Consider the following 56,621-nt stretch of genomic DNA (forward strand, 5'->3'; position numbering starts at 1 on the left):
GGTAGCGGGCCGCGGGCACAAAGCCCAAGACGGATTGGCTGTGCCGCGATAAGGGCGGCTTATGACAAGGCGCTCAGCTCGGGTTCGGGCGTCGAGGCGACGGTGCCGGCAAGGTCGACGACGAGCTCGAGCAGGATGTCCTTCACCGCTTGCGCCGGTTCGGAAAGAGGCAGGTGGTCCGACTGGCAGAGCGCCAACGGCGCCTCGATCACCGGGTCGACGATGCGGAACTGCCAGGCGCCGCAGGCCGCCACGACCTCGCGCGCCATCGACGCCGGCAGGATGGTGGCGCCCAGTCCGTCGGCGATGGCGGCGGTCAGGGTGAAGGCCGATTCGATCTCGGCCACCACGCGCGGCACCATGCCGGCGCGCACGAAGGCCGCATCGACCAGCTTGCGCACCACGTTATAGGGGCGCGGCAAGAACAGTTCGATCTCGCGCAGGTCGGCCAGTCGCACGGGCTCGGCCGGCGCCGGCATGGAAGCCGGCCCCACCAGGAACAGGGGCTCCTTCAGCAGCGGCAGGAAGGACAGCCCGTGGATGGCCTTGTCGCCATAGAGCACGGCCAGATCCATGCGGCCGTTCATGATGAGTTCGCTCAGCGTGGTGCCGTAGTTCTCGTTGAGGTAGAGCAGGATGCCGGGATGCCGGGCGCGCACGGTGCGCAGCAGCGGCAGCGACAGCGCGGAGGCTGCGGTGCCGGGCGCGAGCCCCACCGACACCTGGCCCGACAGGCCCTCGCCGGCGGCCTCCATGTCGACGCGGGCCTGCTCGCACTGCCGCAGGATGATCTGGGCATGGCGATACAGCACCTTGCCGGCCTCGGTGGGGGTCACGCCGCGCTTGGTGCGCACCAGCAATTGCTGCCGCACTTCGCCTTCGAGCGTGGCGAGCTGCTGGCTCAACGCCGGTTGCGCAATGAAGAGCACCTCGGCGGCCTGCGTCAGGCTGCCGATGTCCACGATCTTCACGAAGTATTTGAGGCGTCGGAGGTTCACGCCTTGTCTCCAAGCAAAAGCTGAGCCTAGCACTGGGGCGCAGGGGCGCCTAGATGCGATGTGTCCGGGGGGTCCGGGGGCGCGGAGGCGCCCATGCCCTCACCCTAGCCCTCTCCCGGAGGGAGAGGGGACCAGACAGGAGTCACCATAAGCTCAGCCTATCGAACCAGAGCGATCTCATCTTGGCCGAGGTGGAGCGATGTGCGTACCGTTGGGTCCGTACATCCCGCACCCAAGGAAGATCCGTGACCACCTCCCGCATCGCCGCCCGCGTACGGCGCATCAAGCCTTCGCCCAGCACCTCCGCCGCGGACCGCGCCAACGAGCTGCGCCGCCAGGGCAAATCGATCGTCAACCTGGTGGTGGGTGAACCCGACTTCGACACCCCGCTGCATATCCGGCGCGCCGCCGCCGAAGCCATGGACAAGGGCGCGACGCGCTACACGCTGATGTCCGGCACGGTCGAGCTGCGCCAGGCCATCGTCGCCAAGCTGCAGCGCGAGAACGGCCTGACGTACGCGATGAACGAAATCATCGTCACCAGCGGCGCCAAGAGCGCGATCTACAACGCCTTCGCCATCACGCTGGAACCGGGCGACGAAGTGATCATCCCCGCGCCCTACTGGGTGTCCTACCCCGACATGGTGCTGGCCTGCGAAGGCAAGCCCGTCATCGTCGCCTGCCAGGAGGCCCACGGCTTCAAGCTCACGCCGACCCAGCTCGAGGCCGCCATCACGCCGCGCACGCGCTGGCTCCTGATCAACTCGCCGAGCAATCCCACGGGCGCCAGCTACACGGCCGACGAATACCGCGCGTTGGCGGATGTCCTCATGCGCCATCCGCACGTGATGGTGATGACCGACGACATCTACGAGCACATCCGCTTCGACGGCCTGTCGACGCCGCACATCCTGGCGACCGAGCCCGCCTTGCGCGAGCGCACGCTGGCCGTCAACGGCGTCTCCAAGACCTATGCGATGACCGGCTGGCGCATCGGCTGGGCCGCGGGCTCGGCCGATCTGATCACGGCGATGGACACCCTGCTCTCGCAGTCCGCCGGCAACTGCTGCTCGATCAGCCAGGCAGCCGCAGCGGCGGCGCTCAACGGCGACCAAAGCTTCGTGGCCGAGAGCGTGGCGGTCTACAAGGAGCGGCGCGACCGCACGCTCGCGCTCGTCAACGCAATCCCCGGCCTGAGCTGCGCCACGCCGCCCGGCGCCTTCTACCTCTACATCCATTGCGCCGGCCTGATCGGCAAGACCACGACTGCAGGCAAGCAACTGAACGAAGACGGCGACGTCGTGATGTACCTGCTGGAAAGCGCGGGCGTGGCCACGGTCGCCGGCACCGCCTATGGGCTCTCGCCCTACTTCCGCCTGTCCATCGCCACCTCGATCGAAACACTGGAAGAAGGCTGCACGCGCATCGCCCGCGCGGTGGCCGAACTGCGCTAAGCGCACGAACCATCGCCGCCACCAAGGACACACCCATGCCATACAAAGCCATCCGCAAGAACCCCTCGGCCGCGCAGGTCGATCCGAAGATCCTGGCCGCGCTGCGCGAGATGCCCGTCGCGGCGCTGAGCGACAACATGCACCGCAACATCGGCACCACGGGCCTGAACCCCTATCACCGCCCCGTCGCCCGGACCATGGCAGGCACGGCCGTCACGGCGCGCTCGCGTGGCGGCGACAACCTGACATATTTGCGCGCCCTCGAGTTCTGCCGTCCCGGCGACGTGCTGGTGATCGATGCCGGGGGCATCCTCAACAACGCGGTGGTCGGCGGCATCCTGTCCTTCTACGCCGCCCACATCGGCGTCGTGGGCGTGGTGGTCGACGGGGCGATCCGCGACGTGGCCGAAATCCGGGCGCGCGAGTTCCCGGTCTACGCACGCGGCGTCACCCATCGCGGCCCGTACAAGGATGGCCCGGGCGAGATCAACGTGCCGGTGTCTGTCGGCGGCATGGTGGTCAACCCCGGTGACATCGTGGTCGGCGACCAGGATGGCCTGATGGCCTTCGCGCCGGACGAGGCCGAGCTGTTGATCGAGAAGGCACGCGCGCACCTGGAGACCGAAGCCGAGACGATACGGGCCATGAAGGAGGGTCGATGGGACCGTTCCTTCATCGACGCGCTCGAGGCCCGCTGCGCCAACTGAGCGCATCGGCACCGCGCGCGAGGCGATACTCCGCTACTCGGCCACGCGCCACACGCACCTTGATGGAGACACCGCCTTGAATCCCGTCCTCAAAAGCTTCGACCTCAGCGGGCGCACCGCCCTCATCACCGGCTCCAGCGCCGGCATCGGCTACGCGCTGGCGCGCGGACTGGCGGGTGCCGGTGCGCGCGTGATCCTCAACGCGCGCAGCGCCGACAAGCTCGAACAGGCTGCGGCACGGCTGCGCGAGGAAGGCTTCAGCGTCTTCACCGCCGCCTTCGACGTGACCTCGGGCGAGGCGGTGGGCGCGGCCATCGAGCGCATCGAGGCCGACATCGGCGCCATCGACATCCTCGTCAACAACGCCGGCATGCAGCGCCGCGGCCCGCTCGACCAGTTCGAGGAAGCGCACTGGCACGAGCTGATGAAGACCAACGTCGACAGCGTCTTCCTGGTCGGCCAGGCGGTGGCGCGCCGGATGATCCCGCGACAGCGCGGCAAGATCATCAACATCTGCTCGGTACAAAGCGAGCTCGGCCGCCCCGGCATCGCGCCCTACACCGCCAGCAAGGGTGCGGTGAAGATGCTGACCAAAGGCATGGCGATCGACTGGGGCCAGCACGGCATCCAGGTCAACGGCTTGGGGCCGGGCTATTTCAAGACCGAGCTGACCGATGCCTTGGTCAACAACGCCGAGTTCACCGCGTGGCTGGTGAACCGCACCCCGTTGCGCCGCTGGGGCGACGTGGAGGACCTGGTCGGCGCGGCCGTGTTCCTCGCGAGCGATGCGTCCAACTTCGTCAACGGCCACATCCTGTACGTCGACGGCGGCGTCACTGCCACTCTCTAGACAACAAGGGATCAGCCATGGAAGCACTCGTCATCCACGCCCCCGGCGACCTGCGCGTCGAAGAAGTCGACACCCCCGAACTCGGCCTCGGCCAGCTGCAGGTGCGCGTGCGCTGCGGCGGCATCTGCGGCTCCGACCTGCATTACTACCAGCACGGCGGCTTCGGCACCATCCGCATCAAGGAGCCGATGGTGCTGGGCCACGAGGTGGCCGGCGTGATCGAGGCCGTGGGCGCCGGCGCAGGCAGCTTTGCGGCCGGCGAGCGCGTCGCCATCAGCCCGAGCCGGCCCTGCGGGCTGTGCCGCTACTGCCAGCAGGGCCTGCAGAACCATTGCCTGGACATGCGCTATTACGGCAGCGCGATGCGCACGCCGCACGTGCAGGGCGCCTTCCGCCAGCAGATCGTGGTCGAGCACTGGCAGGCGCATCGGCTGGCCGACAGCGTGAGCGACGGCGAGGGCTCGATGGCCGAGCCGCTGTCGGTCGCGCTGCATGCGGTGCGCCGCGCGGGCCCGCTGCTCGGCAAGAGCGTGCTGGTCACCGGCTGCGGGCCGATCGGCGCGCTGGCCATCATTGCGGCGCGGCGCGCGGGTGCCACCCACATCGTGGCCACCGACGTCGGTGCGCACACGCTGGGCAAGGCGCTCAAGGTCGGGGCCGACGAGGTGGTGAACGTGGCCGAGGAGCCCGATGGCTTGGCGCGCTTCACGGCCGACAAGGGGCATTTCGACGTGCTGTTCGAAGCCAGCGGCAACCAGCGCGCGCTGGTCGGCGCCTTCGATGCGCTGCGCCCGCGCGGCATCATCGTGCAGCTGGGGCTGGGCGGCGAGATGACGCTGCCGATCAACACCATCGTGGCCAAGGAGTTCGACCTGCGCGGGGCCTTCCGCTTCCACGAGGAATTCGCGGTGGCGGTGGAACTGCTCAACAAGGGGCTGGTCGACGTGAAGCCGCTGATCTCGGCGACCTTGTCCTACCGCGACTCGGCGCGCGCCTTCGCGCTGGCGGCCGATCGCTCGCAGGCGATGAAGGTGCTGCTGAACTTCGATTGATCAGGTCGCGCTGCGCCGATAGAAGGCCAGCGAGCCCGCCAACGCCAGCAGCGCGCCGCCGCAGCAGCGGTCCAGCCACAGCACCGCACGCTGCCGCAGCAGCTTGACGGCGCGCGCGCCGATCACGGCATAGGCCAGCATCACCGAGAAGTCGAGACCCGCGAACACGATGCTGATGGCGGCGTACTGCGGCCACTGGGCTGCAGCGGGATCGATGAATTGCGGCATCAGCGCCGAGCAGAAAAGATAGCCCTTGGGGTTGGTCACGGCCACCAGAAAGGACTTGGCGAAGATGGCGCGCGGCGTCGCGCCGCTCGGCACCTCGCCTTCCTGCCGCGAGAGGTCGAGCCCGCCCTGCGAGCGCAGCAGCCGGATGCCGAGCCACGCCAGGTAGGCCGCGCCCACCCACTTGAGCACCGAGAACCAGAACTCCGACGCCGCCAGCAAGGCGCCGAGACCGAGCGCCACCGCACCCACGAGCACGAAGTCGGAAGCGACTGCGCCCAGCATGCCGGGCAGCGAGCGTCGCACGCCGAAACGCGAGCCGTTGGCGAGTGCGAGCAGCACGGTGGGGCCGGGCGTGGCGATGGCCACCAGCGCGACGAAAGCGAAGACGAGCAGGGTTGCAGTATTCATGTGGCGCAGCTTAGCCGAGGCGCGCGATCAAGGGCTTCTTTTGCAACTCTTCGTTGCAGGCTTCCGTCCTACATCTGCTGCGGCGCTTTTCCGAAGTTGGTGTTGCAACAAGGCTTCGTTAATTCGTTCTGTGGTCGAGCTCCCTGGCGAAGAGAAGGAGCCCGGCTTTTTCGGGAACAGGTATCTCATCCATGCACTGACTCGATCTCATCATGACTGCCCTCACCGCCAACTTCGTCCCCCCGCCCGGCCCCGTGTCTGCAGAAGCATTCGGGGGCTTGATCGACCTGTCGAGGGTGCTGCTGCACAGCGACCCGTCGACCACCGTGGTGTGCGAGACCTGCCGGACCATCAACCGGGATTCGGCCCTCTTCTGCAAAGGCTGCGCGGGCAAGCTGCCGGCCTTCTACGCGACGGGTGCCGTCGCGGACAACGCTTCGCACGCGCCGGGCATCGACGACGAGCGCACGCCTACCGTGCTGACGCTCGCGATCTCGGTGCTGGGCTTTACCGCGGCGCTGGCCACGATGCTCGCCTTGCTCGGCCTCTGGTACGGCGGCGGCACGACGGTGGAGCCGCCACCGGTTTCGACGGCCACCTCGCCCGCGGCCGTGACGCCGGTGGCTGCGCCCAGCGTGCTTCCGGTCGCGCTACCGGCGATGGCTTCGAGCCTCCACGCCACCTCCTCGGGCGAGAACCCGACGGCCGCGGTGTTCGTCGACGAGCGGCCGGCACCTCCCGCGACAGGCCCCGCGCTGAAGCGCGAGCCGCGCGCCCACGCCCAGACCGTGCGCAAGACTTCGGCGCTGCCGCCCGAACAGCGGGCGGCGAGCTTCCGGCGTTCGGCGCCGGGCCCGCTGGCATCGTGCGATGGACGCAACTTCATTGCGCACGCCGTCTGCGTCAACAACCGCTGCGCCCAGCCCGGCAGTGCCCACCACCCGCAGTGCAAGAAGCCGCTGAGCCAGCGCCGCCAGGACGAAGCGCGCCGCAATCTGTTTCTGGGCAATTGAGCCCCGCGGGCAAGGGGGCGGAAGGAACGACGGTGACCTTGCAGAAACTCAAACCGGCCCTGGCGCTGTGCGCAGCGGGCGCCATCCTGTCGCTGGCGGCGTGCAGCGATCAGGTGAGCAAGCAGAGCGCCGAAAGAAAAGTCGACTCCGCGGTGGAGAAGACGCAGGACGCGACCGTGGCCGCCGCGCGCAAGGCCGCCGAGCTGGCGGAGAAGGCGCGCGACAACACCAAGGCCTACTTCGAGTCGCCCGAGGTGAAGCGGGACGTCGCGGCGGCCAAGGATGCGCTGAAGAACGCCGGCGACGCATTGACGGCCAAGACGGACGACGCCGCGATCACGGCCTCGGTCACGGCCGCGCTGGCGCGCGATCCCGAGCTGAGCGCCCGGCGCATCGACGTGCGCACAAACGCCGGCACGGTGCGGCTCGCCGGCCCCGCGCCGAGCACCGAAGCCAAGGCGCGGGCGGAGACAATCGCCCGCGCCGTGAAGGGCGTCAGCTCGGTCGACAACCGGCTCGAGGTGACCGCGGCGAACTGAGGCCGCGCTCCTCGATCAGCTCCGGCTCTCGGCATGCGCCGGCTTGCCGACCTGGATCGTCACTTCTTCGCCCTTGATGCGGGCCTGCACGGCGCGCACCGCGTTGTGCACGCGCTCGCCGTAGTCGGCATCGGCCTGGCGGAAGTGGTTGATCGCACGGTCGATGATGTCCTGGCGCGTCACGGCGCCGAGGCTGCCGGCGATGCTGGCGACCAGGCGGCTCTTGGCCGCCTCGTCCATCAGGCGGTAGAGGTCGCCGGCCTGCACGAAGTCGGTGTCCGCTGGGTGCTTCGTCCAGGCGTGGCTGCCGGTCCAGCCGTGGATCTCGAGCGGCGCGTACACGGGCTCGTTGCTTTGCTTGGGCGCATCGCTGAAGCTGTTCGGCTCGTAGTTGGGCGCGCGGCCGCCGTAGTCGTAGCGCATCGCGCCGTCGCGTCCGTAGTTGGCGGCCTTGGTCGCGTGCGGGCAGTTCACCGGCAGCTGCGTGTGGTTGATGCCCAGCCGGTAGCGCTGGGCGTCGCCGTAGCTGAACAGGCGCCCTTGCAGCATCTTGTCCGGCGAGGGGCCGATGCCCGGCACGAAGTTGGCGGGGTTGAAAGCGGCCTGCTCGATCTCGGCGAAGTAATTGTCGGGGTTGCGGTTGAGCGTGAGGGTGCCGATGTCGATCTATCTCGGCAATAGAGCCGAACCCCCGTTCGCCCTGAGCTTGTCGAAGGGCTCGCCCCGGCTTCGACCCTTCGGCAAGCTCAGGACAGGCCAAGCTCAGCCTGAACGGTTTTTAGAGCATCAAGGCGACTGCGGCTTCCAGATGCTCGGAAGGCGCACGGCGGAAGCCCGAGCGCGCGAAGCGCTGTAGGCGGCCGACCACGAAGGCGGTGAGCGTCGAGGCGCGCACCTGCGCATCGACACTCGGCGTGGCCGAGCCATCGGCCGCCGCCGCACCACGCAGGGACTGGCGCAAGGTGGACTCGATCTTGTCGAAGAACTGGTTCATGCGGTTCTGCAGGCGCTCGTTCTCGTAGACCAGCGCATCGCCGACCATGACGCGGGTCATGCCCGGGTTCTTCTCCGCGAACTGCACCAGCATCGCGACGACGCGCGCGGCCTGCTCGTGACCCGGCGCCTCGCGCTCGGTGATCTGGTTGATCAGCGTGAACACGCTCTGCTCGATGAAATCGATCAGGCCCTCGAACATCTGGGCCTTGCTCGCGAAGTGGCGGTACAGCGCGGCTTCGCTCACGTCGAGCCGCGCCGCGAGCGCCGCGGTCGTCACCCGCTCGGCGCCAGGCTGTTCGAGCATGGCGGCCAGGGCCTGGAGGATCTGCACGCGCCGCTCGCCCGGCTTGGGGCGTTTGCGCGTCGGTACGGCCACCGGACCTGAACTGCTGTCTTCAGCGCGCGAGGCGCTTGTCTCATCGTTCTGCATGGGCGCGTGCAAAATGTAAAAAATTGATTCTCGCACAGCGCAGTGAGCGCGTGCCTACTGGGCATGCACTGTACGTCGCGCAGAATGGCTGGGCTTTTTTCACACAATCAGCGAAAGAAAAACGATGGGTTCGACGATTCTCGTGACCGGCGGGGCCGGCTTCATCGGCAGCCACACCTGCGTGGCACTGGCGGCGGCCGGCTACACGCCGCTGATTCTGGACAACCTCGGCAACAGCGACGCGCGCGTCGTCGACCGGCTCGCGCGCATCATCGGCACCGCGCCGCGCTTCATCGAAGGCGACGTGCGCGACCGCGCGCTGCTCGACAAGCTGTTTCGCGAACAGCCGATCGCCGGCGTGATCCATTTCGCGGGCCTGAAGGCGGTGGGCGACTCGGTCGCCGACCCGATCACCTATTACGACAACAACGTGCACGGCAGCTTCGTGCTGGCGGCAGCGATGCAGGCGGCGGGCGTGCGCACGCTGATCTTCTCGTCCTCGGCCACCGTCTATGGCGACCCCGACCGCTCGCCGATTCCCGAAAGCGCGGCGCTCAGGCCGGCCAATCCTTACGGCCACTCGAAGCGGATGGTCGAGCAGGCCCTGGCCGACCTGCAGCATGCGCACCCGGCCTGGCGCGTCGCGCTGCTGCGCTACTTCAACCCGGTCGGTGCGCACGAGAGCGGCTTGATCGGCGAGCATCCGCAGGGCAAGCCCAACAACCTGATGCCCTTCGTCTGCCAGGTGGCCGTGGGGCTGCGCGACAAGCTCGCGGTGCACGGCGGCGACTATCCGACGCCCGACGGCACCGGCGTGCGCGACTACGTGCACGTGATGGACCTGGCCGAAGGCCACGTGGCGGCGCTGCGCCATGCCGAGCAGCAGCCCGGCCTGGTCACGCTCAACCTGGGCACCGGCCAGGGCGCCTCGGTGCTGGAGGTGGTGAAGGCCTTCGAACGCGCCAGCGGCAAGACCATCGCCTACGAGATCGGCCCGCGCCGGCCGGGCGACGTGCCGGCCTACTGGGGCGACCCCTCGCTCGCGCAGGCCACGCTGGGCTGGCGCGCGCAGCGCGGGCTGGAGCAGATGTGCGCGGACAGCTGGCGCTGGCAGCAGGGGAATCCGAGGGGCTACGAGAGCTGAGGCGCGCGTTCAGCGCGCACGGATCATCGTCCCGTAGGCCTGATCCGTGAGGATCTCCAGCAGCATCGCGTGCGGCACGCGCCCGTCGATGATGTGTACGGTGTTGACGCCGCTCTTGGCGGCATCGAGCGCGCCTTCGATCTTCGGCAGCATGCCGCCGGAGATGGTGCCGTCGGCGAACAGGTCGTCGATCTCGCGCGCGCTCAGGTTGGTCAGGAGCTTGCCGTTCTTGTCGAGCACGCCGGGCGTGTTGGTGAGCAGCATGAGCTTCTCGGCCTTCAGCACGGTGGCGAGCTTGCCTGCCACGACGTCGGCATTGATGTTGTAGCTCTCGTTCTCCTCGCCGAAGCCGATCGGGCTCACGACCGGGATGAAGGCATCGTCCTGCAGCGCGATGACCACGCTCGGGTCGATCGAGACGATGTCGCCGACCTGGCCGACGTCGTGATGCAGGTTTGGGTCGTTGCGGTCCGCCATCTTGAGCTTCTGCGCGCGGATCAGGCCGCCGTCGCGCCCCGTGAGGCCCACCGCCTTGCCGCCGGCCTGGTTGATCAGGCCCACGATGTCCTGCTGCACCTCGCCGGCCAGCACCCACTCGACCACCTCCATGGTCTCGGAGTCGGTCACGCGCATGCCCTGGATGAAGTGGCCCTTCTTGCCAAGCCGGTTGAGCGCCGCCTCGATCTGCGGGCCGCCGCCGTGCACCACCACCGGGTTCATGCCGACCAGCTTGAGCAGCACCACGTCTTCGGCAAAGTCGGCCTGCAGCGCCGGGTCGGTCATGGCGTTGCCGCCGTACTTGATGACGATGGTCTTGCCGTGGAACTTGCGGATGTAGGGCAGCGCCTGGGCCAGGATCTCGGCCTTGTCGCGCGGGGGGATGTTGAGGACGGGATCGGTCATGGTCGGCGGTGGAGTAGACGGATGCGGCGGATTGTGACGGAACTCAGGGCCGGAGCCAGCGCGGGACCTTGAAGCGAACGATCATGAGATAGGCCGCCACGTACGTCGCGATGAACAGCGCGCAGAAAGCCATCAGGATCGGCGTGTTGTTCCAGAACAGCACGGCCGGCACCACGGTCAGGGCCGCGAAGATCCACAGGTAGGGCGAGGTGCGGTTGTTGCGCGCCAGCAGCTGCCTGGCCTCGTCGTCCGCGAAGGCCACGCGGACGATGCGCCGGAAGATCAGCTGGTGGAAATGCAGTGCGTCGGCATCGCCCGGCGACTGGCCGCGCGCCAGCTTGCGGTAGATGGAGAACACCGTCTCCCACACCGGGTAGATCAAGAGCAGCATGGGGAACCAGGGCGAGACGACGCGGTGCCGCTGCACCAGCGTCACCACGGCGATGGCGATCACCATGCCCCAGACGTAGGCGCCGCCGTCGCCGGCGAAGATCTTGCCGCGCGGGTAGTTCCAGACCAGGAAGCCCGCCGTCGCGCCCACCAGGCAGATCACCATGGCGGCGAGCTGGCGGTCGCCGACCTGCAGCGCCACGTGCGAGACCGCGAGGCACACCAGCACGGCCACGGTACCGGCCAGGCCGTTGTAGCCGTCGATGATGTTGAAGGCATGCGGCAGGCCGCCGATGGCGAAGGCCGCAAACAGGATCGCCGCGTAGGGCCAAGCCTGCAGCCAGCCATCGACGAAGCCGATGCCGGTGCGCGAGACGCCGAGGCCGAGCAGCCAGCACAAGAGCAGCGCCGAGCCGATGGTGAGCGCGAGCCGGTAGCGCACCGAGACCCGCTGGGTCAGGTCCTCGATGATGCCGCCCAGCACGGCGGGCGCGATGCACAGCAGCGTAAAGGCGGAAGCCTTGAGCGGCCACGAGACGTTGAAGGGGTCCGGGCCGATGCCGGCCACCAGCCAGGCGGCGCCCGTGCCGAGGAAGATGCCGGCACCGCCCAGCCGAGGCACGTGGCCCTTGTGGAAGCGCTGCGGCATGTCGGTGCCGTAGCGCCGCGCATGGCGGCGCGCCCGGCGCATGAAGAACAGCACCGAAATGGCGGAGACGAGAAAGCTGATGACGATCAGGGTAAGCATGGATGGAAATCGGGAACCCTAGAATCCCCGAGCGAAATTAGACCATGTCCACATACCCCTCCCCCTCGCCCGCCGTCACGGTCTCGATCGTGAGCCATGGTCAGCTCGAACTGGTGCGCCCGCTGCTCGAGCAGTTGGACCGCTTCAGCCGCGCGCTCACGGCGAAGGTCGTGCTCACGCAGAACATCCCCGAGCCCGACCTGCTGGCGGGCGCCAGCTGGGGTTTCGAGATCGAACGCATCGAGAACGCGGTCCCCCTGGGCTTCGGCGCCAACCACAACCAGGCGTTCGATCGCTGCACGACGCCCTGGTTCCTGGTGCTCAACCCGGACATCCGCTTCGATCGCGACGTGCTGGCGCCGCTGATCGCCCAGGCCGCGCCCGACAGCGGCCTGCTCACGCCGCGCATCCTCGAGCCGGGCAAGAGCGAGCCCGAGCAGCACCGGGCCATCATCACGCCGCTGGAAATCCTGCGGCGCAAGCGGCCGGACTATGTGCGCCCGCTGGTGCCGGACTGGATTCCCGGCCTCTTCATGCTGTTTCGCAGCGAGGCCTACCGCCAGGTCGGCGGCTTCGACGAGCGCTTCTTCATGTATGGCGAAGACTTCGACATCTGCGCACGCACGCGGCTTGCCGGCTGGAAGCTGCAGGTGGCTGAGGACCTGACGGCGCTGCACGATGCGCAGCGCGCCAGCCGAACGAGCCTGAAACACCTGTACTGGCACGTGACGAGCCTGCTCAAGGTCTGGCTGTCGCGGCCCTTCTGGCGCTATCGGCGGATGCATCCGCCTCGTCCCTGAGCGGATGCCGGCTAGCGAGCCAGGCGCCGCAGGCTTCGCAGCCCGGGCAGCCGCGTCACGGCGGCGATAAGCCTCACCAGGGCGGGCGAATCGTGCTCGAGCAGGAAGGCGATCACGCGCATCTTGAGCTTGACCCGGCGGCTCACATAGGGATTGGAAAGCACGATCCCCACGTATTCCGTGAAACGGGCGCGCATCTCCTCCTGATGCTCGTGCCGCAGCTTGATGGCCTGGATCGCTTCGTCCACGAACACCTGGCCGAACCTCGGTACCAGATAGTCGCGCAGGTAGAAGCGGTTTCGCCGCGGCTCGTCGGGGAACATGGCCAGCAGCTTCTTGAAATACCTGAAACGGCTTCTGACCATTCGGATGCTGAACGAGGTGCTCTCCGTATGGATGCACCACACCGTCACGGCACGGTCCACGAAATGGTTGCTGTAGCCCTGGCGAAAGATCCGCAGGAACAGATCGTCGTCTTCGTAGCCCATGAACTGCGGATCGAAGCCGCCCACGGCCTCGAAGGCCTCGCGGCTCACCAGCGCCGCCGAGGGCAGCACGAACATGTCTTCGCGCAGCAGCTCGAAGATATCGCGCTTCGGATGCGTCGAATGCTCCTTCACCACGCCGGTGCGGATGGTCTTGCCGTCGGCGTGCGCCTCGTAGACGTCGGCATAGACGAAGCCGAACAGCCGATCGCCGTCCGGGATGGCCGACGCCAGGGTCTCGATGTGGTTGGGCAGGTAGAAATCGTCCTGATCCAGGAAGCAGAGATAGTCCGAAGTGGAAGCCGCGACGCCGGCATTGCGCGCCGAGCCCTGCCCGCCGTTTTCCTTGTCGACGATGCGGAAGGGATAGCGGATCGCCAGCGCATCCAGCGCGGCCCGCTCTTCGGCGCGCGAGCCGTCGTTAACGACGATCACCTCGGCGGCCGGCACCGTCTGCTCGAACACGCTCTTGACCGAGCGTTCGATGAAATCGGCGCCGTTGTAGAAGGGGATGACGACCGCGACGCTTGGCCATCGCGTGGGCTGATCGGTCGGCGTGTCGGGCGAAACATTCATGGGGTGCATTGTCTATACGGATTCGAACAGGTCGCGCACAACGCCGCGCACGCCGCGGCCGAACTTGTCGTAGCGGCCGGTCATGGCTTCGCGCAGCACCGGCAGGCAACGCGCGATGCGCGACGCCGGCAACGCCGCCCGGAAGCGCTGGTGCGTCACCTTGCCGCGCACCTTCTCGATGGTTTCGGGCGCCACGCGATCGCCGGATTCGAGCAGCCTCGCCAGCAGGATCTCGGCCTTGATGGCGCGTTCCACATGAATGCGCCCCCTGGAAGCCAGTGCCTTGCGGACCTTGCCGGCGAACGAATCGCGGCGCGCGCCGATCTGGTTGGCTTCGTGCTGGCGGTACTCGATCCAGGGCTCTTCCAGCACGTCCACCTCGCCGGTGGCGGCGGCAATGATGCCCAGCCATTCGTCGTGCACCCATTCGGGCGGCAAGGGCATCGCCTGGGCGAGCAGGGAACGGCGGAAGACGGTGGTTGCGCCGGTCACCAGGTTGCGGCGCAGGAAGACGTCGAATGCCCGGCCGCCATGGATGCGTTCGGCCTCGAAGGGCTGTACTTCCAGCGCGTGGAAGAGCGTCTGGCCCAGGTCTTCGCGATTGGCACCGACCAGGCGCGCGTCGGTGTGCAGCAGGAGCAGCCCGGGCCGGGTTTCGAATTCGGACACCATACGCGCGAGCCTTCCCGGTAGCCACACGTCGTCTTGGTCACTCAGCGCAATCAATTCGCCCTCGCAGGCTCCGATGGCCTGCTCGAAATTCTTCGTGACACGCAGGGCCACGGCGTTGTGCAGCACGCGCAGCGGCAGCTGCAGGCCCGGCCGTTCGCGCATGCATTCATTGACGGCGGCGCGCAGCACCTCGATCGAATCGTCCTTCGAGGCGTCGTCGGACAGCACGATCTCGGCCGGCGGCGGCTCCTGCAGGCAGATGCTGCGCACCTGCTCGCGCAGGAAGCGGGCGCCGTTGTGGGTGCACAAGGCAACGGAGACGCGGAGGGCTGGCCTGGCGGCTTCGGCGGCGTTCATGGCTGGGGCTGCGGGCTATGGATTCGAAGCGGGGCGTCGAGGGGCGCCACGCGGGGGGGCCAGGCCAGGCCGAAGCCTTCATGGTCGAGCGTGAGATTGGGGTTGTAGGCGGGGTCCGCCGCCAACAATTCGCCCCAGCGCTGCCGCATGTAGGCCGACTCCATTTCGAAGCGCTCGCGCGCTTCGGCCGTGATGTCCGCGCCGCGCGTGGCCGACTCGTGGTGCAGCAGTTCCGCGTACGGCGTCCAGACGTTGCGATAGCCGGCTTCCCGCAGCCGCAGGCAGAAGTCGACGTCGTTGTATGCCACGGGGAGGTGCTGCTCGTCCAGGCCGCCGACCTGTTCATAGAGGCTCTTGCGCACCACCATGCAGGCGGCCGTCACCGCGGAAAAAGACTGGATCAGTTGAGCGCGGCCGCCATACCCCGGCTGCCAAGCCTCGAAGTGCTTGTGCGCATGGCCCGCGATGCCACCGACTCCGAGCAGTACGCCGGCATGCTGCAGCGTGCGATCGGGATACAACAGCTTCGCGCCGACCGCGCCGACACCCGGCTGCATCGCGATCGACACCATCTCGGCCAGCCATTCGGGCGAGATCACCTCGATGTCGTTGTTGACCAGGGCCACGAATTCGCCTTGGGCGCGCGAGACGGCGAAGTTGTTCAGTGCAGAATAGTTGAAAGGCCTGTCATCTCGAAGCACGGCGAAGCCCGGCTGGGCATCCAAGCTCGCAAAGTAGGCCAGCGCCTCGGGATCGTCCGAGCCGTTGTCCACCAGCAGGATCTCGTAGTTCGGATATGCGGTCCTGGCCACGATGCTTTCGACGCACTGGCGCACCAGCGCCTCGGCATTACGCGTGGGAATGATCAGCGTCACCAGCGGCGGCAGTTCCGGCAGCCCGTAGCGCACGCAGTAGCCCTGGGGCACGGCTTCCGCCACGGCGCTGACGCCCGCGCGTCCAAAATGCTCGTTCAATGCTCGCTCGGCAGCAGCTTGCGCATAAGGCTTGGCGTCAGCAGACTGTGCCGTGCTCTGGTCGTGCGCGCGCCAGTGGTAGAGCACGCGCGGTATATGCCGGATCTGCGCGCTGTTCAGGCGCTCCATGCATCGCAGCGCCAGGTCATAGTCCTGCGATCCTTCGAAGCCTTCGCGAAAGCCGCCTACCCCCTCGACCAGCCGTTTCTGGTACGCACCGAGGTGGGAGAACATGTTCTGCGAGCGAAACAGATCGGGATTCCAGTCGGGCTTGAAATAGGGATGACTGCGCCAGCCTCGCGCGTCGATCGTGTCTTCGTCCGAGTAGATCATGCGTGCCTCGGGGTGCTCGACGATTTCCCGCGCAACGCAATAGAGCGCATGCGGTGCCAGCAGGTCGTCGTGGTCGAGCAGGACGATCCACTCGCCCGACGCAAGCGCCAGCGCGCTGTTGGAGGCGACCGAGATGTGCCCGTTGCGCGCACGAAACTCGACCTTGATCCGCGGATCGCTCCGCGCGTAGCGCCGAAGGAGCGAGCGGACCTCATCGCGGGTCGAGGCGTCATCGGCGATGCACAGCTCCCAGTCCGGATAGATCTGCGAGCGCACCGATTCGATGGCCTGGCGAAGCCAGGCTGGACGGCCGTTGTAGCTCGGCATGATCACCGACAGCCGCGGCCGCAACGGCCAGGCGGCGACGGCGTTTCGCAGACCCATGCGCATGCTTCGATCCGGCGTGTCGTAGGCCGCCACCCATTCCTGATAGCTGGAGCGTGGCCGCACCCCCCGGAAGGCGTGCATGGCGCGCTTGGCACGCTGCGCATGCTCCTGCAACCAGCGCAGCGGGGCGGTGATGCGCCAGCTGATGGACTGCCGAAGGGCGCTCGCTTGCGCCAGCAAGGTCTTGTGCTGCGATTCGAGCGCGCTGATGCGGCGATGGAGGCCGACATCCTGCCCGCGGGGATCGGACTTCGGCTGCGCACACGGCGACGCTGCCGTCGGCAACGTCGGCTTACTCTGCATCGGGGGAAATCACGAAATTGGCGGGCATCCGTGCCTGAAGTTGTGTCTGATCGTTAGGCTATCGCTGAACCGAGACCGGTAAAATTATCCCCTTCTTCACACACCCCCCAAAAAATGCGCTTGCTTTCTGTTGTGCTCTCGGGAGGCGCAGGCTCCCGTCTGTGGCCCGCATCGCGACAAGCCTTCCCCAAGCCCTTCATGAAGCTCGGCGACTCGACCCTGCTTCAGCAAGCCATCGAGAGAGGGCAGGCATGCGGCACGGGCGACTTGATGGTGGTGACTAACAAGGACCACCAGTTCTTGACCAAGGACGTGCTGCGCCAGATGAGCGATCCGCCATCGGCCACCTTCCTGCTCGAACCCAAGGGCCGCAATACGGCGCCCGCCATCGCCCTGGCGGCCTTGCAGTGCGAGCGTCAGTTCAGCGGCGATACCGTGATGCTGGTGCTCTCCGCGGATCATCTGGTGCCCGACGTTGAGGCCTTCGTCGCGAGCGCGAGCGAGGCGTTCCGGCTGGCCCAGGAAGGTGCGCTGGTGCTGTTCGGCATTTCGCCGACCGCGCCGGAGACCGGCTTCGGCTATGTGGAAGTCGAGCGCGTCTCGCGCGACAGCCAGCCGGTCAAGCGCTTCGTCGAGAAGCCGGACCTCGCCACCGCGCAGGAATACCTGGCGACCGCCCGCTACTACTGGAACAGCGGCATGTTCTGCTTCACCGCGGCCGCGATCGTCTCGGCGATGGAGCTGCATGCGCCGGAAGTGCTGAGGGCGGCGCGCCATGCGCTGGACACGGCGCAGACCAAGGGCGAGGCGATCAGCTTCGACCTGCACGCCTTCGGCCTGCAGCCCGACATCAGCATCGACTACGCGGTGATGGAACACGCCGACAACGTGCGCGTGGTGCCGGCCCGATTCGCCTGGAGCGACGTGGGCTCCTGGCCCGCCGTCGCCAAGGCGCAGCCGGCGGATGCCAGCGGCAACACTTTTCCCGACGATCACGTGGTGGCCGTGGACACCACGGGCACCCACATCCAGGTCGAGAGCCATGGTCCCAAGATCGTGGCGGCCCTGGGCCTGCGCGACCTGGTGATCGTCGACACGCCCGATGCGCTGCTGGTGGCCCACAAGGACAGCGCGCAGCAGGTCAAGAAGGTGGTCGACATCCTCAAGGCGCGCAAGCACGAAACCGTGAATCTGCCCGCCGTCGTCCACCGCCCCTGGGGCACCTACGCCTCGCTCAAGGAAGAAGACGGCTACAAGGTCAAGCGCATCACGGTGAAACCGGGCGAGGCGCTTTCGCTGCAGTACCACCACCAGCGCGCGGAGCACTGGGTGGTCGTCCAGGGCACGGCGATCGTCCAGATCGGCGATGTGGAGCACAAGACCTTGCCCGGCGAGTACCGCTACATCCCGCTCAAGGAGAAGCATCGTTTGACGAATATCGGACAGGATGAACTGGTTCTCATCGAAGTCCAGTGCGGTAGCTACCTCGGCGAAGACGACATCGTGCGCCTGGTGGACACCTACGGACGCGTATGAGCCAGGCGCACTCCAACCTTCATCGCAACGCTTGGGCCGATTGGTGGGAAGGCACCCGCCGCACCGATATCTGGTGGACGCTGGCCTGGTTCGACATCGTGCTGCGCTACCGGCGCTCGATGCTGGGGCCCTTGTGGCTGACCCTCAGCATGGGCGCCATGATCGGCGGCATGGGCCCGCTGTACAGCTCGCTGTTCGGCACCGAGCTGTCGAAGTTCTTCCCGCATCTGGCGCTTGGCATCATCTTCTGGAGCTTTTTCTCCAGCATGGTGACCGATGCCTGCAATGCCTTCATCGGATCGAGCAACTATCTCAAACAGGGTTACTTCCCGATCAGCCTCTTCGTCTGGCGGAGCATGGCGCGCAACCTCATCCAGTTCTCCCACCACATCGTGCTCTACGTGCCGGTGGCCCTGTGGGCCGGCATCTCGCTGTCGTGGTCTGCGCTGCTCTTCGTGCCCGCCTTCCTTCTGACGCTGATCAACGCCCAGGCGCTGGGCATGGTGCTCGGCCTCATCTGCACGCGCTTTCGCGACGTGACCCAGATCGTCACCAGTGTGATGCAGATGCTGATGTTCCTGACGCCCGTTTTCTGGCTGCCTGCGAGCCTGCCCGGACGGGCCCAGTACATTCTCTACAACCCGTTTGCACAGATGCTCGAACTGCTGCGCACGCCGTTGATGGGCGGCGTGGCAGAGGCTCACAACTGGTGGGGGATTCTGGGGTGGACGGCGCTGAGCTTGATTGCGTCGAGCCTGCTCTTCGCAAAGTACCGCCGCCGCGTCGTCTACTGGCTGTAAGGAACCATGGCTTTCATTTCACTCAAGAACGTCTCGGTCAACTTCCCGATCTACGGAGCCGGGGCCGCCTCGCTGAAGAAGACGCTCGCGGCATCCGTGACCGGCGGCCGCTTCGGCAAGGAGACCGGCGTCAACGTGGTGCAGGCGCTGAGCAACATCAACCTCGAGTTGAAGAGCGGCGACCGCCTCGGCCTCGTCGGCCACAACGGCGCGGGCAAGTCGACGCTGCTGCGCGCTCTTGCCGGCGTCTACGAGCCCTCCTCGGGCGAGTTCGTCCGAAAGGGCACCGTCTCCAGCCTGATCGACCCGGCATTGGGCATCGAGCACGACGCGACGGGCATCGAGAACATCATGCTGCGCGGGCTCGTGATGGGCATGAGCAAGAAGCAAATCGATGCGCTCACACCGGAGATCTGCGAATTCAGCGGACTGGGCGAATACGTCAACATGCCGGTGCGCACCTATTCCACCGGCATGCTGATGCGGCTGGCCTTCTCGATCTCAACCAGCGTCGAGGCCGAGATCCTGCTCATGGACGAGTGGCTGTCGGTCGGCGATGCCGAGTTCACGGAGAAGGCCGAGCAGCGGATGAAGGACGTGGTGTCCAAGTCCGGCATCCTGGTGCTGGCCTCGCATTCGCCGGACCTGATCGCCAAGGAATGCAACCGGGTGATCCACCTGGAGCACGGGCGGATCGTCGAGGTCGCGAAGACCGAAGAGATCAGCGCGCAGCGCGCCGCAGCGCTTTGATCTCCTCGAGGCGAGCGGCGATTCTTCGGCCTGCAGCCTCCAGCGACAGGTTGGCCTCGGCGCTCGCCTTGCCTCGCGCTCCGACCTCGCGCGCCCATTGCTGGTTGTCGTAGACGCGCCGCATGAGCTGCGCCGCATGCTCGACGGACGGCTCGGCCCACTCCAGATCGGCGTCATAGGGCGGAATCGGCTTGCCGAGCTTCACCAGCTTGTAGGGCACGAGCAGGCTGTTGCTCTCGTCCATGAAATCCACATTGCCGGAGAAGTTGGTGGCGATCACCGGCTTGCCCATGAGCATCGCCTCGGCCATCGTCAGGCCCAGGCCCTCGCTGCGGTGGAGCGACACATAGGCATCGCAGGCATCCATGAGCGACAGCACCTCGTCGGGGCTGTAGACCTGGTCGATGACCGTGATGTTGGCGCTGGCGGCGGCGGCGTCGCGCAGCGCCTGCATTTGCACCGGATGGCGGTCGCCGAAGGAGGTCTTGAGGACCAGGCGCACGTTCTCGTCGGTGCCGAACGCCGCCTTGAAGGCGCGGATCAGGCCGTGCGGGTTCTTGCGCTCCATCACGCTCATCATGTGGAAGGTGAACAGGAAGGTGAACGGCTCCTCGCTCAGTCCGAAATAGGCTTTGCTCCGCCGCTCATAGGGCGCCAGCTTGACGCCCGGGAACAGCGTGCGGACCGGAATGCGCAGGCGTTCCCGCAGCCCGCGGGCCACGAACTCGGTGGCTGCCCAGACCTCGTCGACCTTCTCGGCATGCTTCACCCATGAATCGGGGATGGAATCGAATTCCCAATACCAGTAGGCGATGCGGTAGCTGCGGGGGCTGCGCTCGAACAGATGCGTGCGCTGGTAAGCCTCATCGAAGAAGGGCTCGGGCTGCGTGTGGACGATGGTGACGTCGTAGTACTCCATGCCGCGGAAATCGACATGGTGAGGATCGTCCTTGGCATCGGTCCAGACATCGCGCAGCGACGCGGAAACACCGACGCGTCCCATGGCCTCGATCATGGATTCGGCCGAGACGCGCAGACCCGACGCGTAGCAGAAGTGGCCGATCATGTTGACGCCAGGCTGTGCGAGCTCGCGAGCGACGGATGCCGCATCGAGCCGGCCGCACCAGGCGCGCGCCGCATCGGACAGGCCAGCAGCCGGCAACGACAGCCAGGCGAGCAACGCGCGCGCATGCTCTTCATCGGCCAGCGCGTCGGGATGCGCGGCGCGCCACGCGCTGCGTGCCCAGTAGGCGCTTCGAATCTGCAAGGCCGGCTTTTCCCAGTCCGGCCAGGTCGATGGATCCACCCAGCGGCCCGAGGCGCCATACTCGGCGGCGAACCAGGCGCAGAAAGCTTCGCGGCCGAAGACGGTGAGACCGTCGGGATGCAGTTCCTGCCATGGGGGCGTGAACGCATAGGCCAGCATGAGCTCACTCGCGGGGTTCTGGGCAGCCTGCAGGAAGAGCCACCAGAGCGCCTCCTGCGGCAAGCCGGATTCGCTCGCGCCGTATTGCATGAGCCATCGAAAGAGGTCGGGCATGCCGGCGGGCGTCAAGCCATGCGGCGACAAAAGCCACAACACCTTGTTCGTGAGAAGCGCCTGCCGAGCGGGATCGGCGATGCCGGCATCCAGCGCGTCGAGCGCGAACTGCAAGGCTGGATCGGCCAGGTGCAACTCGGCGGCGCCCTCGTCCTGCAACCATTGCGCGAATCCGCCGCGCCGCCCGCTTTCGAGCGCCATCGGGAAGCGCGCCCGAAGGTCGGCGCGCTTGCGCCACAGGTCGATCAGGAACCGCGCGGCCGAATCGCGGTCCGCTACGTCCTGGGGCGAAACGGCGGGCCACAGAATCCCGCTCGGCGGCAGGCCGGTGGTCTCGCTCACAGCGGCATCGTCGAACAGGTCGAGCGGCGCAACGGCCGGCACCGGCATTCCGCGCTCGCGCAGCGTGAGCCGATTTCGCTCGGTTTCGACCAAGGCCGTGAACCGGGTCGCCCGCGCTTGCTCCGCCGCGCGACGGCGCAGGAATTCCAGCCGCTCGCGCATGAGCCAGGGCGTGGCAAGCCACCAGGCGCCCTTGGCGACGCGCCTCGCATAGCGTCTCAGCAAATATTCAGACATGGCGCTGGAGAAAGTCCTGATAAGCATTCTTGAGGCCGAGGCCGAGCGGGGTGCGGGCTTTCCACCCCAGCGCGGAGAGCCGACTCACATCCAGCAGCTTGCGCGGCGTGCCGTCGGGCTTGCTGGCGTCGAGCTTGAGCTCGCCCTCGTAGCCCACGGTCGCCTTCACGAGTTCGGCGACCTCGCGGATGGTCACGTCCTCGCCCACGCCGATGTTGATCAGGGGCGTCACATCGGGATGGGTGAGCGCGGCAAAGCGTTCATCGGGAAGGTCGAGGAGGAACAGGATGGCTTCACCGAGATCGGACGAGTATATGAACTCCCTGCGCGGCGTGCCGGAGCCCCAGACGACCACCGCGGGATCGGCCTTGATCTTGGCCTCGTGAAACCGGCGGATCAGCGCCGGCAGCACATGCGAATGCTCGGGGTGGTAGTTGTCGCCGGGGCCGTACATGTTGGTCGGCATGGCGGCGAGATAGCGCGTGCCGTACTGGCGATTGAAGGCCCAGCACGACTCCACGCCCGCGATCTTGGCCAGCGCATAAGGGCGATTGGTGGCCTCCAGCGGACCGGTCAGCAGGTACTCCTCTTTGATGTGCTGCGGGCAGTCCCGCGGATAGATGCACGAGGAGCCGAGGAAGAGCATGCGATCGATGCCGGCTTCGTGGGCCGCGTCGAAGACGTTGAGCTGGATGCGCAGGTTGTTATGCAGGAAGTCGACCGGGAAATTGGAGTTCGCGAGGATGCCGCCCACCTTCGCCGCGCACATGACGACGTGGTCTGGACGGTGCTGCAGAAAGAACGTCCGCGTGGCATCGCGATCCTCGAGGTCGAGCTCGTCGTGGGTGCGCGTCAGCACCTCGCAGTCGGGGCGGCTGCTCAAGGCCTGCAATGTGGCCGTACCGACGAGACCGCGGTGTCCGGCGACGAATAGCTTTTTCTTTTCCATCTGTAACCTTAGTAGCGTCGCAGCGAATGCGACGAAAAGTTGCGCGACGCGGCGTTCAACGGCCTAGCAGTTGCCGGGCCAGCCGGACCATGGGATGCCAGATGAAGCGCGTCGACCTGAAAACGGCGTGACGCTGGACGAACGCACGCAAACGGGCGGGTATGGATGCCGCCGCCGGCGACGCGGCGGGTTGCGGGTCGACCTGCACATCCGCAAACTTGTGTTGATAGCGGGCCGCATACAGTGTCTCGCTGGGCGCCAGGATGAAGCGCACCAGGTCTTCCTCGACCCGCTCCCACATCGCACGGCCCGCAATCGTACTTTCCCTGGCTCGCGCGCCCAGCCGGACCACGTCGGAAAAATCGAGCGGCTGCGGATCGTGGATGTCGTAGAGCAGGCCGTTGACCCCGGGGAGGACGTACTCGTTCATGGTGCCGTGGTTGGGCGCCACGACGCACTGGCCGCGCCCCATTGCCTCCAGGAAGGACTGGCCGATTCCCTCCTCGGCCCGGGGTGCGAAGTACACATTCGCGCGCTCCATCAGCGCTTCGAGATCGGCCTTGTTCTCGAACCAGGTGGAGGTCGTGATGTGGTGCTTGGCGATGTCTTCCTCGGTAGGCAAACGCGGCGGCGGCGTGCCCGGATCTGTCGCGAGATGGATATGGAAGCTGTCGAAACGGCTGCCGTCGATGAGCCGGCGAATCGTCTGCCAGGGCAATTGCAGTTCGCGCCGGAGCCAGAAGAACCCGTGCAGGCCCTGCCGAGCAGGCACGGGCCGCGCGTTCACGGGCTGGTAGTAGCGGACGAAGTGGCTCGCGATGCCGAAGGCGGTCGTCATGGACTGCAGCGCATTCGAGAAGTTCAGCACCTTCGAGCCCTGGAACGGTTCCCAGAACGCAGACAGGTTGTAGATCGGTCCTCGCCAGAGACCGAACTGATCGAGCATCGGGATATAGACGACGTTCGGGTGCGCCTGCCTGAAGTACGGGTGGTCCGGCCGGCAGAACGACTGGAACATGATCACCACGTCGTGCGAAGCGACTTCGCTCCAGGCTATGGGCGGCCCGCCCTGCCACGCGTCGTCCCAGAAATGATCGACGACGTGTCCATGGCGCCGCAGTATCTCGGGCAGGAACTCGGTCGAGCGGGTGGTTCGGTGGAACGAGTGGTCGATGTAGGCAATGCGCGCCACGTCGCTCATCCCCTGAGGCGCTTGTATCCGCGCGCGGCGGCGCCATACAGGCCGGGATGCTTGTAGAGCAGGCTCTTGGCCAGCTCCTTGACCGAGCGCTTGAAGGTGGGAGAGGGCGCAACCGGTTGAGACGCAACGGCCACGTCGACCGGGTGCTCCAGCGTGGCCATCGAAGCCCAGCCCAGGGCACTCAGAAAATCAGGCTTGCTCTCGTGGGCCGCGAAGACTCTGCGCAGGAACAGCGTGTGATTGCTCGGACGATCGCTCTGCTCGGCCGCAAACGCGCCAGCCAGCCTGAAAAAGCTGTGATAAAGCCCGCTGACTTCGACCGGCGAGAGAGAATCGAAGCGATCGCTCACGACGCGCATGCACTCGATGCTGTGCTTGCGGACATCCCCCGAGGTACCGCCCATCGAGTAGTTGACGGTAGCCTCTCTCGTATAGACGAACCTCGCGCCGGACTCCAGGCAGGTCATGATCCATTTGAAATCGGCGGCGATCTTGTAGGAGCTGTCGTAGGGCCCGGAGCGCTCGTAGGCTGCACGTGTCGCGTAGATGCCGTTGTGGCAATCGTTCGCGCAGGTGAAATAGCTGCCGGGGTGCACGAACGCGGGATGCCATTCGTGGATGATCGAGCCGTCGCGAACAAGCGCCGTCGTCATCAACAGCGCCGGCTCTTCGCACATTTCTCGCATTCGGTGGACCGCGATCTCCGCCGCATGCGGCTCCAGCCAATCGTCGGAGTTGAGGATGCAGATCAGTTGCCCGCGCGCCAGCGGCACCGCCTTGTTGACCGCATCGTAGAGGCCGCCGTCTGGTTCGGACACATAGTAGTCAAGCCGGTCGGCGTACCGCTGAATGAGCTCCAGCGTGCCGTCGGTCGACGCTCCATCCAGCACGATGTGCTCCACGTTGCCGTAAGTCTGCTGCTGAACGCTTTCGATGGTCCGGGCGAGCGTCGCCGTGTTGTTGCGCACCACGGTGACATAGCTCACCAGCGGTTCGTCCTGCGTGCCCGATTTCAGGCGGCCCAGGGTACGCAGTCCGCCTTCGGAACGGTCGCCCTTGGCTTCGCCGGTCGAGGGCAGGCGGTCCGACCAGACGGGCCAGTCGCTGTCGACGCGGTTCGACAGCGGAGCGCCATGCGCCGCAAAGGTCGGTCCCAGGCTGCCGTTTCGGTAGCCGAGGAAGCTGGCCTCAGCCATGCTGTCGACGCTCACCTCTGCCAGCCCTTCGGGCGTGGCGGGCAGCAACGCTGGCCGGCGCCTCAGATGCGCAGGCCGGGCGGCATGTCGTTCATGTGCAGAGGCAAGCGTATCCATCACGATTTCGGCGCAGCGGCCCCAGTTGAACAAGGAGGCCCTCTGCAGGCCTCGACGAGAAAGATCTTCTCTATAGGCGTGGGAGCTTGCGATCTTCCGAATGCCCTGCACGACACCCTGCACGTCGTCGGCGCCCAACATCAGCCCGGCATCTCCCACCACCTCCGGCAGGGACGAATTGTCCGCGCAGATCACGGGCGTGCCGCAAGCCATGGCCTCCAGCGGAGGTAGGCCGAATCCTTCGTAGCGCGAGAGGTAGACGAAGCACAGTGCGTCGCTGTAGAGCGCCGACAGATCGGCATCGTCCACGAAGCCCGTCAGAACGATGCGATTGCGCCATGGGCCGGCGGCGGCAAGCGCCTCGTCGAGCTTGTCGAGCTTCCAGCCTGACATGCCTGCGAGCACCAGACGCATGTCGCTCGTCTTGTCCTGCTCGAGATAGTGGACGAAAGCGTTCACGACCTGGTCCAGGTTCTTCCGGATCTCCAGCGTCGCCAGGCTCAAGACAAAGGGAACGTCGGCCGGAATTCCGTATTTCGCGCGCATCGCGGCCCGCTCGCTTCGGTCGTCGCAAGGCTTGAAGCGTTCGCCGGCAGCCAGTGGAATCACGGTGATCTGCCCCGGACTCAGATCGGGACGGTACGCGAGCAGCTCCTTCTTGGTGAACTCGGAGATCGCGAAGATCGCCGTGCGCTCGTCGAGGCTCGCGATGATGTTGCGGACTTCCGTGGCGGCTTCCAGCGAGAAGTAGTCGGGCCGATTGATCGCGATCAGGTCGTAGATGACGTGTGCCTGAAGCACGTTCTCGTCGTCCAGCCACTTGCGCGGCGCCACGCCGAACGGGGAAAAGAGGATGTCGGCATCGGCCGAGGGGGGCCGGCGGTTGTCGTGAAGCTGGCCGGGCAAGCCGTTCGCCGCAGTGTATTCGTTGGCCTTGAGTTCGTAGCCTTCCCTGACGAGGAGGCGCGGGCTGAAGCGAGAGGACACCGCGAGCCGCCCATAGAGCTCGCTGCAAACGCGATAGACGCCGGTCTTCACGCCTTGCGCAAGCACATACATGTCCAGCGCAAGCCGTGGCGTCACTTCACTCGTCATCGAACAAACTTAAATCAACGCACGGCAGAGGCCGCGCGAGGATGATGGCAAACACGATCTGCGCCGCCGCAGACTAGGAAGGAAAAGCATCGGAAAGAAATGTATCTAGCAGTGTGGAATGGGAACGCTCGCTTCCGCGCCAGAGCGCAGAAGCATCGTCTTCTTGATATTGCCGTATGGGAGCGAGTCATGGTCTCCGCAAGAGCCAGAGCGCTCTGCCGCCAGACACCGTCGTCCCCAGATTTTAAAGGCATGCCCCCGCGAAGGTCCGCTGATGCTTTAGGGCAAAATCCCCAGGGTCAGCGCAGCCAGAATGGCGCGCCCTGTCTTTTATCGGAAGGTCTTCATGAAGAAACGTGCTGTAGTCACAGGTATCACTGGCCAGGATGGCGCCTACTTGGCCGAACTGTTGCTGAGCAAGGGTTATGTCGTCTACGGCACTTACCGCCGGACCAGTTCCGTCAACTTCTGGCGCATCGAGGAACTCGGCATCCAGGGCAACCCTGACCTGCACCTGATCGAGTACGACCTCACGGATCTCGGCAGCTCGTTGACGCTCATGAAGGAAGCAGCTCCCGACGAGGTCTACAACCTCGCCGCTCAGAGCTTCGTTGGCGTGAGCTTCAACCAGCCCGACGCCACGGCCCAGATCACAGGCATGGGCGCGTTGCACCTGCTTGAAGCGATTCGACTGACCAACCCGAAGATCCGCTTCTACCAGGCGTCCACCTCCGAAATGTTCGGCAAGGTGCAAGCCATTCCTCAAGTGGAAGACACCCCCTTCTACCCCCGCAGCCCCTACGGCGTGGCGAAGCTCTTCGCGCACTGGATGACCATCAACTACCGCGAGAGCTACGACATCTTCGGCTGCAGCGGCATCCTCTTCAACCATGAAAGCCCGCTGCGCGGCCGAGAGTTCGTCACGCGCAAGATCACCGACGGGGTGGCCAAGATCAAGCTGGGCAAGGCCGAGGTGCTGGAATTGGGCAACCTGGGCGCCAAGCGCGACTGGGGCTTTGCCAGGGAGTATGTCGAAGGCATGTGGATGATGCTGCAGGCCAAGGAACCCGACAGCTTCGTGCTCGCCACCAACCGGACCGAGACGGTCCGGGAGTTCGTCGACATGGCCTTCAAGGCGGCGGGCTATGAGCTGCGCTTCGAGGGCGAGGAGCAGAACGAGGTCGGCGTCGATGTGAAGACCGGCAAGACGCTGGTGCGCGTGAATCCGAAGTTCTATCGGCCGGCGGAAGTGGACTTGCTCATCGGCAATCCTGCGCGCGCCAAGGAGAAGCTGGGTTGGGAGCCCAAGACGACGCTTGAGCAGCTTTGCGCGATGATGGTTGAAGCCGACCTACGAAGGAATGCGGAAGGGCATTCGTTCTAGTTGATCGCTGGCGCGTCAGGTACCCAAGCATTCTCATTCTCTTTGGTTCTTGCGGATCTGCTAAGCAGCGCCTTCCTCTCTCCTTCAATCCGTCAGTGCACACCACGTGCCTGTGAAGGATGACAACCGTTCACAACGGACACCGGATGCTCGTCGACTGCTTTAATCGAGCAACACCATATGAATGACTCCTTCTATCGTGCGTTCGAAGACCGCTTTCGTGGATCTCGCTCAGAAATACTGAGCCGCCTCAACGACTATCGGCCTCTGCTTGAAGCTGCACGAGCTCAACTTGAGCCGTTGTCAGCACTCGACCTGGGATGCGGGCGAGGCGAATGGATAGAGCTTCTCACAGAGCTAGGATGGGACGCGCAGGGCGCAGATGTTGACGATGGGATGCTCGAGGCATGCCGCGTCCGTCATTTTTCGGTGGAGAAGGTCGACGCCGTCGCGGCGCTTCGGCAACGCCCTGATAGCAGCCTCGCCCTGATTTCCGCATTCCATTTGGTAGAACACATCAGTTTCGATTCTGTCCGAGAGCTGGTGGCAGAAGCCTATCGAGTTCTGCTACCAGGAGGAATTCTCATACTCGAGACACCAAACTCCGAGAACTTGGCAGTAGGCACCAGCAGCTTCTATCTGGATCCGTCTCATAAGCAACCGATTCCAGCGTTGCTTCTTGGATTCGTTGTCGAGTATGCGGGCTTCCCCAGACACGCTCTATTTAGATTGCAGGAGCCTATGCACCTACGTTCACCGGACGCGCATGTTGACCTTCTTGCCGTGTTGACCGGGGTCAGCCCCGACTATGCTGTCGTCGCGCAGAAAGAAGGGCCGGAGGAGATTCTTCGAGGGTTTGACAGTGCGCTGCAGTTGGTGCGCGGATTGACGCTTCCAGAGCTCGCTTTACGGCACGATGCAGCAGTTCGGTCATCACTGGACGGACTTTCGATGAGGACGAACAGCAGCGAGCAACGCATTGCGGTACTGGAGAGCAACATATCTTCGCAGCGCGCCGCCTTCCAGCAGACGATTACCGAGCTTCGCGGGTCTGCGCAACAGGTGACTGCTTTGAGCGAACGGAGCGCTCGCATCGAAGATGGCGCAACGGCTCTGCACGGCCGGCTGCAGAACCTCGAGTCGCGTTGGGCGGTTTTGCTAGCGAACAGCGAAAGCCTTGCAGATCGATTGACTACCTTGGAGACGAGCCGCTCCTGGCGGTATACAGCATCGATGCGCGCGGTCAGAGCATGGCTCGGCAGCAGCGCCATCGGCCGCTTCCTCAAGAGACTGCGACGACCCGGCTAACCCGAATCCGGCGATCCGCTGCGGCATATCTGAACGAGGCCAGCGAAAACAACTATCAATCGCTCAATGACCATCTTCTTCAATTTATCCACAAGCCATCATTGGCGCAGACATGCGGTCGGCATTGTGCGGGTTGAGCGCGAACTCGGACGCTACCTCCGACAGCATCGAGAGGACGCCGAGTTTTGTCGCTTCCATACGGACGAATGCGTCCTGAGAACGCTTACTAATGCAGAAGTTGATGAAATCCTAGACGACAGCTGGTGCGAAGCGCCTGTGCAGCCTGTTCTCCTGGCACCACAACCGCCCATGCCACAACCATCCCAGCCCTCGACGCTCGGGAAACTCAGAAGGAGGGTTGTTCGCTTTGCGTACGACTGGCTTCCACCACGGCTAGTGCCGTGGGTGCAGCGTCGGTACATGTCACTCATTACCCCTCGCCTAAAACGAGCAATCCTCCGATCTATGGGCCATGACCTAGGGGATATTTCCGATTCATCACCAAGCACGCCCATTGATTCAGCGCCAAGTCCCATGGGGAATGTTGGAAAAGACGTTTCACTGTCGATCGGCAGTGGCGACGTCTTTGTTTCTGTAGGTGCCGATTGGGACTTCACGCCAGTGGAGTTCATCTATCAGCTCAAGAACAAGACCAGCTGCAGCGCGATTCTTACTTGCTATGACACCATACCGATCCTGTTCCCGGAATTTGCTGTAGGCGTTGAGTTCGAGCAGCGGTTTAAAGAACACTTCGCCAACATGGGACACGCCGCTGATGCGGTGTTCGCGATTTCCGAATGCTCGCGGCGCGATCTATTGAGCTATTGGGAGCAAGCCGGGCTGGACGTGCCTGCCGATCGCGTTCAAAAGGTAGCGCTGGCCTCTCTCAAGCGCGTGCGCAAACTGCCGGAGTTAACTGCGTATGACGCAGCCCGCCTTGAGCGGCTAACGTCTACGGGTCCTTATGTCCTTTACGTCAGCACGATTGAGGGCCGAAAAAATCATCGGCTATTGGTCAATCTATGGAAGGAGTTCTATAGGCGCGGCGAGCAAGTCCCGAAATTGGTTTGTGTGGGAATGCGGGGATGGGGCGTTGAAGATCTTCTTGGGGAGGTCCAACGAAGCAAGATGGGTCGCGCCGGCTGGATGCAGTTTTGGACTGACGTGAACGACGCGCTGCTGGACAACCTGTATGCATCTTGCCAGTTCGGTCTTTTCCCGAGTCTCTACGAAGGCTGGGGACTCGCGGCAACCGAGTTGCTGGCACACCGAAAGGTCTGCATTGTTTCGAACGACTCTTCGCTCTCCGAAGCTGGGCAAGGTTTGTGTCCAACCTATCATCCGCACGACCATCTGGGTTGGCGAGCGGAGGTACTGAAACTTTGCACTGACTCCGACTACCGTGAAGGTTTGGAAGATCTGATTGCCGCTCGGTATATCGACCGCTCGTGGAGTGACTTTTCTTCGGACTTTCTGCAGTTCGTTGACTCTATTGCCAAGAAGAGATGAAGAAGATTCTGCAGCTAACGCCCTACCCGCTGCTGGAGCCAATCCATGGAGGGCAGATCCGATGTGCCCAAATCCAGAAAGCGCTTCTTGGCGCCGGCTTTGAAGTTTGCAACTTTGCGATGTCCCCGAACGCGGAATTGCGCCGTGGACCGGACGACCTTTTGTCCCCTCCCGACTCCCCTTACGGCGATGTCAGGTTTCCATACTTGTTCGATCACTTTGCAGGACAGCACGCACTGAGGGATCCCTCCGCGTATGCGCATGTGACTAGGATCTTCTTGGAGTACCAACCAGACGCCATCATTGTTGAACAACCCTATCTGTTTGACCTCGCATTTCGGCTGAAGACTGAGCATGCGCCCAACTGCAAAGTCATTCTGTCCAGTCAGAACGTTGAATGGCGCTTGAAAGCAGCGATGCCAGCGATGGTGGAGCTGAAGTCTGTGCAAGACGCCTTTGTCCAGGAGATCAAAGAACTAGAAGTGCGCGCGGCACGCGATGCTGACCTGCTCATTGCGTGTACGGATCGAGACGCGGGCGAGCTTGGAGATTGGACTCGAGCGCCCACCGTGGTCGCACCCAATGGGATCGAACCCTTCAACTGCTCGTCGGCGATGGTTGCCGATTGGTCAAAGCACTTCGGTCGGCGCTACCCCGTATTCGTGGGAAGCGCACACCCGCCGAATGCAAACGGCTTCTGGAAAATGCTGGCCCCAGGGCTGGCGTTCCTGCCACCAGGGGATCGAATCGTCGTTCTCGGCGGGGTCAGCCATCTCATTCCTGTGCACCAGGGGATGGCAGAGTATGTCCAGCTCAACGAGAAGCGCCTTGTGCTCGCAGGCGTTCGTGAAAGAGCGGATCTACAAGCAATGATCTTGGCATCGCACGTCGTCCTGCTGCCGATTGTGGAGGGCGAAGGTTCCAACCTGAAGACCGCGGAAGCATTGCATTCAGGCAAATGGATTGTCGCTACCAAGAAAGCGTTCCGCGGCTATGAGTTCGCGCTCGAACTACCAAACGTCATGATCTGCGAAACACCCGATCAGTTTCGCCAAGCCGTTCGCTTGACCCTCTCCAAGCCTCCGGCCGATTTCCAACTGCCTGAAAGTGTGCGGCATCGCATAGAGTGGGAGTTCACGCTGCAGCCGCTCGTGTCTGCAGTCCAACGACTCCTTGCAGATTAGTTGGTGAAGTTTTCTTTGCGCGTTGCCACCAGCGCTGCCGGCAACGCGGCGCAAACAGCTGGCGGCACATAACCAAGGTGCTATGCACCACCGGCGCGGGTTGTGGTCCCTCCACCAGTTGTCGGAAGCGGACCCCTCGCAGCTCAGAGCCGGCATCAGGTCATAACCAACAATGAAAGATGAACCATCCACCACGCCGACGGCCCACGCTTTCCTTCCTCAAGGCTGTGCGAACTCCGCTAACTCGAGACGGGAAATCTCGCCATCATTGAGCGATGGGTCAGGGTTGCGAGGGGAGTTACGGGGCGCAAGGGCCGAGGCAATCTACTCACAGTAACAGGCACAGGAGGTACACCTGGAAATCCGGTGTGTATGCCACTTTTCGTGTCACTTCACCCAATGATCTCAAGCCCCCGAAGGTTAGCAGGCCAAGGCATCATGCACTCAGCTGGCGCCAATCGCCAGCATGGCTGGCCCCAACCTTAGAATTCGTTCAGCACACAGTCAGCTTGGAATCACCGCAAACGGCATCACTGCAAACGAATGGAGGAGCAGCAAGTTGAAGGCAGTCATTCTCGCCGGAGGGCTGGGCACTCGGATTTCCGAAGAAACCCATCTCAAACCCAAACCCATGATCGAGATCGGGGGTAAGCCCATCCTGTGGCATATCATGAAAATCTACTCTGCCCACGGAATCCACGACTTCATCATCTGTTGCGGCTACAAGGGTTATGTCATCAAGGAGTACTTTGCAAACTACTTCTTGCACATGTCAGACGTCACCTTCGACATGGAGCACAACCGCATGCAGGTTCATCAGCGCTATGCCGAGCCCTGGCGAGTCACGCTGGTGGACACCGGAGAGGAGACCATGACTGGCGGCCGCCTCAAGCGAGTCGCCGATCACATCCAAAAAGAAGACGCGTTCTGCTTCACCTACGGTGACGGCGTCAGTGACATCAATATCACCCAACTCGTCGAATTCCACCGCGCCAGCAAGCTGAAGGCGACGCTAACCGCCACCTTACCGCCCGGTCGCTTCGGCGCGCTGGAATTGCAGAAGGACAAGGTGGCGGCTTTCACGGAGAAGCCGAAGGGCGATGGCGGACACATCAATGGCGGCTTCTTCGTCCTGTCACCTTCGGTGATCGACTACATCACGGACGACCAGACGATCTGGGAACGCGATCCGTTGGAGCGGCTTGCAAGCGAAGCTCAGTTGGGCGCCTTCAAGCACGATGGCTTCTGGCAGCCCATGGACACGTTGCGCGACAAGATCTATCTGGAAGAACTCTGGCAAAGCGGTAAAGCTCCGTGGAAAGCTTGGTGATGAGCAATCCCTCCTTCTGGTCTGGAAAACGCGTCTTTCTGACGGGCCACACGGGCTTCAAGGGCTGCTGGCTGGCGCTGTGGCTGACGAAGCAGGGTGCGACCGTGACCGGCTATGCGCTCGAACCGAGCACGGAGCCGAGTCTTCATGGGCTCACGGCCGCGCCGGGTTCGGCCCACTCGGTCATCGCCGACATCCGCGATCTGGAGCTGCTCAGCCGGTCGATGAAGGCCTGCGCACCAGAGGTGGTGTTCCACCTTGCCGCGCAGCCGTTGGTACGCCGCTCGTATGTCAACCCGGTGGAGACCTATTCGACCAATGTCATGGGCACGGTCAATCTCCTCGAGGCGGTGCGCTCCTGCGATACCGTCAGGTCGGTGGTCATCGTCACCAGCGACAAATGCTACGAGAACCGCGAATGGCAATGGGGCTACCGCGAGAACGAACCGATGGGAGGCTACGACCCCTACAGCAACAGCAAGGGCTGCGCCGAGCTGGTGTCGGCCTCGTACCGGTCCTCCTTCTTCAACAAGCATCGCCATGCGCAGCATGGCGTTGGGCTGGCGACAGCGCGCGCGGGCAACGTGATCGGCGGCGGCGACTGGTCGGAAGACCGGCTGGTGCCAGACCTGCTGCGCGCTTTCGGGGAAAATCGCACTGCCGACATCCGCAACCCATTCGCGGTGCGTCCCTGGCAACATGTGCTGGAGCCGCTCAGGGGCTACATGATGTTGGCGGAAAAGTTGTACATCGAAGGCCCCGCCTGGTCGCAGGCGTGGAACTTCGGCCCCAACGATTCGGACGCTCGGCCCGTGTCCTGGATCGCCGATCAACTGGCCGGTCTCTGGGGCAGCGGCGCGCAGTGGCGCACGGAGGCCCAAGCGGAGCAACCCCATGAAGCAAGCTGGCTGAAGCTCGATTGCTCAAAGGCCCGGCAAACGCTGGGCTGGATCCCGCGCTGGGACCTAAGCAGAAGCCTCGGCGCCATCGTCGACTGGCACCGTGCCTGGACCGACGGCCGCACCATGACCGATTTCACCCTCGAACAGATCGAGCACTATGAAAGTACCCCCACCCATGACTGAGGTCTCATTCCAGAAAAACGAACTGCGCAAGAAGATTCTGGCGCTGGTGGCTGAGTACGGCGAACTGGCTGGCAAGCCCCAACCCTTTGTTCCGGGCGAGACGCTGGTCCCGCCCTCGGGCAAGGTCGTCGGCGCGCCCGAGATGCAATTGATGGTCGACGCCTCGCTCGACGCCTGGCTGACCACCGGTCGCTTCAATACCTTGTTCGAAAGCCGCCTGGCCGCTTACCTCGGAGTGAAGCACCTGATGACCGTCAATTCCGGCTCGTCGGCGAATCTGGTGGCCTTCTCGACGCTGACATCGCCCAAGCTCGGCGACCGCGCCATCAAGCCGGGCGATGAAGTGATCGGCGTGGCGGCCGGATTTCCGACGACCGTCAACCCTATCCTCCAGTGCGGCGCAGTGCCCGTCTTCGTCGACGTGCACATCCCTACCTACAACATCGATGCCGACCTGCTCGAAGCAGCCATCGGCCCACGCACCAAGGCCATCATGCTGGCCCACACGCTGGGCAACCCCTACAACCTGAAGGTGGTCAAGGCGGCCTGTGAAAAGTACGGCCTCTGGCTTGTGGAAGACTGCTGCGACGCGCTCGGGTCGCGCTACGAAGGTCAGTTGGTAGGTACCTTCGGCGATATCGGCACCCTGAGTTTCTACCCCGCCCACCACATCACGATGGGCGAAGGCGGCGCGGTGCTCACCAACAGCGACGAGCTTCGTCTGATCGCAGAATCGATCCGCGACTGGGGCCGCGATTGCTATTGCCCGCCCGGCAAGGACAACACCTGCGGCAAGCGCTTCTGCTGGAAGCTCGGCGACCTGCCCGAAGGCTACGATCACAAGTACACGTACTCGCACCTCGGCTACAACCTGAAGATCACGGACATGCAGGCCGCCTGCGCACTCGCGCAGCTCGACCGGCTGGATGGCTTCGTGGCGGCGCGCAGGAAGAACTTCGACTACCTCAAGGACCGCCTGCGCGGGGCCGAAGAGTTTCTCGAATTGCCCGAAGCCACGCCGGGCGCGGAGCCCTCGTGGTTCGGCTTTCCGATCACCTTGCGCGATGCGGCCAATACGCGCCGAGTCGATCTGTTGACCTACCTGGACCAGCAGAAGGTCGGCACGCGCCTGCTGTTCGCGGGCAACCTGCTGCGCCAGCCCTACATGATCGGGCGCAACTACCGCGTGGTCGGCGAGCTCAAGAACACCGACCGCATCATGAACGACACGTTCTGGATCGGCGTCTATCCTGGGCTGACGGAGCCCATGCTGGACCACACGATCGAAAGCATCGAAACCTATCTTGGCCTGCGGTTTGACTGAACCAGCCTCGCCCGTGTCGACGAAAGACCTCGACGAGGTTCTTCGCCTGACGGCCTCGTCGGTGTGGAAGGGACTTCGCAACCAGTCCCTGTTCATCACCGGGGGAACCGGCTTCGTCGGCAAGTGGCTGCTGGAATCTCTGCTTCACGCCGAGCGCGAGATGAAGCTCGGCCTGAAACTGACCGTGCTGACGCGCGAGCCCGAGCGCTTCGCGCGGACCAGTGCGCATCTAGCGAATGCGCCCGCCGTGGAGTTGGTCCGGGGCGACGTGCTCGACTTCGAGTTTCCAGCCGGCGAGTTCTCTTCGATCATTCATGCCGCGCTGCCGGTGGCGCCCCCCGACTCCGGTGGCGACGGCCAGTTGCAACGGCTGGCCGAGGCAGGCGCGCGCCGGGTCTGCGAACTCGCGGCGGCAAGCGGCGCGCGGCGGCTCCTGCATATCAGTTCCGGCGCTGTCTACGGTGCGCAGCAGGGGTCGAATCCGCTGGCTGAAGACTTGACATGGGACGATACGGACACCGCCAACGACTACACCCGCGCCAAGCGCCTCGCCGAAACGATTGTCGGCCGGGAGTGGCCCTTCGACGTGGTGGTCGCACGGTGCTTCGCCTTCATCGGTCCCGGTCTGCTTGCTTCGAGCGGTGCCGCGGCCGCCCAGTTCATCGAAGAAGCTGCCAAGGGCAAGGGAATCGTCGTGCAGGGCACGGGCGAGGCCGTGCGCACCTACCAGTACGCGAGCGACATGGCCCGGTGGCTCGTGAGCTGCCTCGTGCTCGGCGCGCCTGCGCGCACCTACAACGTCGGCAGCGCGACGGACGTCACCATCGCCCGGCTCGCGAGCGACGTGACGCGGCTCGCGAACACGGGGGTCCCGGTGCGGATCGCGGGGCAGCCCTCGCCAGGGCTCGCGGGCTCGCGCTACGTGCCTGACGTACGGCGAGCATCCGCTGAACTCGGGTTGACCAACGCAGTGGACCTCGAAGAGGGCATTCGACGAACCCTCGCGTGGCGACGACAGGCGCCAAGTGCAGTTTCAATGGCTCCAACATGAAACCTCAATTCAATCCCTCGACCTTACGCAAAACGGTGGTCGAAATGGCGTTCGCGGGCAATGCCGTTCACCTGGGTTGCGCCTTCTCGATCATCGAACTGCTTTCGAGGCTGTACGGCCGCCACATGCGCTATGACGAGACCGACCCCGACGACCCCGGGCGCGACCACCTGGTGCTGAGCAAAGGCCATGGCGTCATGGCGCAGTACGCCTGCCTGTACGAGCTGGGCTGGCTTGACCGCAACGACATCGACAACTATTTTCACGATGGATCGCGTCTGAAAGGCCTGTCCGACGCACACGTGCCGGGCTGCGAGGTGACCTCCGGCACGCTCGGGCACGGCCTCTCGGTCGGCGTGGGTCTGGCGCTTGCTGCAAAGCGCAAGAGGACCGGGCAGAGGTGTTACGCCGTCATAGGTGACGGCGAGATCAACGAAGGCCCCATTTGGGAGGGGATGCTGTTCGCGGCGCACGCCAAGCTGGACAATCTGATGATCATCGTGGACGCGAACGGATTCCAGGCAATGGGCACCACGGACGAGGTCATGCAGCTCGGAGACCTGAACGCCAAGTTCGCCGCCTTCGACTTCGACGTGCTGGCGGTCGACGGGCATGACATGGACGCGATATCGACAGCCATCGAAAAACTGCAAGCGCAGGAGAACGGTCGCCCCAAGGCGCTCATCGCCAAGACGGTCAAGGGCAAGGGCGTCTCATACATGGAGAACGTGAATGCCTGGCACTACTCGCGGCTGAACCCCGACCTGTACGCGCAGGCTCTGCGCGAAATCGAAGGAACGTCGGCATGAGGGCCGCATTCTCCAATGCGCTGGTCGAGGCCGCGATCAGCGACGAGCGCGTCGTGCTCCTGACGGGTGACCACGGCTATGCATTGTTCGACGAGTTCCGCAAGCGCTGCCCGAACCAGTACATCAATGCCGGCATTGCCGAGCAGAACATGGTGGGCGTAGCCGCCGGGCTCGCCAAGGCCGGGCTCCGGCCCATCGTCTACGGGCTGAGTGCATTCGTACCGGTGCGCGTGCTGGAGCAGATCAAGATCGATGTCTGCTACGAAAGGCTCCCTGTGATCTTTACCGGGGACGGAGCCGGACTGGTCTATAGCACGCTGGGAACGAGCCATCAGAGCTTCGAGGACATCGCTTGCCTTCGCGCGGTGCCGCACATCGAGATCATGTCGCCGTGCGATGCGCACGAGTTGACCGCCTGCATGAGGATGGCCCTGCAGGAAGCCGGGCCGGTGTACTTCCGCATGGGAAAGGCGGATGTCGGCCCGGTGCATGCGTCCTTGCCGCAGCTTCGGCGCGGAGCGCTCGTGCAGGTTCGCAAGGGCAGTCATCCGGTGGTTCTGATCGCCACGGGCTCCATGGTCAGGGCGGCCTGTGCGCTGGGAGATGAACTCGATGCTTCGGTATGGAGTGCCCCATGGATCAAGCCGCTCGATGCAGGTCAGCTCGCTACGCTGGCTGCCGGCGCCAAGGCCTTCGTCACCATCGAGGAGCACTCCTCCGTGGGCGGCCTCGGCGGCGCGGTGGTGGAGTCGATTGCCGAAGCGGGCCCGATCCCGGTGTTGCGCATCGGAATCGGCGAGCGCTTCTCGGAAACTTGCGGCAGCCATGCCCACGCCCTGCGCGAACACGGGCTCGATCTTGCGACCGTGAGAGAACGCGTGCTGCCCTTTGCCGCGAATTGGAAAGCACGTTGAAGTGCTGAGTTCGCAGCTCTTTCGCTTCCTGCTCGTCGGCGGGGTGAACACCGTCGTCGGCTACGTCCTTTTTGCTGCATTCGTCTGGGCGGGTGTGCCGTATCCCTTGGCAATCGGCCTGGCAACGGTGTTGGGCGTGGCCTTCAACTTCCAGAGTACCGGACGGCTCGTTTTCGGCGGCGCACCGTTGTCGCAGCTCTGGCGCTTTGCCGCCGTCTACGCCGTGGTGTATCTCGTCAACGTCGCCTCGGTCGCGCTGCTGCTGAAGGCCGGGCTCAATGTCTACGTGGCCAACGCCCTCGTCATCCTGCCGCTCGCGCTCATCGCGTTCGCGCTGCAGCGCCGATTCGTTTTTGGAACTTCATGAAACACATCACCGTCGTCACGCCCTGCTACAACGAGGAAGACAACGTCGGAGAGGTCTATCGCCAGACCCGCGCAGTGTTCGCGGAGATCGAGGGCGTGACGTACGAGCACCTGTTCATCGACAACTTCTCGTCAGACCGCACACCGGAACTGCTGCGGGCGATGGCCTCGGCCGATCCCAAGGTCAAGGTGATTCTGAACGCGCGCAACTTCGGCCACATCCGCTCGCCCTACTACGGCCTGCTGCAGGCCCATGGGGATGCTGCGATCCTGCTGGTTTCGGACCTCCAGGACCCGCCCGAGCTCATGAAGGACTTCGTGGCTGAGTGGCTCCAGGGCGCCAAGCTGGTCGTCGGTGTTAAGCCCAGCGCGGATGAATCCGGCTTGATGTTCGCGATCCGGCGGATGTATTACCGGACCGTCACACGCATCGCCGACGTGAAGCTCGTTCAGAACTTTACCGGCTTCGGGCTCTATGACCGGAAGGTGCTGGAACAGCTGCGCAAGATTGACGATCCGTATCCCTATCTCCGTGGCCTGATCTCGGAAGTTGGCTTCGAGCCGGTGCAGATTCCGTACAACCAGCCTCGTCGCAAGCGGGGCATCACGAAGAACAACTTCTACACGCTCTACGACATCGCAATGCTTGGCATCACCTCGCATTCACGCGTGCCCCTGCGTATAGCCACTATGGCGGGTTTCGTGCTGTCGGGGGTCAGCTTGCTCATCTCGTTGATCTATCTCGTGCTCAAGCTGGTTTTTTGGAAGGAGTTTTCCGCCGGCACCGCGCCCATCCTCATCGGCATGTTTTTCTTCGCGTCTGTGCAGTTGTTCTTCATCGGGCTGCTGGGTGAGTATGTGGGCGCGATCCTCACGCATGTGATGAAGCGGCCTTTGGTCGTCGAACGCGATCGGATCAACATGGAAGAGCGAGCTGATGCATAGGGAGATCTCTACCGCGCGCCGCATGCGCATTGGTGGACGAGATGTGGCTATCGTGTTGATTGCGTCTATTGCAACGACTTGGTTTGCTCTCTATTGCCTTGGCGGTCACGCGTTCAAGTGGGCCTTGCCCCTCTTGTACAAAGACGGTGACGCGATGATCCATTTGTTGCTGATCAAACGTCTTTGGGATGGCTACGGTTATTTCACGAGCAACGCTGCCGGCTTTCCGTTTGGTTCGGTCCTCTACGACTTCCCCGGCTCCGATGGAGGGAGCTTGCTCTTCCTTTGGGCAATCGGCAAGCTGTCTAAAGACAGCGCCTTGACATTCAACATCTATTACATACTCGGATTTCCCGCTGCCTTCGCTTCCGCATACTTGGTTCTGCGCAAATTCGACATATCGCAGCCTAGTTCAACAGTGGCAGCAATCCTATTTGCGTTCACGTACTTCCATTTTTTCCGGCTTGGTCACCTCTATTACAGCTGGTATTTCACCATACCTGTATTTGTATGGCTAGGCACGGAGGTGGCCAGAAGAAGTGATGCTATATCATTTGCATCCATCAAGCACTGGTCATTCGGCGCTCAGCTTATTCTATGCATCTGTCTTGCATCTTTTGGCGTGTACTACGCCTTCTTCGGGGCCATTCTCATTGGCCTCTGCGGGATTTTTGGCAGCGTCCAAGCACGGAGTTTGAAGCCGTTTCAACACAGTGTTGTCGCGTGTGCGATGCTCGCCCTGGGCGCCCTCATTAATATTGCACCTAATCTCATTTATTTTGCCGAGCATGGAAAAAATAGCGCTGTCGCGGCACGTCATCCTGCAGAATCAGAAATCTATGGATTGAAGATTACTCAACTGCTTCTGCCTCAAGACAGTCATCGATCAGAGATCGTGGCCTCGGCTAGCCGGAGGTACAACACCAGCTTTCCCCTAGTCAACGAGAATGCAAGCTCGTCCCTTGGGTTGGTCGCCAGTGCTGCATTTCTTTGTATGCTGCTTCTTGGCGCCTTACCGTCGCGGCCTTCGCAGTCCATCACACCGAGATCGCACATCCGCCTACTAGCATTTCTCACCATTTCTATTGTGTTGCTCTGCACGATCGGCGGTTTTTCATCTCTTTTCGCTCAATTTGTGTCCAGCCAGATTCGAGCTTGGAACCGTGTCAGTATCTTCTTGGTCTTCCTAGCCCTTACCGGCTTGGCGTACGGACTAGACTCAGTGCGCAGGGGTTCGCCACTCGTATCAACGATATTGTGCATCCTGATACTGGCACTGGGGCTATGGGATCAAACTCCAAAGCCAAATGTAGCCGCGCTATCAAAACGCCAGATGGACTATGTCAGCGATCGAGACTATGTGCGGAAAATTGAGGCTTCTCTGCCAACTGGGAGCGCGATATATCAGATGCCTTATATGAAGTTTCCTGAATCCGAATCAGTCGGTACGCTTGGAAGCTACGAATTGGCACTAGGATTCATACATTCCAGAGACTTGAAATGGAGTTTTGGGGCAATCGCTGGCAGGCAGGGGGATGATTTCTTCCGTGCACTTTCGCAGCGCCCCATTCCTGTTCAACTAGAGATCGCTCGATACCTCGGCTTCAAGGGAATCTATATGGATCGCCGCGGCTATACGGATGGCGGGAAGGCAATTGAGTCGGAGCTGCAAGCGCAGCTTCGTGAGCCCCCGTTGACCCATCCCAGCGGCAGCTCGGTCTTCTACGCGTTTGGCCCTGTCGATCCTGACCATCCGCGCCGACTGTCCGAGTCGGCGCAGAGCCTTCTAGAGACCTTTGCGGTATCGATGAAGGACGGCAGGGTCATCATTGGCGAGATGCCTGCTTGGATCATCGATTTCAAGCGATCAGCCTTGACGCAACTAAGGTCGGCATCTGGGTTGTATGCGCCCGAGAGCTGGGGCACTTGGTCTAATGGCTACGAAGTAAAGCTGCAGTTCAAGAAGCCGCTTCCGCTCCGACTATCGTTGGAACTAGCGGCGCAAGCGTTCGGGCCAAATGCCGGTCTGCCGTTCGAGATCTCAGTGGGCAAAATCGCAAAAACGGTGGCCTTAAATGGCGATGACACTTCGATTCGCCTCGATTTCGATTTGCCCCGCCCGACCGATACCCTGATCATCAAGGTGCCCCGACCAATCTCACCGCAGCAGCTTGGAATAGGTCAGGACGCGCGAGCGCTCGGCATCGGGCTTCACAAGCTTACGATCACGCCGAGATCTGGACCGAGCCCGAAATAAGGACCAGCCTGAAGCGCTTCGCGCCCTCAATCAAAGATGGTTGCCTCTGACAAGGTTAAGCCCGCTTGGTCCTTTGCCGAAAGCGTAAGCTCAGCATCGATGGTGGGCCACCGGACATCAATGTCGGGATCATTCCAGGCGATGCATCGTTCGTGAGCCGGCGCATAGTAATCCGTCGTCTTGTACAGAAAGTCCGCCGACTCACTCACCACCAGAAACCCGTGCGCAAAGCCTTCGGGCACCCACAACTGCTTGTGGTTCTCTTCAGTGAGCTCCATGCCCACCCACTGCCCGAAAGTCGGCGACGACTTGCGGATGTCCACCGCCACATCGAACACCGCGCCGCGCACCACGCGCACCAGCTTCCCCTGCGGCTGCTGGATCTGGTAGTGCAGCCCGCGCAGCACGCCTTTCGCCGAGCGCGAATGGTTGTCCTGAACGAACTCCACATGGCGCCCGACGGCTTCGTCGAAAGCCTTGCCGTTGAAGCTCTCGAAGAAAAACCCCCGCTCGTCGCCGAACACCTTGGGTTCGATGACGAGCACATCGGGAATCGCAGTCGGCGTGACCTTCACGAGCGCACCTCGTCCGTCAGCAGGTGGTTCAGATACTTGCCGTACCCGCTTTTCTCCAGCGGCTTCGCGAGCGCTGCAAGCTGCTCGGTGCTGATGTACCCGTTTCGCCATGCCACTTCTTCGGGGCAGGCGATCTTGAGCCCCTGCCGGTGTTCGAGGGTGGCGATGAACTGGCCGGCCTCCAGCAGGCTGTCGTGCGTGCCGGTATCGAGCCACGCATAGCCGCGCTGCATGATCTGCACGTTGAGCTTGCCGAGGTCCAGGTAGGCCTGGTTGACGGCGGTGATTTCCAGCTCGCCGCGGGCGCTCGGCTTCACGGCCTTGGCGATGTCGACGACCTGGTTGTCGTAGAAGTACAGCCCCGTTACGGCATAGCTGCTCTTGGGCTTGAGGGGTTTCTCCTCAATACTGCTGGCCTTGCCCGTGGCATCGAAAGCCACCACCCCGTAGCGTTCCGGGTCGTGCACGTGATAGGCGAACACGGTCGCACCCGCCTGCTTGGCATCCGCATCCGAAAGAAGATGCACGAAATCGTGGCCGTAGAAGATGTTGTCGCCCAAGACCAGCGCGCTCGGCGCATTGCCCACGAACTTGTCGCCGATGATGAAAGCCTGTGCCAGGCCGTCCGGGCTCGGCTGCACCGCGTACTGCAGGTTGATGCCCCACTGGCTGCCGTCGCCCAGCAGCTGCTGGAAGCGCGGCGTGTCCTGGGGCGTGCTGATGACCAGGATGTCACGCATGCCGCCGAGCATCAAGGTGCTCAGCGGGTAATAGATCATCGGCTTGTCGTACACCGGCAGCAGTTGCTTGCTCAGCGCAAGTGTGGCCGGATGCAAGCGTGTGCCGGAACCGCCGGCGAGGATGATGCCTTTGCGTTGCGTCATGGTTTTCTTTGGGTCGTGGTTCAGAGCGTCTCGTGCAGCATGCGCGCGACACCGGCCTGCCAGGGCGGCAGCTGCAAGCCGAAGTTCGACTGGAGCTTGATGGTACTCATGCGCGAGTTTTGCGGCCGCTTGGCGGGCGTAGGAAAGGCGCTGGTCGGGACCGGATCGACGGTGGCAGGCCCTGCCTTCAGTTCGACACCCGCCGCCTGCGCCTGCTCCAGCACGAAGCGCGTATAGCCATGCCAGGTGGTCTCGCCGCCCGCCACCAGGTGGTAGAGCCCGGCCTTGGCCGGATCGCGCAGCGTGTCGCGGATCGCATGGGCCGTCACGTCCGCCAGCAGCTCGGCGCCGGTCGGCGCGCCGAATTGGTCGTCGATGACAGTGAGCCGCTCGCGTTCCTTGGCCAGCCGCAGCATGGTCTTCGCGAAGTTGCCGCCGCGCGCGGCATAGACCCAGCTGGTGCGAAAGATCAGGTGACGCGGGCAATTCGCGGCGATCAGCTGCTCACCCTCCAGCTTGGTGCGCCCGTACACGCTGAGCGGACCGGTGGCATCGTCTTCCTGCCACGGCTTGCTGCCGCTGCCGTCGAACACATAGTCGGTCGAGTAATGCACCATCAGCGCACCGATCTGCTGCGCGGCCTGCGCGATCGCGCCGGGCGCTGTCGCGTTCAAGGTGCTCGCGAGTTCGGGTTCGCTCTCGGCCTTGTCCACCGCCGTGTGCGCTGCAGCATTGACGATCACGTCGGGCCGCAGCTTCAGCACCGTCTGCGCTACCTCCTCGGGGTGGCGGAGGTCTGCGCGCAAGTCCGTGCTTGCGGAACTTAGCGCAACCAGTTCTCCGAGCGGGGCCAGACTGCGCTGCAGTTCCCAGCCCACTTGCCCCGTCTTGCCGAGCAGCAGTAACTTCATGCGGCCTCGTACTGCTTCTGCACCCACTCGCGGTAAGCGCCGCTTTGCACGTTGCGCACCCAGTCGGCATGGTCCAGATACCACTCAACCGTCTTGCGGATGCCGGTGTCGAAAGTCTCGGCCGGTTTCCAGCCCAGCTCGCGCTCCAGCTTGCGCGCATCGATGGCGTAGCGGCGGTCATGGCCGGGGCGATCGGTCACGTAGGTGATCTGTTCGCGATAGCTCCTGCCGTCGGCGCGCGGGCGCAGTTCGTCGAGCAGCGCGCACACGGTGTTGACGATCTCGATGTTGGGCTTCTCGTTCCAGCCGCCGACGTTGTAAGTCTCGCCGAGCCTGCCGGCCTCGAGCACGCGGCGGATGGCGCTGCAGTGGTCCTTGACGTAGAGCCAGTCGCGCACCTGCATGCCGTCGCCATACACCGGCAGCGGTTTGCCGGCGAGCGCGTTGACGATCATCAGCGGGATCAGCTTTTCGGGGAAATGGAAGGGGCCGTAGTTGTTCGAGCAGTTGGTGGTGAGCACCGGCAGCCCGTAGGTGTGGTGCCATGCGCGCACCAGGTGATCACTGGCGGCCTTGCTGGCCGAGTAGGGGCTGTTGGGCTCGTACTTGTTTTCTTCGGTGAACGCGGGGTCGGCCGCCGACAGCGAGCCGTAGACCTCGTCGGTCGAGACGTGCAGGAAGCGGAAGGCCGCCTTCTGGTCGGCGGGCAATGCGCTCCAGTAGCCGCGCACCGATTCGAGCAGGCGGAAGGTGCCGAGCACATTGGTCTGCACGAAGTCTTCAGGGCCATGGATCGAGCGGTCCACATGCGATTCGGCCGCGAAGTTGAGCACGGCGCGCGGCTTGTGATCGGCCAGCAGGCGGTCGACCAGGGCGCTGTCGCCGATGTCGCCCTGCACGAACACATGCTTGGGGTTGCCGTTGAGCGAGGCCAGGGTCTCGAGATTGCCGGCATAGGTCAGCTTGTCGAGATTGACGACGGCTTCGTCGGCTTGCGCAATCCAGTCAAGTACGAAGTTGGCGCCGATGAAGCCGGCGCCGCCGGTAACCAGGATCATGGGGTCTCCCGTTGTGTTGGAAAAAAACCGCCGGGTGGCGGTCGAGCCGCGATTATCCCATCGTGGAATGTTTCAAGACGCTGCTAGAGACCAGTGCCTACCGGGCAACCCGAAGCGCGGATAGAGTGCTTCCGACGTACTTCAAGGAATGCCCATGGCCAGCAAAGACGATGACAAGACCGACCGCATCAAGGACTCCGCCCAACAGATCTGGCTCGCCGGCCTGGGCGCCTTCGCCAAGATGCAGCAGGAAGGCAGCAAGGCCTTCGAGGCGCTGGTGAAAGATGGCATCGGGGTGCAGAAGAAGACCCAGCAGGCCGCCGAGGAAACGCTGGCGCAGGCCCAGGCCCGGATGGCGGGCTTTGCGAGCGAGTTCGGCACCAAGGCGGCCGGCGGCTGGGGCAAGCTGGAGACCATCTTCGAGGACCGCGTGGCGCGCGCCCTCGAAAAGCTCGGCATGCCCTCGGCCCAGGAAGTGGCCGCGCTGCAGGCTCGGGTAGAGGCGCTCGAGGCTCAGTTAAAACGAAAGAACGCGACTGGCGCGACGCGCAAGACCGCCGCGCGCACGCCGCCCGAGGCCGCGAAACCGTCGCGGCGGCACAAACCGGGCAGCGGGGCCTGAGGGGCAGGAAGAACACCGACCCCGGCCGGCACAGACTTGCGCTAGAGTGGCCCCAGGAGACAAAAACCAGGGCTACGACATGGCCAAGAAAGCGCCACGCCGCACTGCACAACGCATCCTCGAAGCCGCGCTTGACCTGTTCAACCGCTTCGGGGAGCCGAACGTCTCGACCACGCTGGTGGCGGGCGAGCTCAACATCAGCCCCGGCAATCTCTACTACCACTACCCTGCCAAGGACGAGCTGATCAACCGGCTCTACGAGGGCTACGAGACCGAGCTCAACGAGCTGCTGCATGCCAGCGAAGGCGTGCACGATGTCGAGGATGCCTGGTTCTTCATGCACAGCCTGTTCGAGCTGATCTGGCGCTACCGCTTTCTCTACCGCGACCTCAACGATCTGCTGAGCAAGAACCGGCACCTGGAAACGCAGTTCCAGCTGGTCCTGAAGAACAAGGCGCGCGCCATCCGCACCCTGCTCGCCGGCATGAGCCGCGCCGGCCACCTCGACATCGACATGCGCGAGGTCGACCCGCTGGCTCAGAGCATGGTGGTGGTGCTGACCTACTGGCTCAGCTACGAGTACGTGCGCAACCCGCGCGAAGCGCTGGAGCCGGCGCACGCCCAGGGCGCCCTGCTGCGCGGCGCCCACCACACGTTGCATCTGCTGGCACCCTACTTGGCGACGGAACAACGGCGGCATTTGCTGACACTGAGCAGCGCTTACGCGGGCGAAGATCACACGGCAACCGTCTGAAATTCCAACCTTCCATCGCATGCCCCACCACGACATCCAACCCCTTTCGCTGCTGTCGACCGGCTCGGTGCCTGCAACGGAGCCATGGACACTTTTGCCCTACAGAGACGCGCCGTACTTCGACACGGCCAACCTGCTCAGCCACTGGCCGCAGCTGCATGTCGGCCAGGGCCTGCAGCCGCCGGTGCCCGGACCGCTGGCCGAGGGCTGGGCGCTCTATCACAGCGGCGAATTCGAGCGTGCCGCCGGCGTGGGCCTGCGACACGGCCACGAGGGGCTAGCGCTCGCGAACCAGGCCACCGCCATCTATGCCAACTACCTGGAACCGCGCGAAGCCGTGCGGCAGGCCTTGTTCAGGCAGGTGGTCGAACGCGCCACCGCGCAGGTCGGGGCTGAACCGGACAACTGCCAGGCGCTCTTTTGGCAGGCCTATGCGCTGGGGCGCTACAGCCAGGGCATCAGCGTGGCACGCGCGCTGGCGCAGGGCCTGGGCACCAAGGTCAAGGGCGCGCTCGAGCGCGTGATCGAGTTGCAGCCGCACCATGCCGATGCGCACATCGCACTCGCCGCCTTCCATGCCGAAGTCATCGACAAGGTCGGGATGCTGGTGGGCCGCATGACCTACGGCGTGCGCGCCGAAACCGCGATCGAGCTGTTCGGGCGCGGCCTGCAGCTCAATCCCCATTCGGCCAGCGCGCTGATGGAATACGCCCGCGGTCTTCTGATGCTGGAGGGCGACTCGCGCATGGCCGAAGCCACGCGCCTCTATGAGAAAGCGGCCGCCCTGGAGCCGGCCGATGCGCGAGAACGACTTGACGTGGAACTGGCGCGCGCGGGGCTCTCCGACTGATCTTTATCAACGACAGCGTCACTTAAGATGCGCGTCCTTGTTCCAACCCGCCTGCCGCCATGTCCGATCTGAACGCCCTGTTCGAAGCCGCCCAAGCCAACTCCAAACTGCTCGCCGAACGGCCGGACAACCCGACGCTGCTCAAGATCTACGGCCTCTTCAAGCAGGCCACCCAGGGCGACAACACCGAGAAGAAGCCCAGCTTCAGCGACATCGTCGCGCGCGCCAAGTGGGACGCCTGGACGGCTCAGAAGGGCCTGGGCGCCGACAAGGCCAAGCAGAAGTACATCGACCTGATCGAATCGCTGCGCTGAACGCGCCCGAGCCTACAACCAATCTTTATCGTTGTAGGCGTCGTCGTCCGCCTCGCTCGCGCCCAGCAGTTCGTCGAGATTGCGCTGCAGGCGCTGCTCGATCTGATCGCTGAAGCTGGCGTACAGAAGGCCGAGCGTCGCACGCAGCCTGAAGCAGTCGGCGGTGACTTCGACGCTGCCGTCGATGCCGGGCCGCGTGAACTGGGCGACATCGCGGCGCTCGCCTTCGTCGTAGCTGCATGCGAGGCCGTAGTCGCGCTCGACCTTCTGCATCCACTGGCGCGCCACCGCGCGCGCGGCCTCGATGCCCAGGGTGTGGCTGCGTTCGATGTGGATGTCAGGCACCGCGGCCTCCCTTGTCGTGGTTGTGGGGTTGTGGGGTGTGCGTGTCCGCCGTGGCGGGGACGGCAGCGGCTTTCAGCGCCTGCGCACGCCCGGCCTTGGGCAGCGCGGCGAAGCGCTTGACCGCGGCGTAGAAGCGCGGCCAGTCCCGGCCCTCGCGTTCGAACAGCGCTTCGAAGGCAGGCACCAGTTCGTCGTAGGCGGCCTGCGCGCCGAACATCGCATTGTTGGCGCGCGCCACCCAGCCGTCGTAGGCGCCCTGGCGCGGGCCGGTCCAGCCTGTGCGCAGCACGGCGTAGCGCTGGCGGAAGTCGTCCATGGCCGCCTTCTTCATCGCATCGACCGCCGGCCAATCGCCGGCCTGCGCCTCCTTCGAGGCATAGATGCCCGCGAGCGCGCGGCGCGTCTCGTTTGCAAGGGCGCGGAACTGCTGGCGCCGCCCGTCGAACTGCGCGTACTCGAGCCGCGCCGCCTCGCCGGCCTCGGTCTGCAGCCAGCGCGCACCGCCGATGCGCTCCACCGCGGTCGCGAAGGACTCGTTGAACATCGTGTCATCCGGCACGTAGAGCACCTGGTGCGCCAGCTCGTGGAACACGATGCGCGCCAGCTCGCCTTCCGGGTAGCCGATGAAGGTGGAGAGCAGCGGATCGCCACCGGCCCAGTTCATCCAGCCCAGCGTGGAATAGGCCGGCACCGGGTAGACGGCCGCCTCCAGGCCCAGCGCGCGCTGGGCCTCCGCTTCGGCCCTGGCATCGGTGTCGATGTAGTAGCCGCGATAGCCGACGCAGCCCGCAACCGGGAAGCACCAGGTCTTGAGCGTGAGCGAATATGGCGGCGCGACCACCACGTTCCAGACCGCGGCCGGGCGGTGCAGATCGGCATACGCCTTGTAGCTCGGGTTGTCGGGCAGGCCGAGCTCGGAGGAGGCGAAGCGGCGGATGCGCTGCGCGAGTTCCAGCTTGGCCTTGAGCGCGTCGGATGCGCCGGGATCCTGCAACCATTCGGGTACCGGCCGCGCCGCGCGCATGAGCCCGAGATGGCCGCTGGCCGACTGCCAGTAATAGCCGAGGTCGGCGCAGCCGGCCAGGCACAGCATGGCAGCCGCAGCGAAGACCGCGCGCTTCCTGTTCACGCGTGCCTCTCAGGCATCTGGAGCTACCTCGACCAGGCAGTCGTAGAAGGTCGGCCCACGCCCGATATCGGTCAGCCGCTGGCTCGTGAGCTGGTTGACGTTGGTGCCGTCGAGCCCGAGCTTGCGCCACCAGATGCCGAGGCCGTGCACCACGCCGGGCCGGGCCCGGCGCGAGACTTCGGCGCGGCAGCGGTGCTCGCCGCGCTGGTTGAACACGCGCACCGTGGCGCCGTCGACGATGCCGCGCGCCGCGGCATCGGCTTCATGGATCTCGAGCAGCGGCTCGCCCTCGATCGCACGCAGGCTTTTCACGTTGACGAAGCTCGAATTGAGGAAGTTGCGCGCCGGCGGCGAGATCATCGCGAGCGGAAACTCCTTGGAGCTGCCGGCCGGTTCGTAGTTCGGTACATGGTCGGGCAGGCCGTCCTGGCCCATCGCGGCCAGCCGTTCGCTGAAGAACTCGCAGCGTCCCGAGGGCGTGGGGAATGCGCCTGCGGCGAAGGGCGCATCGGGCAGCTTCAGACTGGTGAAGCCCTGCGCCTGTAGCTCGTCGAAGTCGATCGCGCCCGGTGCGAAGGCGCTGCGGCACAGCGTCTCGTCGTCGTCCGAGAAGCAGGGCTCGTCGAAGCCCATGCGCCGCGCGAGTTCGCGGAACACCCAGGTGTTGCTGCGGGCCTCGCCACGCGGCGCCACGGCCGGGCGGTTGAGCAGCACGTCGGTGTGGCCGTAGCTCGTGTGGATGTCCCAGTGCTCGAGCTGCGTGGTGGCCGGCAGCACGTAGTCGGCATAGTCGGCGGTGTCGGTCTGGAACTGCTCGAGCACCACCGTGAACAGGTCCTCGCGCGCAAAGCCGGCCACCACCTTGCCCGACTCCGGCGCGACCGCGACCGGGTTGCTGTTGTAGACCACCAGCGCGTGGATCGGGTTGGTGGCTTCGAGCAGCGCATCGCCGATCGCGCTCATGTTGATGGTGCGCGGGCGCCGGCCGGCCAGCAGGTCGGGCCGCTGCAAGGCGGCGCGGTCCACCGGGAACAGGCCCGAGCTGCTCAGGAGCAGGCCGCCGGCCCGATCCCGCCAGGCGCCAACCAGCGCGGGCAGGCAGGCGACGGCGCGTGCCGCATTGCCGCCGCCGCGCACGCGCTGCATGCCGTAGTTGAGACGGATCGCCGCCGGCTTGGTGGTTCCATAGGCGCGTGCGAGCGCCACGATCTGCGCCTCGGGCACGCCGCAGACTTCAGCCGCGCGCGCCGGCGGCCATTGCAGGGCGCGCTCGCGAAGCTGCTCCCAGCCCAGGGTGTGCTGCGCGATGTAGTCGTAGTCCAGCCAGTCGTTGACGATCAGCTCGTGCATCAACGCCAAGGCCAGCGCCGCGTCGGTGCCCGGCAGCAACGCGACGTGCTCGTCGCACTTGTCTGCGGTCTCGGTCTTGCGCGGATCGATGCACACCAGCCGCGCGCCGGCGCGCTTGGCGGCTTGCGCGTGGCGCCAGAAATGCAGGTTGCTCGCGATCGAGTTGCTGCCCCAGATCAGGATCAGCTTCGCTTCGGCGAAAAACTCGACCCGCATGCCGACCTTGCCGCCCAAAGTAAAACTTAAAGCTTCACCGCCTGTGGTCGAGCAGATGGTGCGGTCCAGCAGCGACGCGCCAAGCTTGTGAAAAAAACGACGGTCCATCGATTCGCCCTGCACCAAACCCATGGTTCCGGCGTAGCTGTAAGGCACAATCGTTTCCGGATTGTTACTTTTGCACTCGCTCAAGCGCGCGGCGATGTCGTCAAGGGCAGCTTCCCATGTCACCGCTTCGAAGCGGCCGCTGCCCTTGGGGCCGATGCGCTTCAAGGGCTGGACAAGACGCTCGGCATGGTCGTTGCGTTCGATGTAGCGCGAGACCTTGGTGCAGAGCACGCCGGCCGTGTGCGGATGCGCCGGGTTGCCTTGCAGCTTGACGGCGACGCCGTCCTGCACGGTGGTCACGAGTGCGCAGGTGTCGGGGCAATCGTGCGGACAGGCGCCGAGCACCTGGATCGAAGAAGTCATGGTGGGGCGGAGGCAACGAGTATTCAGTCGAGTCTAAGTTGTGCGCCGAGGATGCGCTGAGGGGTTTTCACGATGATCAATCGCAGGCACTTTTCGGTCGCGGCGGGCGCAGCAGCGCTCGGCGGCTTTCATATCGCGCGGGCACAGAGCGAAACGCCGATCGTGCTCGGGCAGTCGGCGCCCTTCTCGGGGCCGGCCGCGCAGCTGGGCATCCAGTTCTACCAGGGTGCCAAGCTGTTCCTGGACCAGTACAACGCGACGCCGGGCCATCGCGACGTGCAGATCAAGTTCCTCGACGACGGCTACGAGCCCGACCGCTGCGTCGCCAACACCAGGAAGCTGATCGACGAGGAGGCCTTCGCGCTGTTCGGCTACATCGGCACGCCCACCAGCCTGGCGGCCCTGCCGCTGGCCGTGGGCGCGAAGATCCCATTCATTGCGCCCTTCACCGGTGCGATGGCGCTGCGCGAGCCTTTCCACAGGAACGTGTTTCATCTGCGCGCCTCGTACAACGACGAGACCGCTCTGATCGTGAAGCAGCTCACCCACCTGGGCCTGAAGAAGATCGCGGTCTTCTATCAGAACGACGCCTACGGCAAGGCCGGTCTCGACGGCACGACGCTCGCGCTGTCGCAGCTGGACCTGAAGCCGGCAGCGCTCGCGACGGTCGAGCGCAACACGGTCGACGTCGCGGCGGCGGTCAAGACCATCGTGGCCGCGAAGCCGGACGCGGTGGTCCAGGTCAGCGCCTACAAGTCCTGCGCCGCCTTCATCCGCGAGGCGCGCAAGGCCGGCTATGGCGGCACCTTCTACAACGTGTCTTTCGTCGGCACGCAGGCGCTGGCCGACGAACTCGGCAAGGACGGCGCCGGCGTCGTCGTCACCCAGGTCGTGCCCTCGCCCTACTACGCCGCGAATGGCATCACGCGCGAGTTCAATGACGCAGTGAAGAAGAGCGGCGGCGCCACCAAGGCCAACTTCTCCAGCATGGAAGGCTATCTGGCCGCCAAGGTGCTGACCGAAGGCCTGCGCCGCGCACCGGGCAAGCTCACGCGCGACGGGCTGATCGCGGGACTGGAATCCATCGACCGGCAGCAGTTCGGCGGCTTCGAGGTGTCCTTCTCGCCGCGTAACCATGTGGCGTCGAAGTTCGTCGAGCTGTCGATGATCACTGGGGATGGGCGAATTCGGACCTGATGGCTCCCTCTCCCTCTGGGAGAGGGTTGGGGTGAGGGCACTCGGGCCCTTGATTTGTACGCTGCGCCTGTGTGAGGCCGGGGCCGGAAATTCGCCCCGGCGGGCGACTCACTTTTCTTGTCTCGCTGTACGGACCGGGGACCTGGGTAACGGGTGTGCGGGGACATAGTAAACACCTTGAATGCTCAGGATGGAGTGGCGGGGTTACGCAGATCCAGCCGCATGAAGCGGTGATGACAGAAGAATGTGTCGAAGCAGCCATCTGCCTTGGGGTCCGGGCGCATCGCCACAGGCAGCCTGTGCAAGGCACTGGACAGGCGCAGCTTGCGACCCTCGAAGTACACCCAGCCGTTCCTGCCCACCAGCACTCGGTCATTGGGTCCATATTCAATCGGTGCCAGCGCGGCAGGCAAGGCCCGAGGGCTCACTTGATAGCGCGCCGCTGGCGTTTGCATGCCCAGCGCCTCGTGCGGGCGCTCGTGGTTGTACACGCTGCGCCAGTGCTCGAAGGCGTCCTGGGCCTGAGCCAGGTCCATGAAGCTGCGCCCATTGAGCACCTCGGCCTTGAGCGAGCGATGGATGCCTGGCGTCAACTATTTCGAGCGCTCGCATTGACTCATCGGATTTGCTACCCGGGCTGACCCGTTGCCTCACGCAATTTGCTACTCGCCGGATGGTCCGGCGGGAGTAGTACTTCGTGACGAGGCGAATCAGCATGGCAACACGCAAGCAGTTGATCGTGCGCTACGAGCGCGCTACAGCGGCGCGCCACCAATGGAGAAGACGAAGATTCTGGATGAGTTCGTGGCCCTGACCGGATAAATATCCGGGGGACGGCCTTCCGGCTCTGCACGGCCTACTTCGACCAACGTACCCGGAAGGAAGGCCGCCACCTTGTGGCGGTGGGCATCTAGCCTTGAAGCAACGCCAGCGGACTAGTATTCCGCTCTAGGAGCATGCGGCCTCTCAACGAGCTTTGCTTCCGTCTCCATAAGAAGCTCCCCTGCACTTCGCCCAAGGGCCCTTGCGAGCCGCAAAATCAACGCCAGGGTCGGCATATGCTCGCCGCGCTCGATCTTCCCCATATGCGAGCGCTCGATGCCTGCTCGATGAGCCAAGGCTTCTTGCGCTACTCCATCTTCAAGCCGTAGCGCGCGGATCACAGCGCCAAACGCACGAGCTGGCGCGACTTCAAAGGTGGTCGCACCAGCCGGTCGCCCCCTCTGAGTAGTCCGCTTCTGCATGGACAGAAGCGTCAGGGTTTGAAATAATAAAAACCACGTTATCTTTAACTCAGGTTGTCCTAGGCGGATGTATGTTCTTCCTGGCCCCCACGATCAGCAAGGAAGCTGAATAGCACATGGGCGAAAAGCAACTTGCCTCGCCGTTCCCGACCGCTCAGCCGTTTCGGCTGCCGGCGTCAGTGCTTCGCGCGCGCTTGCCCCGAGTGTCCCCACCTTCGCGCAGCAGTTCAGCAACGCGCATCGGCCAGCAAGTACGCGCCCTACGGATCGCCTCTGGCGCTTCCGGTGGCGAGCTCGCCTCCTCTGCTGGCGTTTCGAGCTCCATGCTCTCCCGCATCGAGCGCGGTCTCGTGTCCCCTTCCGTCGAAACCTTGGATCGCATCGCCACCGGCCTGGGCGTGCCCGTCTCACGCTTCTTCAGCGACCAGTCCAGCCGCACCGATTTCTCGCACGTACCCGCAGGGCGGGGCATCTTGGTGGATCGGGTCGGTGCTGTGGCCGGCTACCGTTACGAGCTGCTCGGCCATCAGCTCTCCGGCAACCTGTTCGTAGAGCCTTATCTGGTGACGCTGCAGCCGGAGGCTGAGCCCTACGTCACCTTCCAGCACCCGGGCGTGAAGTTCCTGCACCTTCTCTCAGGCCGAGTCTCCTACCGCTACGGCGCGAGAGTGGTGAAGCTGGGGCCAGGGGACTCGCTGCAGTTCGATGCCACAGCGTTGCATGGCATCGAGGCCGTTGAGGCTGGCCCGGTGACGTATCTATCGGTCGTGTTCACGATGCGAGACTAAGCCCTCGTCACCTGCGTCAGCGCGTGAATGATCAATCCCACCAATCCACCCACCAGCGTCCCGTTCACCCGTATGAACTGCAGGTCCCGCCCGATGTGGCGTTCGAGCTCGAGTGTCATCTCGTCCGCGTTCCACGCTTCGACGCGTTCGACGATGTAGCGCCGGATGTCCTCCCGGTAGCGCTCGATCGCGCGCGGCGCCGCGTCCACGATCTGCTCGTTGATCCAGCGCCGCATAGCCGCGTCGGCCGCAAGGCGCGCGCCCAGCGCACCTGCCATCGCGACGATTCGCTGGCGAATGCCCGAATCGGTCTTCGTCAGGTCGTCGTGCAGCCAGGCCAGCAGCTCGCCCCACAGGCCATGCAGGTAGTCGCCCAGCGCAGGATGCGCCTGCAGTTCCGCGCGGATGGCCTCGCCGCGGCGATGGAATTCGGGGTCGGTCTTGAGCTTCGCGATGAAGACGTGCATGAAGACATCGAAGCGCAGCCGCAGCGGATGCCCGGGCTCGGCCGCCATCTCCGCGATGGTGCGTGCCACGGCGGCCACGATCTTGCGCGTGGCCAGCTTGGCGGCGACCTGGTCCAGGCCCACATAGCGCAGCGCCTTGATCTCGCGCGCGATCGCCTCGGTGATCTGTTCCTGCACCTCGTCGCCTTCGACCACGCCGGCGACCTGCGCAAGCACGTCGTCGAGCAAGGCCTGGTGCCGCCCGTCTGCGGTCAGCGCATCGAGCGCCTGGCCCGCCAGCCGCGAGATGTCGACCTGCGCCAGACCCGCGGTCGCGATGCGGCCGAGGAAGTCGCGCACGCGCGCATCGTCGAAAGCGCTGAGCCCGTAGCGCGCGGCAGCCACCAGGTGCTCGCCGAGCTTGGCCGCATGCTCGGGCGCCGAAAGCCAGTGTGCCAGCCGCGCGGCCGGGTCGAGCTGCGCCAGCTTGGCCAGCACCTGCGACGTGCTCAGGAAGTTGTTGCAGATGAAGCCGGCGAGCTTGGCGCCGATGCGGTCCTTGTTGGCCGGGATGATTGCGGTGTGCGGGATCGGCAGGCCCAGCGGATGCCGGAACAGCGCCACCACCGCGAACCAGTCGGCGATCGCGCCGATCATCGCGGCTTCCGCGAACGCGGCGACGTACCCCCAGGCAGGGTGTTGCGCCTCGAGCGCGGTCGCCGCCGCGTACAGCAGCGCGGCGGCGCAGAGCAGGCCGAAGGCAATGCGCTTCAGCGGATTTCCTTCGTCGTTGCCAACCCCCGCAGGAACTGCTCGCAGCGCGCCAGCTGCTCCAGCGTCACGTACTCGTCGGGCTGGTGCGCCTGATTGATGCTGCCGGGGCCGCACACCACGGTCGGGATGCCGGCGTTCTTGAAGATGCCGGCCTCGGTGCCGAAGGCGACCAGCGTGGTGCGCGACTCGTTAGCCAGGCGCTGGGCAAGGCGCGTGACCGGATCGTCGGCCGTGGTCAGGAAGCTCGGGATCTCGCAGATGGTCTCGAAGATGAAGCCGGCGTCGGGCGCGACCTTCTTCATGCCGGCCTCGATGCGGCTCGCGTAGCCGCGGAGCTCCTCCTGCATCTGCTGCGCATCGGCGGTGGGCAGGTCGCGGAATTCGTAGCGGAACTCGGCGTCGCGCGGCACCACGTTGTCGGCGATGCCGCCGTGGAACTGGCCCACGCTGGCGGTGCTGAAGGGCACGTCGAAGCCGGCGTAGCGCGGTTCGTCGCGTTCGAAGCCCTCGGCCATGTCGCGCAGTTTGCCGACCACCCGCGCCGCCATCTCGATCGCATTGACCGACTGCGGCGTGAGCGAGGAATGCGCCTCCTTGCCGCGCACGCAGCAGCGGTAGCGGTAGACGCCCTTGTGCGCGATGGCCGGCACCATCAGGGTCGGCTCGCCGACGATGCAGGCCAGCGGCTTGATGCCCTGGTCCTTCATGTCGGCGATC

General features: G+C 64.4%; 53 protein-coding genes and 1 pseudogene (1 of these 54 only partly in view). 30 read left to right on the forward strand and 24 right to left on the reverse strand.

Translation table 11 applies throughout. From position 1 onward, the window contains the following. Positions 1-59: 59 nt before the first annotated feature. Positions 60-998 carry a nitrogen assimilation transcriptional regulator NAC gene (gene nac, locus ACSQ86_RS25725; protein WP_436295229.1) on the reverse strand — a complete coding sequence of 313 codons (939 nt, stop codon included), beginning with the start codon at positions 996-998 and terminating at the stop codon, positions 60-62. Positions 999-1,243: 245 nt separating this feature from the next. On the opposite strand from nac, the gene ACSQ86_RS25730 reads away from it, so the two are divergent. The 4 genes from ACSQ86_RS25730 (at position 1,244) to ACSQ86_RS25745 (ending at position 5,061) form a co-directional block, all read left to right on the forward strand. After that, complete coding sequence (locus ACSQ86_RS25730; protein ID WP_436309840.1) at positions 1,244-2,452, forward strand: aspartate transaminase; 1,209 nt, start codon at positions 1,244-1,246, stop codon at positions 2,450-2,452. Positions 2,453-2,487: 35 nt separating this feature from the next. Continuing rightward, positions 2,488-3,159: an RraA family protein gene (locus ACSQ86_RS25735; RefSeq protein WP_436309841.1), complete on the forward strand. Its 672-nt coding sequence runs from the start codon at positions 2,488-2,490 to the stop codon at positions 3,157-3,159. 76 nt (positions 3,160-3,235) lie between these two features. Then, on the forward strand, positions 3,236-4,009 hold the full coding sequence (locus ACSQ86_RS25740) for a glucose 1-dehydrogenase (RefSeq protein WP_436309842.1): 774 nt from the start codon (positions 3,236-3,238) through the stop codon (positions 4,007-4,009). Positions 4,010-4,026: 17 nt separating this feature from the next. Further along, positions 4,027-5,061, forward strand: coding sequence for an L-idonate 5-dehydrogenase (locus ACSQ86_RS25745; protein ID WP_436309843.1), 1,035 nt, complete (start codon positions 4,027-4,029; stop codon positions 5,059-5,061). Here the strand turns inward: ACSQ86_RS25745 and ACSQ86_RS25750 are convergent, their stop codons facing one another. Next, entirely contained in the window at positions 5,062-5,697 is a 636-nt protein-coding gene (locus tag ACSQ86_RS25750; RefSeq protein WP_093108490.1) for a LysE family translocator, read from the reverse strand. Positions 5,698-5,909: 212 nt separating this feature from the next. On the opposite strand from ACSQ86_RS25750, the gene ACSQ86_RS25755 reads away from it, so the two are divergent. Together ACSQ86_RS25755 and ACSQ86_RS25760 are read left to right on the forward strand one after the other, a co-directional pair. After that, the gene (locus ACSQ86_RS25755; RefSeq protein ID WP_436309844.1) at positions 5,910-6,710 is read left to right on the forward strand and encodes a hypothetical protein; all 801 of its coding nucleotides are present in this window, start codon (positions 5,910-5,912) and stop codon (positions 6,708-6,710) included. Positions 6,711-6,742: 32 nt separating this feature from the next. Continuing rightward, positions 6,743-7,249, forward strand: coding sequence for a BON domain-containing protein (locus ACSQ86_RS25760; RefSeq protein ID WP_436309845.1), 507 nt, complete (start codon positions 6,743-6,745; stop codon positions 7,247-7,249). Between the two features lie 15 nt (positions 7,250-7,264). On the opposite strand, the gene ACSQ86_RS25765 is transcribed toward ACSQ86_RS25760, so the two are convergent. Beyond that, positions 7,265-7,915, reverse strand: coding sequence for a catalase (locus ACSQ86_RS25765; RefSeq protein ID WP_436310302.1), 651 nt, complete (start codon positions 7,913-7,915; stop codon positions 7,265-7,267). A 112-nt stretch (positions 7,916-8,027) separates the two neighbouring features. Beyond that, positions 8,028-8,675 (reverse strand): nucleoid occlusion factor SlmA, encoded by a 648-nt coding sequence (gene slmA, locus ACSQ86_RS25770; protein ID WP_093108487.1) that lies wholly within the window; start codon positions 8,673-8,675, stop codon positions 8,028-8,030. Positions 8,676-8,799: 124 nt separating this feature from the next. On the opposite strand from slmA, the gene galE reads away from it, so the two are divergent. After that, entirely contained in the window at positions 8,800-9,819 is a 1,020-nt protein-coding gene (gene galE / locus ACSQ86_RS25775; RefSeq protein WP_436309846.1) for a UDP-glucose 4-epimerase GalE, read from the forward strand. 9 nt (positions 9,820-9,828) lie between these two features. Here galE and argB read toward each other — a convergent pair whose 3' ends face one another. Next, complete coding sequence (argB, locus tag ACSQ86_RS25780; RefSeq protein ID WP_436309847.1) at positions 9,829-10,722, reverse strand: acetylglutamate kinase; 894 nt, start codon at positions 10,720-10,722, stop codon at positions 9,829-9,831. A 43-nt stretch (positions 10,723-10,765) separates the two neighbouring features. Beyond that, positions 10,766-11,860, reverse strand: a complete 1,095-nt coding sequence (locus ACSQ86_RS25785) for an MraY family glycosyltransferase (RefSeq protein ID WP_436309848.1) — start codon at positions 11,858-11,860, stop codon at positions 10,766-10,768. A 44-nt stretch (positions 11,861-11,904) separates the two neighbouring features. Here ACSQ86_RS25785 and ACSQ86_RS25790 point away from each other — a divergent pair, with 44 nt between their 5' ends. After that, positions 11,905-12,660, forward strand: a complete 756-nt coding sequence (locus ACSQ86_RS25790; RefSeq protein ID WP_436295661.1) for a glycosyltransferase family 2 protein — start codon at positions 11,905-11,907, stop codon at positions 12,658-12,660. An 11-nt stretch (positions 12,661-12,671) separates the two neighbouring features. Here the strand turns inward: ACSQ86_RS25790 and ACSQ86_RS25795 are convergent, their stop codons facing one another. The 3 genes from ACSQ86_RS25795 to ACSQ86_RS25805 are packed head-to-tail and all read right to left on the reverse strand — an operon-like array spanning position 12,672 to position 16,747. Beyond that, the gene (locus ACSQ86_RS25795; RefSeq protein ID WP_436295662.1) at positions 12,672-13,721 is read right to left on the reverse strand and encodes a glycosyltransferase family 2 protein; all 1,050 of its coding nucleotides are present in this window, start codon (positions 13,719-13,721) and stop codon (positions 12,672-12,674) included. A gap of 12 nt (positions 13,722-13,733) precedes the next feature. Next, complete coding sequence (locus ACSQ86_RS25800; RefSeq protein ID WP_436309849.1) at positions 13,734-14,750, reverse strand: glycosyltransferase family 2 protein; 1,017 nt, start codon at positions 14,748-14,750, stop codon at positions 13,734-13,736. Then, the gene (locus ACSQ86_RS25805; protein ID WP_436309850.1) at positions 14,747-16,747 is read right to left on the reverse strand and encodes a glycosyltransferase family 2 protein; all 2,001 of its coding nucleotides are present in this window, start codon (positions 16,745-16,747) and stop codon (positions 14,747-14,749) included. The genes ACSQ86_RS25800 and ACSQ86_RS25805 overlap by 4 nt, the downstream gene beginning before the upstream one ends. A 114-nt stretch (positions 16,748-16,861) precedes the next feature. Between ACSQ86_RS25805 and ACSQ86_RS25810 the strand changes: the two genes are divergently transcribed. From ACSQ86_RS25810 to ACSQ86_RS25820, 3 genes are read left to right on the forward strand one after another with little or no spacing between them, the layout of a single operon-like run. After that, entirely contained in the window at positions 16,862-18,283 is a 1,422-nt protein-coding gene (locus ACSQ86_RS25810) for a mannose-1-phosphate guanylyltransferase/mannose-6-phosphate isomerase (RefSeq protein ID WP_436309851.1), read from the forward strand. Then, complete coding sequence (locus ACSQ86_RS25815; protein ID WP_436309852.1) at positions 18,280-19,083, forward strand: ABC transporter permease; 804 nt, start codon at positions 18,280-18,282, stop codon at positions 19,081-19,083. The genes ACSQ86_RS25810 and ACSQ86_RS25815 overlap by 4 nt, the downstream gene beginning before the upstream one ends. A 6-nt stretch (positions 19,084-19,089) precedes the next feature. Beyond that, positions 19,090-19,833, forward strand: a complete 744-nt coding sequence (locus ACSQ86_RS25820; protein WP_436309853.1) for an ABC transporter ATP-binding protein — start codon at positions 19,090-19,092, stop codon at positions 19,831-19,833. Here the strand turns inward: ACSQ86_RS25820 and ACSQ86_RS25825 are convergent. The 4 genes from ACSQ86_RS25825 to ACSQ86_RS25840 are packed head-to-tail and all read right to left on the reverse strand — an operon-like array spanning position 19,805 to position 26,453. Next, positions 19,805-21,952: a glycosyltransferase family 4 protein gene (locus ACSQ86_RS25825; RefSeq protein ID WP_436309854.1), complete on the reverse strand. Its 2,148-nt coding sequence runs from the start codon at positions 21,950-21,952 to the stop codon at positions 19,805-19,807. The genes ACSQ86_RS25820 and ACSQ86_RS25825 overlap by 29 nt on opposite strands. Beyond that, complete coding sequence (locus tag ACSQ86_RS25830) at positions 21,945-22,901, reverse strand: GDP-L-fucose synthase family protein (RefSeq protein ID WP_436309855.1); 957 nt, start codon at positions 22,899-22,901, stop codon at positions 21,945-21,947. Before ACSQ86_RS25830 ends, ACSQ86_RS25825 begins: the two co-directional genes overlap by 8 nt. A 55-nt stretch (positions 22,902-22,956) precedes the next feature. Continuing rightward, a complete protein-coding gene (locus tag ACSQ86_RS25835) occupies positions 22,957-24,102 on the reverse strand; it encodes a glycosyltransferase (protein WP_436309856.1) in 1,146 nt (381 codons plus the stop codon). After that, positions 24,099-26,453: a glycosyltransferase gene (locus ACSQ86_RS25840; protein ID WP_436309857.1), complete on the reverse strand. Its 2,355-nt coding sequence runs from the start codon at positions 26,451-26,453 to the stop codon at positions 24,099-24,101. The genes ACSQ86_RS25835 and ACSQ86_RS25840 overlap by 4 nt, the downstream gene beginning before the upstream one ends. A gap of 403 nt (positions 26,454-26,856) precedes the next feature. Between ACSQ86_RS25840 and gmd the strand changes: the two genes are divergently transcribed. The 13 genes from gmd (at position 26,857) to ACSQ86_RS25905 (ending at position 41,976) form a co-directional block, all read left to right on the forward strand. Continuing rightward, entirely contained in the window at positions 26,857-27,894 is a 1,038-nt protein-coding gene (gmd, locus tag ACSQ86_RS25845; RefSeq protein WP_436309858.1) for a GDP-mannose 4,6-dehydratase, read from the forward strand. A 180-nt stretch (positions 27,895-28,074) separates the two neighbouring features. Continuing rightward, positions 28,075-29,202 carry a class I SAM-dependent methyltransferase gene (locus ACSQ86_RS25850; RefSeq protein ID WP_436309859.1) on the forward strand — a complete coding sequence of 376 codons (1,128 nt, stop codon included), beginning with the start codon at positions 28,075-28,077 and terminating at the stop codon, positions 29,200-29,202. 66 nt (positions 29,203-29,268) lie between these two features. Then, on the forward strand, positions 29,269-30,711 hold the full coding sequence (locus ACSQ86_RS25855) for a glycosyltransferase (protein ID WP_436309860.1): 1,443 nt from the start codon (positions 29,269-29,271) through the stop codon (positions 30,709-30,711). Further along, positions 30,708-31,895 carry a glycosyltransferase gene (locus ACSQ86_RS25860; RefSeq protein ID WP_436309861.1) on the forward strand — a complete coding sequence of 396 codons (1,188 nt, stop codon included), beginning with the start codon at positions 30,708-30,710 and terminating at the stop codon, positions 31,893-31,895. Before ACSQ86_RS25855 ends, ACSQ86_RS25860 begins: the two co-directional genes overlap by 4 nt. Positions 31,896-32,454: 559 nt before the next feature. Beyond that, positions 32,455-33,225: a glucose-1-phosphate cytidylyltransferase gene (gene rfbF, locus ACSQ86_RS25865; protein ID WP_436309862.1), complete on the forward strand. Its 771-nt coding sequence runs from the start codon at positions 32,455-32,457 to the stop codon at positions 33,223-33,225. Then, entirely contained in the window at positions 33,225-34,310 is a 1,086-nt protein-coding gene (gene rfbG, locus ACSQ86_RS25870) for a CDP-glucose 4,6-dehydratase (RefSeq protein WP_436309863.1), read from the forward strand. The genes rfbF and rfbG overlap by 1 nt, the downstream gene beginning before the upstream one ends. Beyond that, the gene (rfbH, locus tag ACSQ86_RS25875) at positions 34,303-35,634 is read left to right on the forward strand and encodes a lipopolysaccharide biosynthesis protein RfbH (protein WP_436309864.1); all 1,332 of its coding nucleotides are present in this window, start codon (positions 34,303-34,305) and stop codon (positions 35,632-35,634) included. The genes rfbG and rfbH overlap by 8 nt, the downstream gene beginning before the upstream one ends. 13 nt (positions 35,635-35,647) lie before the next feature. Further along, a complete protein-coding gene (locus ACSQ86_RS25880; RefSeq protein ID WP_436309865.1) occupies positions 35,648-36,685 on the forward strand; it encodes an NAD-dependent epimerase/dehydratase family protein in 1,038 nt (345 codons plus the stop codon). Next, on the forward strand, positions 36,682-37,494 hold the full coding sequence (locus ACSQ86_RS25885; protein ID WP_436309866.1) for a transketolase: 813 nt from the start codon (positions 36,682-36,684) through the stop codon (positions 37,492-37,494). Before ACSQ86_RS25880 ends, ACSQ86_RS25885 begins: the two co-directional genes overlap by 4 nt. Then, positions 37,491-38,408 (forward strand): transketolase family protein, encoded by a 918-nt coding sequence (locus ACSQ86_RS25890; RefSeq protein WP_436309867.1) that lies wholly within the window; start codon positions 37,491-37,493, stop codon positions 38,406-38,408. The genes ACSQ86_RS25885 and ACSQ86_RS25890 overlap by 4 nt, the downstream gene beginning before the upstream one ends. 1 nt (position 38,409) lies before the next feature. Continuing rightward, the gene (locus ACSQ86_RS25895) at positions 38,410-38,775 is read left to right on the forward strand and encodes a GtrA family protein (RefSeq protein ID WP_436309868.1); all 366 of its coding nucleotides are present in this window, start codon (positions 38,410-38,412) and stop codon (positions 38,773-38,775) included. Then, on the forward strand, positions 38,772-39,719 hold the full coding sequence (locus tag ACSQ86_RS25900; protein ID WP_436309869.1) for a glycosyltransferase family 2 protein: 948 nt from the start codon (positions 38,772-38,774) through the stop codon (positions 39,717-39,719). Before ACSQ86_RS25895 ends, ACSQ86_RS25900 begins: the two co-directional genes overlap by 4 nt. Continuing rightward, entirely contained in the window at positions 39,712-41,976 is a 2,265-nt protein-coding gene (locus tag ACSQ86_RS25905; protein WP_436309870.1) for a DUF7024 domain-containing protein, read from the forward strand. The genes ACSQ86_RS25900 and ACSQ86_RS25905 overlap by 8 nt, the downstream gene beginning before the upstream one ends. A 26-nt stretch (positions 41,977-42,002) precedes the next feature. Here the strand turns inward: ACSQ86_RS25905 and rfbC are convergent, their stop codons facing one another. The 4 genes from rfbC to rfbB are packed head-to-tail and all read right to left on the reverse strand — an operon-like array spanning position 42,003 to position 45,404. After that, positions 42,003-42,551 (reverse strand): dTDP-4-dehydrorhamnose 3,5-epimerase, encoded by a 549-nt coding sequence (rfbC, locus tag ACSQ86_RS25910; RefSeq protein ID WP_436309871.1) that lies wholly within the window; start codon positions 42,549-42,551, stop codon positions 42,003-42,005. Then, a complete protein-coding gene (gene rfbA / locus ACSQ86_RS25915) occupies positions 42,548-43,435 on the reverse strand; it encodes a glucose-1-phosphate thymidylyltransferase RfbA (RefSeq protein WP_436309872.1) in 888 nt (295 codons plus the stop codon). The genes rfbC and rfbA overlap by 4 nt, the downstream gene beginning before the upstream one ends. 20 nt (positions 43,436-43,455) lie before the next feature. Continuing rightward, a complete protein-coding gene (gene rfbD, locus ACSQ86_RS25920) occupies positions 43,456-44,346 on the reverse strand; it encodes a dTDP-4-dehydrorhamnose reductase (protein ID WP_436309873.1) in 891 nt (296 codons plus the stop codon). Continuing rightward, complete coding sequence (gene rfbB / locus ACSQ86_RS25925; protein ID WP_436309874.1) at positions 44,343-45,404, reverse strand: dTDP-glucose 4,6-dehydratase; 1,062 nt, start codon at positions 45,402-45,404, stop codon at positions 44,343-44,345. The genes rfbD and rfbB overlap by 4 nt, the downstream gene beginning before the upstream one ends. Positions 45,405-45,558: 154 nt before the next feature. Here rfbB and ACSQ86_RS25930 point away from each other — a divergent pair, with 154 nt between their 5' ends. The 4 genes from ACSQ86_RS25930 (at position 45,559) to ACSQ86_RS25945 (ending at position 47,944) form a co-directional block, all read left to right on the forward strand. After that, complete coding sequence (locus ACSQ86_RS25930; RefSeq protein WP_436309875.1) at positions 45,559-46,026, forward strand: phasin family protein; 468 nt, start codon at positions 45,559-45,561, stop codon at positions 46,024-46,026. A gap of 79 nt (positions 46,027-46,105) precedes the next feature. Continuing rightward, positions 46,106-46,780 carry a TetR/AcrR family transcriptional regulator gene (locus ACSQ86_RS25935; RefSeq protein WP_436305660.1) on the forward strand — a complete coding sequence of 225 codons (675 nt, stop codon included), beginning with the start codon at positions 46,106-46,108 and terminating at the stop codon, positions 46,778-46,780. A gap of 19 nt (positions 46,781-46,799) precedes the next feature. Further along, entirely contained in the window at positions 46,800-47,630 is an 831-nt protein-coding gene (locus tag ACSQ86_RS25940; RefSeq protein WP_436309876.1) for a hypothetical protein, read from the forward strand. A gap of 59 nt (positions 47,631-47,689) precedes the next feature. Next, the gene (locus tag ACSQ86_RS25945; protein ID WP_436309877.1) at positions 47,690-47,944 is read left to right on the forward strand and encodes an acyl-CoA-binding protein; all 255 of its coding nucleotides are present in this window, start codon (positions 47,690-47,692) and stop codon (positions 47,942-47,944) included. A gap of 12 nt (positions 47,945-47,956) precedes the next feature. Here ACSQ86_RS25945 and ACSQ86_RS25950 read toward each other — a convergent pair whose 3' ends face one another. Genes ACSQ86_RS25950 through ACSQ86_RS25960 form a run of 3 tightly spaced genes read right to left on the reverse strand, consistent with a single transcriptional unit; the run spans position 47,957 to position 51,455 of the window. Continuing rightward, a complete protein-coding gene (locus tag ACSQ86_RS25950; RefSeq protein ID WP_436309878.1) occupies positions 47,957-48,289 on the reverse strand; it encodes a polyhydroxyalkanoic acid system family protein in 333 nt (110 codons plus the stop codon). Beyond that, positions 48,282-49,382: an aminopeptidase gene (locus ACSQ86_RS25955; RefSeq protein ID WP_436310303.1), complete on the reverse strand. Its 1,101-nt coding sequence runs from the start codon at positions 49,380-49,382 to the stop codon at positions 48,282-48,284. Before ACSQ86_RS25955 ends, ACSQ86_RS25950 begins: the two co-directional genes overlap by 8 nt. 45 nt (positions 49,383-49,427) lie before the next feature. Next, positions 49,428-51,455 (reverse strand): molybdopterin-containing oxidoreductase family protein, encoded by a 2,028-nt coding sequence (locus ACSQ86_RS25960; RefSeq protein WP_436309879.1) that lies wholly within the window; start codon positions 51,453-51,455, stop codon positions 49,428-49,430. Between the two features lie 72 nt (positions 51,456-51,527). On the opposite strand from ACSQ86_RS25960, the gene ACSQ86_RS25965 reads away from it, so the two are divergent. After that, positions 51,528-52,652, forward strand: a complete 1,125-nt coding sequence (locus ACSQ86_RS25965) for an ABC transporter substrate-binding protein (RefSeq protein ID WP_436309880.1) — start codon at positions 51,528-51,530, stop codon at positions 52,650-52,652. A gap of 185 nt (positions 52,653-52,837) precedes the next feature. Here ACSQ86_RS25965 and ACSQ86_RS25970 read toward each other — a convergent pair. Beyond that, positions 52,838-53,230 (reverse strand): annotated as a pseudogene (locus ACSQ86_RS25970) (integrase core domain-containing protein); the annotation flags it as partial. A gap of 357 nt (positions 53,231-53,587) precedes the next feature. Next, positions 53,588-53,896, reverse strand: a complete 309-nt coding sequence (locus tag ACSQ86_RS25975; protein ID WP_126837027.1) for a helix-turn-helix domain-containing protein — start codon at positions 53,894-53,896, stop codon at positions 53,588-53,590. Between the two features lie 239 nt (positions 53,897-54,135). Here ACSQ86_RS25975 and ACSQ86_RS25980 point away from each other — a divergent pair, with 239 nt between their 5' ends. Continuing rightward, positions 54,136-54,684, forward strand: a complete 549-nt coding sequence (locus ACSQ86_RS25980; protein ID WP_436310304.1) for a helix-turn-helix domain-containing protein — start codon at positions 54,136-54,138, stop codon at positions 54,682-54,684. Here ACSQ86_RS25980 and ACSQ86_RS25985 read toward each other — a convergent pair. Continuing rightward, complete coding sequence (locus ACSQ86_RS25985; protein ID WP_436309881.1) at positions 54,681-55,787, reverse strand: DUF445 domain-containing protein; 1,107 nt, start codon at positions 55,785-55,787, stop codon at positions 54,681-54,683. The two genes, ACSQ86_RS25980 and ACSQ86_RS25985, sit on opposite strands and share 4 nt — an antisense overlap. 113 nt (positions 55,788-55,900) lie before the next feature. Next, positions 55,901-56,621, reverse strand: the 3' portion of a protein-coding gene (gene argE, locus ACSQ86_RS25990) for an acetylornithine deacetylase (RefSeq protein ID WP_436309882.1). 488 nt of this gene lie beyond the right edge of the window; only the last 721 of its 1,209 coding nucleotides appear in the window; its start codon lies off the right edge, out of view; the stop codon is at positions 55,901-55,903.

The organism is Variovorax sp. LjRoot130, from assembly GCF_964253755.1.
GTDB lineage: Bacteria > Pseudomonadota > Gammaproteobacteria > Burkholderiales > Burkholderiaceae_C > Variovorax.

Coding starts and splice junctions, on each gene's coding strand:
- ACSQ86_RS25985 (WP_436309881.1), bottom strand. CDS start 55,787: ATGATCGGCGCGATCGCCGACTGGTTCGCGGTGGTGGCGCTGTTCCGG.
- rfbA (WP_436309872.1), bottom strand. CDS start 43,435: ATGACGCAACGCAAAGGCATCATCCTCGCCGGCGGTTCCGGCACACGC.
- ACSQ86_RS25860 (WP_436309861.1), top strand. CDS start 30,708: ATGAAGAAGATTCTGCAGCTAACGCCCTACCCGCTGCTGGAGCCAATC.
- ACSQ86_RS25930 (WP_436309875.1), top strand. CDS start 45,559: ATGGCCAGCAAAGACGATGACAAGACCGACCGCATCAAGGACTCCGCC.
- ACSQ86_RS25935 (WP_436305660.1), top strand. CDS start 46,106: ATGGCCAAGAAAGCGCCACGCCGCACTGCACAACGCATCCTCGAAGCC.
- ACSQ86_RS25940 (WP_436309876.1), top strand. CDS start 46,800: ATGCCCCACCACGACATCCAACCCCTTTCGCTGCTGTCGACCGGCTCG.
- argB (WP_436309847.1), bottom strand. CDS start 10,722: ATGACCGATCCCGTCCTCAACATCCCCCCGCGCGACAAGGCCGAGATC.
- ACSQ86_RS25825 (WP_436309854.1), bottom strand. CDS start 21,952: ATGTCTGAATATTTGCTGAGACGCTATGCGAGGCGCGTCGCCAAGGGC.
- ACSQ86_RS25965 (WP_436309880.1), top strand. CDS start 51,528: ATGATCAATCGCAGGCACTTTTCGGTCGCGGCGGGCGCAGCAGCGCTC.
- ACSQ86_RS25900 (WP_436309869.1), top strand. CDS start 38,772: ATGAAACACATCACCGTCGTCACGCCCTGCTACAACGAGGAAGACAAC.
- ACSQ86_RS25755 (WP_436309844.1), top strand. CDS start 5,910: ATGACTGCCCTCACCGCCAACTTCGTCCCCCCGCCCGGCCCCGTGTCT.
- ACSQ86_RS25835 (WP_436309856.1), bottom strand. CDS start 24,102: ATGAGCGACGTGGCGCGCATTGCCTACATCGACCACTCGTTCCACCGA.
- ACSQ86_RS25945 (WP_436309877.1), top strand. CDS start 47,690: ATGTCCGATCTGAACGCCCTGTTCGAAGCCGCCCAAGCCAACTCCAAA.
- ACSQ86_RS25745 (WP_436309843.1), top strand. CDS start 4,027: ATGGAAGCACTCGTCATCCACGCCCCCGGCGACCTGCGCGTCGAAGAA.
- ACSQ86_RS25820 (WP_436309853.1), top strand. CDS start 19,090: ATGGCTTTCATTTCACTCAAGAACGTCTCGGTCAACTTCCCGATCTAC.
- ACSQ86_RS25815 (WP_436309852.1), top strand. CDS start 18,280: ATGAGCCAGGCGCACTCCAACCTTCATCGCAACGCTTGGGCCGATTGG.
- gmd (WP_436309858.1), top strand. CDS start 26,857: ATGAAGAAACGTGCTGTAGTCACAGGTATCACTGGCCAGGATGGCGCC.
- ACSQ86_RS25805 (WP_436309850.1), bottom strand. CDS start 16,747: ATGCAGAGTAAGCCGACGTTGCCGACGGCAGCGTCGCCGTGTGCGCAG.
- rfbG (WP_436309863.1), top strand. CDS start 33,225: ATGAGCAATCCCTCCTTCTGGTCTGGAAAACGCGTCTTTCTGACGGGC.
- ACSQ86_RS25890 (WP_436309867.1), top strand. CDS start 37,491: ATGAGGGCCGCATTCTCCAATGCGCTGGTCGAGGCCGCGATCAGCGAC.
- ACSQ86_RS25750 (WP_093108490.1), bottom strand. CDS start 5,697: ATGAATACTGCAACCCTGCTCGTCTTCGCTTTCGTCGCGCTGGTGGCC.
- ACSQ86_RS25810 (WP_436309851.1), top strand. CDS start 16,862: ATGCGCTTGCTTTCTGTTGTGCTCTCGGGAGGCGCAGGCTCCCGTCTG.
- rfbB (WP_436309874.1), bottom strand. CDS start 45,404: ATGATCCTGGTTACCGGCGGCGCCGGCTTCATCGGCGCCAACTTCGTA.
- ACSQ86_RS25905 (WP_436309870.1), top strand. CDS start 39,712: ATGCATAGGGAGATCTCTACCGCGCGCCGCATGCGCATTGGTGGACGA.
- ACSQ86_RS25885 (WP_436309866.1), top strand. CDS start 36,682: ATGAAACCTCAATTCAATCCCTCGACCTTACGCAAAACGGTGGTCGAA.
- ACSQ86_RS25975 (WP_126837027.1), bottom strand. CDS start 53,896: ATGCAGAAGCGGACTACTCAGAGGGGGCGACCGGCTGGTGCGACCACC.
- rfbH (WP_436309864.1), top strand. CDS start 34,303: ATGACTGAGGTCTCATTCCAGAAAAACGAACTGCGCAAGAAGATTCTG.
- slmA (WP_093108487.1), bottom strand. CDS start 8,675: ATGCAGAACGATGAGACAAGCGCCTCGCGCGCTGAAGACAGCAGTTCA.
- ACSQ86_RS25855 (WP_436309860.1), top strand. CDS start 29,269: ATGACCATCTTCTTCAATTTATCCACAAGCCATCATTGGCGCAGACAT.
- ACSQ86_RS25790 (WP_436295661.1), top strand. CDS start 11,905: ATGTCCACATACCCCTCCCCCTCGCCCGCCGTCACGGTCTCGATCGTG.
- rfbD (WP_436309873.1), bottom strand. CDS start 44,346: ATGAAGTTACTGCTGCTCGGCAAGACGGGGCAAGTGGGCTGGGAACTG.
- ACSQ86_RS25795 (WP_436295662.1), bottom strand. CDS start 13,721: ATGAATGTTTCGCCCGACACGCCGACCGATCAGCCCACGCGATGGCCA.
- ACSQ86_RS25735 (WP_436309841.1), top strand. CDS start 2,488: ATGCCATACAAAGCCATCCGCAAGAACCCCTCGGCCGCGCAGGTCGAT.
- ACSQ86_RS25955 (WP_436310303.1), bottom strand. CDS start 49,382: ATGCTGTGCCTGGCCGGCTGCGCCGACCTCGGCTATTACTGGCAGTCG.
- ACSQ86_RS25785 (WP_436309848.1), bottom strand. CDS start 11,860: ATGCTTACCCTGATCGTCATCAGCTTTCTCGTCTCCGCCATTTCGGTG.
- ACSQ86_RS25830 (WP_436309855.1), bottom strand. CDS start 22,901: ATGGAAAAGAAAAAGCTATTCGTCGCCGGACACCGCGGTCTCGTCGGT.
- ACSQ86_RS25800 (WP_436309849.1), bottom strand. CDS start 14,750: ATGAACGCCGCCGAAGCCGCCAGGCCAGCCCTCCGCGTCTCCGTTGCC.
- galE (WP_436309846.1), top strand. CDS start 8,800: ATGGGTTCGACGATTCTCGTGACCGGCGGGGCCGGCTTCATCGGCAGC.
- ACSQ86_RS25960 (WP_436309879.1), bottom strand. CDS start 51,455: ATGACTTCTTCGATCCAGGTGCTCGGCGCCTGTCCGCACGATTGCCCC.
- ACSQ86_RS25850 (WP_436309859.1), top strand. CDS start 28,075: ATGAATGACTCCTTCTATCGTGCGTTCGAAGACCGCTTTCGTGGATCT.